The sequence below is a fragment of the Streptomyces kaniharaensis genome (assembly GCF_009569385.1).
GTDB lineage: Bacteria > Actinomycetota > Actinomycetes > Streptomycetales > Streptomycetaceae > Kitasatospora > Kitasatospora kaniharaensis.
This window is the reverse complement of record NZ_WBOF01000001.1, coordinates 3,571,008-3,628,678: the sequence shown is the minus strand read 5'-3', so window position 1 is coordinate 3,628,678 and position 57,671 is coordinate 3,571,008. Positions and strand designations below refer to the sequence as shown.

Here is a 57,671-nt window from a genome sequence, read left to right as displayed (position 1 = left end):
TGTTCACCGACGGCCTGGTGGAGACCCGCAGCCGCCCGATCAGCGACGGCCTCGAACTGCTCCGTGCCCGGATCGCCGCCGCCCGCTGGCACGCCCCCGAGCAGCTCTGCCAGGAGGCGCTGCGGATCCTGCCGCCGGGCGACCGCGGCGACGACATCGCCCTGCTCGGCGCGTGCTTCGACGGAATCCCGGCCGGGGACGTCGCGCACTGGTACCTCCAGCCGCGCAACGAGACGCCGGGCCGGGCCCGCCGGCTGGCCGCGCACACCCTGCGCCGCTGGGGGCTCGGCGAGCTCAGCGAGGCGACCGAGCTGATGGTCAGCGAGCTGGTGACCAACGCCGTCCAGCACGCGACCCGTCCGGTCACCCTCAGCCTGGTGCGCACCACCCGGCTGCGCTGCGAGGTCGGCGACGACAGCCCGCTGCTGCCCCGCCCGCGCCGGACCGGGCCGGACGACGAACGGGGGCGCGGGCTGCAGATAGTGGCCAGGTGCGCCGACCGCTGGGGCGCCACCCGGCTGGGCACCGGCAAGGTGGTCTGGTTCGAGCAGCGGCTGCCGCAGCCGTAGCGGCGCCCGGTGGGACGAGGCCCGCCGGGCGCACCGGGCTCAGACCCCTGCGGGCTCCTTCGCCGGCTCCCGCTCCAGCCGGGCGATCAGCTGCTCGCCCTCCATGTCCACCCGCGGCACGACCTTCTCCAGGCGCTTCGGGAACCACCACGCCGCCCTGCCGAACAGCGTCATCGCCGCCGGCACCAGCGCCATCCGCACCACGAAGGCGTCCACCAGCACGCCCACCGCGAGGGCGAAGCCGATCGGCTGGACGACCGGGTCGTGGCCGAAGACGAACGAGCCGAACACCGACACCATGATCAGCGCGGCCGCCGTCACCACCCGGGCGCCGTTGCGCACGCCGGCCACCACCGCCTCACGAGGCGCCATGCCGTGCACGTGCTGCTCCTTCATCCCGGAGACCAGGAACAGCTCGTAGTCCATCGCCAGCCCGAACAGCACCCCGATCAGCAGGATCGGCACGAAGCTGACCACCGGGCCGACCTTGGGCACGTCGATCAGGCCGTCCAGCCAGCCCCACTGGTAGACCGCGACCACCGCGCCGAGCGAGGCGGTGATGCTGAGCAGGAACCCGGCCACCGCCTTGAGCGGGACGAGCACCGAGCGGAACGCGAGCGCCAGCAGCACCACCGCGATGCCGACGATCACCGCGAGGAACGGCGGCAGCGCCTGGCCGAGCTTGGTGGAGACGTCGATGTTGGCGGCCGTGGTGCCGGTGACGGCGATGCCCGCGCCGGTCGCGGCCTTCACCTCGGAGCGCTGGCCGCGGATCTCGTCGACCAGCGCCTTGGTGTCCGCGTCGTCCGGGCCGGTCTGCGGGATGACGGTCAGCAGGGCCGTCCCGCTGGCCGGGTCGACGGTCGGCGGCAGCAGCGTCCGGACGCCCTTCAGCGTCTGCAGCCGCGCCGCCACGCCGCGCACCGCCTGCTCGGGCTGCGGCGTGCCGTGGGCGTCCACGACGACCACGAGCGGCGCGTTGAAGCCCGGCCCGAAGCTCTCGCCGACCAGGTCGTACGCCTTGCGCGCGTCCGTCCCGGCGGCCTGCGAACCGCCGCCCGGCAGACCGAGGTTGAGGCTCGCGGCGGGCACCGCCAGGACGCCCAGCCCGGCCAGTGCGACGAGCAGGACGGCCAGCGGACGGCGGACCACGAAGCGGGCCCAGCGCTCGCCCATGGTGGTCCGGCCGCCGGTGCGCAGCGCCCGACGCCAGAGCGGCAGCCGGTCGAGGGCGCGGCCGGCGAAGCCGAGCAGCGCGGGCAGCAGCGTGATCGCGACCAGGACGCCCACCACGACGGCCCCGGAGGCGGCCAGGCCCATGACGGTGAGGAACGGGACGCCGGCGACGGCGAGCCCGGCGAGCGCCACGACGACGGTCAGGCCGGCGAAGACGACGGCGCTGCCGGCGGTCGCGGTGGCGCGGGCGGCGGCCTCCTCGGGCTCCAGCCCCTCGTCGAGGTGGCGGCGGTGCCGGGAGAGGATGAACAGCGCGTAGTCGATGCCGACCGCGAGGCCGACCATGAGCGCCAGCACCGGCGCGGTGGTGATGATCTGGAACGAGCCGGTGAGCGCCAGCAGCCCGGCCATCGCCACGCCGACGCCGACCAGCGCGGTCAGCAGCGGCAGCCCCGCGGCGACCAGCGAGCCGAGGGTGACCACCAGCACCACCCCGGCCACCGCGAGGCCGATCGCCTCGCCGCCGTCGACCTTGCCCATCCGGTTGTACGCGTCGCCGCCGAAGGCGACGTCCAGCCCGGCCGCGCGGGCCGGTTCGGCGGCGGCGCGGACGGCGTCGCGCTGCTGGTCGGTGATGTCGGCGAGCTTGCGGTCGAAGGAGACCAGCGCGATCGCGACCCGCCCGTCCGGCGAGACCGCGCCGGTGGCGTGCGGGTCGGGCACGGCGGCCACGCCCGGCACGGCGGCGATCCGGCCGACCGCCTCGCTGACCGCCCTGCCCGCCTCGGGCGCCGCGATGCCACCGGGAGCGTGCGCGGCGAAGACGACCTGCGCGGAGCCGTGGCCCTGCTGCGGGAAGGTGCCCTTGATCCGGTCCAGCGTGGTCTGTGCCTCGGTGCCGGGGACCTTGAACTCGTCGCTGGTCTTCCCGGCGAACGCCCCCGCGGCCCCGCCGACGGCGATCAGCACGGCGAGCCAGACGGCGAGAACGGCTTTTCTGCGCCGGAAGCAGTAGCGGCCCAGTCGGTACAGGTACGTGGCCATGGCTGACCCCTCGGTCCGTCGTCGGGCAGGCAGGTGCCTGACCAGGTCTCGAACCACCGTACGCTCGACTTTGTCGAATGACAAAGTCGAATGACGAGAGTGTCTGACGCAATCGATCGACACAGTTGGCCGACCATGGCGATACCCTGGCTGAATGGCACATGTCCCCGCCGCAGAACGCCGCCCCCAGCTGGTCCAGGCCGCCCTCGACCTGATGACCCGCGAAGGGATCGCGGCCGGCAGCACCCGGGCGATCGCGGCCGAACTCGGCGTCGCCCAGGCGACCGTGCACTACACGTTCGGCACCAAGAAGGACCTCTACCGGGCCGTCGTCGAACAGCTCACCGCGGACTTCATCGACCAGGTGCGGGCCGCCTCACCCGGCGACGGGCCGTTCGGCGAGCAGGTCCGCACCCTGGTGCACGCGCTCTGGGAGGCCGCCACCGGCGAGGCCGGGCGCTGCGTGCTGCTGAGCGAGTTCGAGTCGCTGGCGATGCGCGACCCGGACCTGCACGAGATCATGGCCGGGCTCCAGCGCGAGATCGAGGGCACCGCCACCGACATGCTCACCGCCCTCGCCGCGGCGCACGGCCTGACCCTGGCGATGCCGGCCCGCGATATCGCCGTCCTCTTCCTCGGCGGCTTCGACGGCCTGACGGCCCGTTACCTCGCACTGCGCGCCCCCGGCGGCGAGCCCGACCCGGACACCCTGCGGACGCTGGACCTGCTGGTCGCGACGATGGTCGGGCTCTGCCTGGGCGAGCCCGCCCGCAGCGCTATGTGACGATCCGGACCGGGAGTTCGGCCAGCACCTCGCGCAGCGAGGCGGCGAAACGGTCGTACTCGGCGCTGCGGGCCGAGCCCGGGCGGGTGGCCAGGCCGATCCGCCGGCCGGGCGCCGGGGCGGCGAAGCGGACGGCGGCCAGCCGGTCGGTGCGGCCGGCCTCGACGTCCAGGGCGGTCGCGGGCAGCAGCGTCACCCCGAGGCCGCCGGCGACCAGCTGAACCAGCGTCGACAGGCCGGCCGCCCGGGTGGTGGAGCCGCCCGGCTCGGCGCCGACCTCGCGGCAGATGTCGAGGGCCTGGTCGCGCAGGCAGTGACCCTCCTCCAGCAGCAGCACGTCCAGGTCGAGCAGCACGTCGCGCGGGACGTCCGCCCGCCCGGCGAGCGGGTGCTCGGGCGGGGTGACCAGGACGAAGTCCTCGTCGAACAGCGGGATGTCCCGGGTCTGCGAGGTGCCGCCGGCCGGGAGCGCGAGCAGCAGCACGTCCAGGCGCCCGGCGGCCAGCCCCTCCAGCAGCGAGGGCGTGCGCTCCTCGTGGACGTGCAGCTCCAGCTCCGGGTAGCGGTCGCGGACCAGCCGCAGCACGGTGGGCAGCAGGTAGGGCGCGACGGTCGGGATGACACCGAGGTGCAGCGGCCCGGTGAACGGCCGGCGGGCGGCCTCGACCTCCTCGGTGAGCGCCTGCAGCGAGGCGAGCACCCGGCGCGCGTGCTCGTGCACCCGTTCCCCGAGCGGCGTGACGATCACCTTGCGCGTCGTACGCTCGACCAGCTGCGCACCCAGCGACTCCTCCAGCGCCGCGACCGCCCCCGACAGGGCGGGCTGGCTGGTCCCGGTGGCGGCGGCCGCCTCCCGGAAGTGCCGGTACTCTGCCACCGCGACGAACGCCCTGAGCTGGGCGACCGTGGGCGTGCGGGGGCTGCGGGCGGTGGGGGGCTGAGTATTGATAGCTCTCTCCGATCAGACACATCGAGTGTAGCTATTTCCCTGATCAGTCCACGATGTGAAATCGTGGGGTCGTGTCCGCAATCCGGACAAACTCCCCTCAGTCTCACTTCAGGAGAAGCGAACGTGCTCACGATCGGTGACAAGTTCCCCGAGTTCGAACTCAACGCCTGCGTCGACCTGGACGCCGCGAACGCCTTCGCCGAGATCAACCACAAGTCCTACGAGGGCAAGTGGAAGGTCGTCTTCTTCTGGCCGATGGACTTCACCTTCGTCTGCCCGACCGAGATCGCCGCGTTCGGCAAGCTGAACGAGGAGTTCGCGGACCGTGACGCCCAGATCCTCGGCGTCTCCGGCGACTCCGAGTTCGTGCACCACGCCTGGCGCAAGGACCACAAGGACCTGCGCGACCTGCCGTTCCCGATGCTGGCCGACGTCAAGCACGACCTGATGCGCGCCTGCGGCGTCGAGGCCGCCGACGGCACCGCCCAGCGCGCGGTGTTCATCGTCGACCCGAACAACGAGATCCAGTTCGTCATGGTGACCGCCGGCTCCGTCGGCCGTAACCCCAAGGAGGTCCTGCGCGTGCTGGACGCCCTTCAGACCGACGAGCTGTGCCCCTGCAACTGGAACAAGGGCGACGACACCCTCGACGCCCAGGCCCTGCTGGCGGGCTGACCCATGGCCCTCGACGACCTGAAGTCCGCCCTCCCGGACTACGCCAAGGACCTCAAGCTCAACCTGGGCTCGGTCATCGGCAACTCCGACCTCCCCGCCCAGCAGCTGTGGGGCACCGTGCTCTCCTGCGCGATGGCCACCCGCAGCGCCACCGTGCTGCGCGCGCTGGAGCCCGAGGCCAAGGCCAACCTCTCCCCGGAGGCGTACAACGCCGCCAAGGGCGCCGCGGCCGTCATGGGGATGAACAACGTCTACTACCGGACGCTGCACCTGCTCTCCGACAAGGAATACAGCAGCATGCGGGCCGGTCTGCGGATGAACATCATCGGCACTCCCGGCGTCGAGAAGGTCGACTTCGAGCTCTGGTGCTTCGCCGTCTCGGCCATCAACGGCTGCGGCCAGTGCCTCGACTCGCACGAGGCCGTGCTCCGCAAGGCCGGCGTGGAGCGCGAGGTCATCCAGGCCTCGATGAAGATCGCCGCCGTCCTCCAGGCCGTGGCCGGTGTCCTCGACTCCGAGGCCGCCCTCGCCGCCGTCGACGCCTGACGGACCCACCCACGAAGAGCCACCACGGGCCCCGCCGGACACACCGTCCGGCGGGGCCCGTCGGCGTTCGCGCCGCCGTCAGTCGGCAGCCGGGGCGGCGGGCGGAGCGGCCGCGGTGCGTTCGGCGGCCTCGCGGGCGTTCTCCATGGCGGTGAAGACGGCCTGGCCGGCCTCGTTGCGGCGGCGCAGGTGCGTGACCACGGTGTTGGTGACGGCGATCAGCGGGACGGCGACGACCGCGCCGCCGATGCCTCCGATGATGCTGCCGGCCGCGACACCGAGGACGACGCCCAGCGGGTGGACCCGGACGGCACGGCCGAGGATGAGCGGCTGGAGCACGTGGCTCTCGATCTGCATCACCGCGACCAGCACGACGAGCACCATCAGCGCCGTCCACGGCCCCTGGGTGACCAGGGCGATCAGCACCGCGGCGGTACCCGTGACGAGTGCGCCGACCAGCGGGACGAAGGCGCCCAGGAAGATGATCACGGCCAGCGGCATCGCCAGCGGCACGCCGAGCAGGTCGATGCCCACGCCGACGCAGACCGCGTCGATGAACGCCACGCAGACGGTGCCGCGCACGTACGCGGTGAGCGTCGTCCAGGCCTTCGGGCCGGCCCCGGCCATCGCGAAGCGGGATTGCCGGGGCAGCCCGCGCAGTGCCCAGCTCCAGATCCGCTCACCGTCGTAGAGGAAGAAGAAGGTGGTGAAGAAGGTCATCAGCACGGCGGTCAGCACCTCGACGGCGATCTGCGCGCCGGTGAGCGAGGCCGAGGTGATCTGGTCGGTGTTGGTGGTGATCGCCTTGGTGATCTGGTTGGCGAAGTCGGCGATCTGCTGCTGGGTCAGGTGCAGCGGGCCGGTGGTCAGCCAGTCCCGCAGCTGGATCACACCCCGCTGGACCTGGCTGGTGACGGTGGACAGGTTGGTGCTGACCTGCCAGACCACGAACCAGCCCACCAGCCCGATTCCGGCCAGACCGCTCAGGAACACCCCGCCGGCCGCGAGCGAGCGCGGCACGCCGTGGCGGCGCAGCCAGGAGACGGAGGGCTCCAGCAGCGCGGAGATCAGCAGCGAGGCCAGCACCGCGAAGGCGACCAGGCGCAGCATGTCGACGACGTAGAAGACGACGTAGAGCGCGGCGCCGAGGAGCAGCAGCCGCCAGGTCGACTCGGCGGCCACCCGCAGGCCCCACGGCACGGCCTCGGCCGGGGTGGCGGGCCGGCCGGGGTGGAGGTCCCGCCCGTGGGCACCGTGCGTGGCGGGCGCGGCCGGTGCCGCGGGGGCGGAGGCGGGCGGCGTCGGGTCCGGGTCGGTGCGCGGGACGGGGAGCGGTCCGGCCGCCTCGGGCAGGGCGGGGACGGCAGGCGCCTCGACGTCGTGCGGGTCGGCCGTCATCGCGGCACGCCGGCGCCGTTCGATCACGGCGGCCGCGCTCGCCACCACGGCCATGCCCTTGGCCACGGCCTTGAAGGCCTTCCCGCCCCGCGCCATCCTCGCTACCGCCGCTCCCGTGCCGGTCCGCCGGTGCCCGGCGGTACGCCGTGGGTCCCGCCACGGCCGTCAGGGATGACGCTACCCGGCCGGGGTGCGGCAAGTCCGGCCGCCCGGTGGGTTCGGCGTGATCGGGCGCGGTTCGAACGCCCGGGCCCGGGCCGACAATGACGGCAAAAGGTGACAAACGCTGAGGTTTCAGTCACCTGGCGCTGGGGAGGAGTCGGACGAGACCCCGAAGCCGGAGCAGACCCGAAGCCATCTGTCCGCGGACCGGCCGGTGCGGGAAGCAACCAGGACCCCTTCCCGCGCCCCGCGTCCGCACCCAGGACCGCACCGCCCGCAGGCGCACTGGTCAGCGCGGCCCGGGCGGCGCGGCCCGCCTGTTCGGCACGGAGTCGGCACGAGGGAAATGGCGAGAGGGGTAACGAGGGAGAAACGGCACGGCCCCCGGCCGCTCACCGAGTGAGCGGCCGGGGGCCGTGGCACGGAGTTCGCCGTGAAGGCGGTGGCTCCTAGTACCAGCTGTGGGCCTGCCAGAACGACCAGGCGCCGCAAGGGCTGCCGTAGCGGCTGTTCATGTAGCTGAGGCCCCACTTGATCTGGGTCGCCGGGTTGGTGCGCCAGTCGGCGCCGGCCGAGGCCATCTTGGAGCCGGGCAGCGCCTGGACCAGGCCGTATGCGCCGGAGCTGCTGTTGGTCGCGGTGTAGTCCCAGCCGCTCTCGCGCTTCACGATCTGGCTGAAGCACTGGAACTGGGTGTCGTCGCCGACGATCTGCCGGGCCATGTCCTGCACCGAGCCCGGGGTGACCGAGACGGCCGGCGCGGAGCTGGTGCTGTCGGTGGCGGCCATCGCCGAACGGGCCTTGGAGCGGTTGGCGGCGGCCTCGTCGGCCTTCCGCTTCTCCTCGGCGGCCTTGGCGGCGTCGGCCTTGGCCTGGGCATCGGCCTTCGCCTGGGCGTCCGCGGCGGCCTTCTGGCGCGCGGCCTCCTCGGCGGCCTTCTGCTCGGCGGCGGCCTTGGCGGCGGCGTCGGCGGAGGCCTGCTGGGCGGATGCCTGCTGGCCGATGTTGTCACTGATGGTCTGCGCCTGGGCGCCAGAGGGGACTTCGGCAAGCAGGGTCGCGCCGGCGACGTCGACCGTCTGCGTGGCCTTGCCCTCGCTGCCCGAGGCCATACCCACGACGGCACCGACTGCGGTGACGGCGGTGGCGGAGGCCACAGCAACTCCCCGGACCGAGATCCGAGTCACATGGATTCCTTCCAGCATCGCCCACGCGTGACCGTACGGGCGCAACATGCCCCTTGGCACGGACCTCCGCAGGTGCTCTGGTCACGGGAGGTGCTGGCCCGGCGTCCGGCCGAGGTGAGGCGACCGGGCGTTGGAATCGGGCGGCGTACGGCTCATCGGTCTTCAATTGTGCGTCCACCGACCGAAGTTGGTGGACCTTCCGGGCCGGACTTCCGGGGTCCGGAAGCCCTGCCGCGCCGTACGCGGGGCCTGACAGAACCCTCACCATGCCGCACCGGGCACGGTCGACGCAATTCCCGCCCACGTGGCGCATGTCACATCGATCGCACGGGAGTTCTCCGGACAGAAACCACTCGATGTGATGAAAGGGGCGAGGCCCGCCCCGTCAGGAGCGGGCCTCACGCCCGGAGTTGACCGGATTGTCCGACTATGTCCCGGTCAGGGGCGGATCACGGGCTGATGTCCTCCAGCATCTCCGTGACCAGCGCCGCGATCGGCGAACGCTCCGAGCGGGTGAGCGTGATGTGCGCGAACAGCGGATGCCCCTTCAGCTTCTCCACCACCGCCACCACACCGTCGTACCGGCCCACCCGGAGGTTGTCCCGCTGCGCCACGTCGTGGGTGAGCACCACCCGCGAGCCCTGGCCGATCCGGGACAGCACCGTCAGCAGGACGTTCCGCTCCAGCGACTGCGCCTCGTCCACGATCACGAAGGCGTCGTGCAGCGAGCGCCCCCGGATGTGGGTGAGCGGCAGGACCTCCAGCATCCCCCGCGCGATGACCTCCTCGATCACGTCCGGGGTGGTGACGGCGGAGAGGGTGTCGAAGACCGCCTGCGCCCAGGGGCTCATCTTCTCCGTCTCGGAGCCCGGCAGATAGCCGAGCTCCTGGCCGCCGACCGCGTACAGCGGCCGGAAGACCATCACCTTGCGATGCTGCCTCCGCTCCAGCACCGCCTCCAGCCCCGCACAGAGCGCCAGCGCGGACTTGCCGGTGCCGGCCCGGCCACCCATCGAGACGATGCCGACGTCCGGGTCGAGCAGCAGGTCCAGCGCCACCCGCTGCTCGGCGCTGCGCCCGCGCAGGCCGAACGCCTCCCGCTCGCCGCGCACCAGCCGGATCCGCCCGTCCCCGGCGACCCGGCCTAGCGCCCGGCCGCGCTCCGACGTGAGCACCAGTCCGGTGTGGACGGGCAGCCCTGCGGCCTCCTCGATGTCGACCGCGGCGTCATGACCGGCCGCGAACAACGCGTCCACGTCCTCGGCCCGGACGTGCAGCTCGGCCATGCCCGTCCAGCCGGAGGTGATCGCCAGCTCGGCCCGGTACTCCTCGGCGAGCAGGCCCACCGAACTGGCCTTGATCCGCAGCGGCAGGTCCTTGGAGACGACGGTGACGTCGTAGCCCTCGGCCTGCAGGTTGCGGGCGACCGCGAGGATCCGGGTGTCCGCCTCACCGCCGGCCCGGTAGCCGACCGGCAGTATCGACAGGTCGGAGTGGTTGAGCTCGACCCGGATGGTGCCGCCGAGCTCGCCGACCGGGATCGGCTCGTCGAGCCGTCCGTGGCGGATCCGGTAGTCGTCGAGCAGTCGCAACGCCTGGCGGGCGAAGTAGCCCAGCTCGGGGTGGTGTCGCTTGGCCTCCAACTCGGTGACGACCACCACCGGGAGGACGACCTCGTGCTCCTCGAAGCGGGTCATGGCGAGAGGGTCCGCCAGAAGCACGCTGGTGTCGAGAACGTACGTGCGCCGGTCTGGTGTCCGGCGGCTCTTGGAACTGACCACTAGGCCTCCAGAGCGAATGACCCTGCGTCATCCGCGGCAAGCCGGCCCCCGCTGCCCCGGTGGCCTCGGGACCGGACTGACCGGAGTATTCCCAGGCGAGGGGCGGTGCATTCGTGCCCCCGGCGAACTGACGGATCATTGCCGGTGAACGTTTGGCCTCGCGCGGAGGCCGGGTAGGCCAGCCCTACTGGGGGTCGGCCGGCGGGGTCAGAGGCCCATCCGCCGGTGCCGCTCCTCGTACGCGCGCAGCGCCCGCAGGAAGTCGACCTTGCGGAAGGCCGGCCAGTACGCCTCGCAGAAGTAGAACTCGCTGTGCGCGCTCTGCCAGAGCAGGAAGCCGGAGAGGCGCTGTTCGCCCGAGGTGCGGATGATCAGGTCCGGGTCGGGCTGGTTGCGGGTGTAGAGGTGCTCGGCGATGTGCTCGACGTCCAGGATCTCGGCCAGTTCCTCGATCGAGGTGCCGCGCCCGGCGTGCTCCTGGAGCAGCGAGCGGACGGCGTCGGCGATCTCGTGCCGGCCGCCGTAGCCGACCGCGACGTTGACGGTGATGCCGTCGATCCCGGCGGTCTCCTCGGCGGCCCGCTTGAGCACGTCGGCGGTGTGCTGCGGGAGCAGGTCCAGCGCGCCGACCGGGTGCACCTTCCAGCGGCGGGCGGCGGCGAGGCCGGTCACGGCGTCCTCGATGATCCCGAGCAGCGGGACGAGTTCGTCGGCGGGCCGGTCGAGGTTGTCGGTGGAGAGCATCCAGAGGGTGACGACCTTGACGTGCGTCTCGTCGCACCAGCCGAGGAACTCGCTGATCTTGTCGGCGCCGCGCTGGTGGCCGTACGCGGTGGAGCCGCCGGTGGCCTTGGCCCAGCGGCGGTTGCCGTCCAGGATCACGCCGATGTGGTGCGGGGTGCGCGCCAGGTGGACCTCGACCCGGCGGCCGTAGAGCCCGTACATACCGTCCAGCAGGGTGCGCAGCCCCGGCGTGCGTTCCACGACATCGCGCAGACCCATTGTCTCGGCCCCTCCGTGCTCATTTCATCGGGTTCGTCACCACCCCGGCGCAGCCTACTCCGGCAGGCGGGCGGCCGGGAAAGCCGCAGGTAGCGGTCTGGTCACGGTCCTGTACGAAGTTTGTCGCAGCGGGCGTGTCGGGCGCCGGTGAGCCGCGCCACGGCGCCGGACACGGAACGGTCTCCGCTTCCTTAAGGCAACCGTAAGCCGTCGGTCCGGTGCTTGACGACCGGCAATGGTCTAGTCCAGCTTGTGAACCAGGACGGAACGAGCTCGGCGGACCGGATCGCGGCCCCCGCCCCTCCCCCTGCACCTTCTGCGGATCTCCCTTCCCCCACACGCGGCCGCCGCGCCCCCCACCGCGGCGGCCGCTTCTTCCCCAGGAGCGTCACTCCCATGGCCCGTACGCCGAACCAGCCCGCGCACGAGCGCCGGCGCAGCCCCCTCCCGGCCGTCGCGGCCGGTGCGACCGCCCTCGCCCTGGCCGGCGGCGGCCTCGCCCTCTTCGCCGGCGGCGCCGGCGCGGCCCTTGGCAACCTGGTCGCCAACGGCGGCTTCGAGAGCGGCCTGGCCGGCTGGACCTGCACCGGCACCGCCACTGCCGTCGGCAGTCCGGTCCACTCCGGCACCGGCGCGCTCCAGGCCACGCCGGGCGCCGCGGACACCGCCGAGTGCACCCAGACCATCAGCGTGCTGCCCGACACCGGCTACTCGCTGAGCGCGTGGGTCCAGGGCCCGTACGTCTACCTCGGCGCGCGCGGCACCGGCGGCACCGACCCGAGCACGTGGTCCGGCCAGAGCAGCTGGAACCAGCTGTCCACCACCTTCACCACCGGGCCCGGCGCCACCAGCGTCACGCTGTACCTGCACGGCTGGTACGGCCAGGGCGCCTACCTCGCCGACGACGTCAGCCTGATCGGCCCGGGCGGCGCCCCGACGCCGAGCCCGACCGCCACGGCCACCCCGTCACCGACCGCCACCCCGACGGTCACCCCCACCCGGACCGCCACGCCGACCGCGACCGCCTCGCCGACGGCCACCGCGACCGGCACCACCCCGCCGGCCACCGGCCTGCCCGCGCACGTCGTCACCGGCTACTGGCAGAACTTCGACAACGGCTCGACCCCGCAGCGCCTGGGCGACGTCCAAAGCGCCTACGACGTCATCGCGGTCTCCTTCGCCGACGCCGTGCCGACCCGGACCGGCGCGATCGGCTTCACCCTGGACCCGGGCCTGTCCAAGGCCCTCGGCGGCTACACGGACGCGCAGTTCCGCGCCGACATCAGGGCCAAGCAGGCGGCCGGCAAGAAGGTCGTCCTCTCCATCGGCGGCCAGAACGGCGCGATCACCGTCGGCGACGCCACGGCCGGTGCCGCGTTCGCCGACAGCGCCTACTCGATCCTCAGGGATTACGGCTTCGACGGCATCGACGTCGACCTGGAGAACGGCGTCCAGCCCGGCCCGCTCGGCGACGCGCTGCACGCTCTGCGGGCCAAGGCCGGTGGGGGGTTCGTCCTCACCATGGCCCCCGAGACCATCGGGATGTACAGCACCGCCGGCGCCTACTTCCAACTGGCGCTGAACACCAAGGACATCCTCACCGTCGTCAACACCCAGTTCTACAACTCGGGCGGCATGAACGGCTGTGACGGCAAGGTCTACAACCAGGGCACCGTCGACTTCATCACCTCGCAGGTCTGCACCCACATCCAGGGCGGCCTGCGGCCCGACCAGGTCGGCATCGGCGTCCCCGCCTCCGGCCGGGCGGCGGGCAGCGGCTACGTCGACCCTGCGGTGGTGAACAACGCGCTGAACTGCCTGGCCACCGGCAACGGCTGCGGCGGCTTCGTGCCGCCGGCAAAGTGGCCGACCATCCGCGGCGCGATGACCTGGTCCACCAACTGGGACGCCAACAACGGCAACGCGTTCTCCACCACGGTCGGCCCGTTCGTCCACCGGATGCCGTGAGCGCCGCGAGGCCGTAACTCCCCTCGGCGCGCCGCTCCTTGAGGACTGAGCCCACGCGCCGAGGGCGGGGCCCTAGTGAGCTGGTTCGGAGTCGGTCCGTCGCCTCATGAGTTGCCGTGCGTACCGACTTCCTGGGAACGGCTGCGGCTTGGGCCTTGGGCGCGGTGTGCTGGGGTGCGTGGGTGACAGCAGGCTGAAGCCGCTTGTGCTCTCCGAGGCGGAGCGGCAGGTGTTGCAGGGCTGGGTGAAGCGCCGGACGACCGCGCAGGGGCTGGCCCTGCGGGCACGGATCGTCCTGGCGTGTGCGGAGGGCGGCAGCAACCTCGCGGTGGCGGCCCGACTGGGCGTGAACCGCGGGACCGTGACGAAGTGGCGGGCCCGGTTCCTGCGCGCACGGCTGGACGGCCTGACAGACGAGCCGCGCCCCGGGGTCCCACGTACCATCACCGATGCCCAGGTGGAGGAAGTGGTCGTGCGAACCCTGGAGGAGGTGCCGGACGGCGGCACGCACTGGTCCAAACGCGAGCTGGCCAGGAAGATCGGCATCTCACCCTCCAGCGTGCTGCGGATCTGGCACGCGTTCGGGCTGCAGCCCTGGCGCACGGAGGTGTTCAAGGTCTCCCCGGACCCGCAGCTGATCGACAAGATCCGGGACGTCGTGGGCCTCTACCTGGCGCCGCCGGCGAACGCGGCGGTGTTCGCGGTCGACGAGAAACCGCAGATCCAGGCACTGGAGCGGACCGCCCCGGTGCTGCCGATGCTGCCCGGGGTGCCCGAGCGCCGCAGTTTCGACTACGTCCGCCACGGCACCGTCGACCTGTTCGCGGCCCTGGACATCGCGACCGGAAAGGTGATCGGGAAGCTGTCGGCTCAGCACCGGGCGGTGGACTTCCGGGACTTCCTCGACGAGATCGACCGCCAGACCGAGCCCGGTCTGGCGGTCCACGTGATCTGCGACAACCTGTCGGCTCACAAGGCGCCCGTGGTGCATCGCTGGCTGCTGGCGCATCCGCGTTTTCAGCTGCACTTCACGCCGACGTACTCGTCGTGGATCAACCAGGTCGAGCGGTGGTTCGCCGAACTGGAACGGCGTTGCCTCGAACGCGGCGTGCACTGCTCGCTGGACGACCTCAAGGCCAGCCTTGAGAACTGGATCAAGGTTTGGAACGAGAGCGCCAAGCCGTTCAGGTGGACCAAGACCGCCGACCAGATCATCGATCGAATCTGCCGCTACTGCTCACGCATCTCCGAACCAGCTCACTAGCGGGCCAGCACCGCCAGCAGGGTGCCGAGCAGCAGGAACGGGCCCACCGGGATGTCGAGTCCGCGCACCGGCCGGCGGCGCGCCAGCGCGGCAGCCGCCCGGACGATCGCCCACAGGCCGGCCAGCAGGACGGTGCAGAACAGCCCGCTGAACGCCACGCCCCAGCCGTACCAGCCGAGCAGGCCGCCCAGCGCGAACGCCAGCGGGGAGTCCCCGGGGCCCATCAGGCCCAGCCAGACGGGCAGTTCGAAGAGCGCGCCGGCGGTCAGCGCCACCAGCAGGCAGCGCACCAGCACCCCGGGGCTGCCCTCGGCCAGCGCCGCCACCGCCAGCAGCACGGCCAGCCCGGCGGCCAGCGGCACGGTCAGCCGGTACGGCAGCCGGCGCACCCGGCCGTCGACGAAGGCGAGCACCACACCGAGCGCGGCCGCCCAGCCCAGCGCCGCCGCCGACGGGCCGTCCGCGGCGAGCAGCACCGCGACGGCGACCGCCGCCGCGGCCGACTCCACCGTCCAGGCCGCGGCGCCCAGCCGCTCGCGGCACCCCGGACAGCGTCCGCCCGGCGGCAGCACCTGCGTCGGACGTGCACACAACGGGCATACACGGCACCAGGGTTCACCCTCGGGCACGGCAAATCGGGCAACCAGGCCCCGCAGCAGTGGAGCTACCAGAAAACCGGCCAGTACGGCCCCGGCGGCGGCTAGCATCACCGGCGCAACCCCCTCTCGATCGGCGCCCGCATGACAGTCGGGACGCCCGGCGGGCGGGCCCACCGACCACATCATCCAACGGGGGAGAGACCGTGACGAAGACCCGGCCCTTAGGAAAGATCGCCCGCGCCGGCGTCCCGGCGGCGGCGCTCGCGCTGCTGCTGGCCGCCTGCGGGCCGGACAACTCCGACCCGGTCGCCGCGAGCACGGACACCCCGGCCGCACCGCCCGTCACCGCCCCGGCCGCCGCTCCCGCCGGCACACCGACCGGCGCAGCTCCCCCGGCCAGCCGCGCCCCGGCGCCGGGCGGGTCGAGCGCCCCCGCGGCGGGTGGGTCGAATGCCCCCGCGGCGGGCGGGGACGCGCCGCAGCCGGTGGCCACCGCCGGGGGCAACAACGTCACGCAGATCAGCTACGACCGCCCGCTGCCGCTCGGCGCCACCGGCCGCTACCTCGGCAAGAGCTCGACCGTGGACGCCACCGCGGTCTCGATCACCAAGGGCACCGCCGCCGAGATCGCCCCGTTCGCCTTCATGCCGGACCTGACCAACGGCAAGACGCCGTACTACGTCACCATGACGTTCACCAACCGCACCGGCACCCCGCTGGCCCAGGACGCCTACATGATGCGGGCCTGGGTGAAGCCCAGGGACCACTCGGCGGGCACGCTGCCCGCGCCGACCCTGCAGAGGTCCATCCCGCAGTGCGACACGAAGTCGCTGGTGCCGCTCGCGGACGGGCAGTCGGTGAAGCTGTGTGCCGTCTATCTCGTTCCGAACGACAATCCGCCCGCGTTCCTCACGTACGGGAACATCCTGGACACCGCGCCCCTGGTTTGGAAGGTCGGCTGACGGCCCCGCCTGCCGATCCAAGGAGGCCGCTCAGGGCCCGTCGGTGCGCGTGCCGGAACGCGCGCCGCCGGGCCCGCCGGTGCCCCTAAAGTAGGCAGGCATGCAGGTCATCCAGTCCAGCAAGCTCGCCAACGTCTGTTACGACATCCGCGGCCCGGTGCTCGACGAGGCGATGCGGCTGGAGGAACAGGGCCACCGCATCCTCAAGCTCAACACCGGCAACCCCGCCGTGTTCGGCTTCGAGGCGCCCCCGGAGATCCTCCAGGACATCCTGCGCAACCTCGCGGGCGCGCACGGCTACGGGGACTCCAAGGGCCTCCTCTCCGCCCGCCGCGCCGTCGTCATGCACTACGAGGACCGCGGCCTGCACGACCTCACCGTCGAGGACGTCTTCCTCGGCAACGGCGTCTCCGAGCTCATCCAGCTCGCCATGACCGCGCTGCTGGACGACGGCGACGAGGTGCTCGTCCCGGCGCCCGACTACCCGCTCTGGACCGCCTCCGTCTCGCTGGCCGGCGGCACCGCGGTGCACTACCGCTGCGACGAGCAGGCCGAGTGGTACCCGGACCTCGCCGACATCGAGGCCAAGGTCACCGACCGGACCCGGGCCATCGTGGTGATCAACCCGAACAACCCGACCGGCGCGGTCTACCCGCGCGAGGTGCTGGAGGGCATCGTCGAGATCGCCCGCCGGCACAAGCTGGTGGTCTACGCGGACGAGATCTACGACAAGATCCTCTACGACGACGCCGAGCACATCCCGCTGGCCACGCTCGCGCCGGACCTCTTCTGCGTCACCTTCAACGGCCTCTCCAAGGCCTACCGGGTGGCCGGCTTCCGCTCCGGCTGGATGGTCCTGTCCGGCGACCGCCAACGGGCCCGCAGCTACATCGAGGGCCTCACGGTGCTCGCCTCGATGCGGCTGTGCGCCAACATGCCGGCCCAGCACGCGGTGGCCGCGGCGCTCGGCGGGCGGCAGTCGATCCGCGACCTCGTCCTGCCCGGCGGGCGGCTGCTGGCCTCGCGCGACGCCGCGTACCGGCTGCTGAACGAGATCCCCGGTGTCAGCTGCGTCAAGCCGAAGGGCGCGCTGTACGCGTTCCCGCGGCTGGACCCGAAGGTCTACAAGATCAAGGACGACGCCCAGATGGTGCTGGACCTGCTGCGCGCCCAGCGCATCCTGCTGGTCCAGGGCACCGGCTTCAACTGGCCCGAGCCGGACCACTTCCGGCTGGTCACGCTGCCCCGGGCCGAGGAGATCACGGACGCGGTCACTCGGATCGGGGACTTCCTCAGCGGCTACGCCCAACCTTGACCTCCCGTTTGATCAGGAGACACCGCCCCGGGAGTAGTATTCCCGCGCGTCGGCGGCCCGGGTACCTCCCCGGGCCGTAGGGGGGACGGGCCGGTCGGTGGTGCGCCGCGGCCCGGGCCGACGCGGACACCGAGGCGCTCCACCGCCCGGATGGCTCCGCTCCCCTGCCCCCACTCCTCCGCAAGGGACCGGTCCGCCTTGACCATCCGCATTCCGCTCACCCATGCCCGCGCCGCCGCGGCCGTCGCCGGCGCCGCCGTCGCGCTGGCCGCCGCCCTGCCGGCCACGCCCGCCGCCGCGTACAACGGCGGCTTCCGCAACCCGACGTCGAGCACCATCGTGAACGCCCACTCCGGCAAGTGCCTGGAGATCGCCGACTGGCGCACCGACAACGGCGCCCCCGCCCGCCAGTGGGACTGCACCGGCGGCGCCAACCAGCGGTGGGACTACGTGCCCGACAGCGGCGGCTTCCGCCTGGTGAACCGCTTCTCCGGCAAGTGCCTGGAGATCGCCGACTGGAGCCACGAGTACGGCGCCCCCGCCCGCCAGTGGGACTGCACCGGCGGCTGGAACCAGCACTGGAACTACGCCGGCGACATCGGCTCGCGCAACGAGCTCGGCCTGCAGAACCTCAACTCGGCCATGAAGCTCGAGATCGCCGACTGGCGCACCGACAACGGCGCCCCCGCCCGTCAGTGGCCGAGCTCCACGACCGGCGTCTGCCAGGGCAACCAGGCCTGGATCACCGCCATCACCCGGACCCCCTGGTAACACCCCGGCTCCGAAAACACTACGGCCGGAGTCCCGGCACGGACGATCTCCTTGGTCGGGGAAAGATCGTCCGGCGGGGCTCCGGCCGTCCTGTCGCTCGGCCGGTGCGCAGTTCGTGCGGCGCACCGGCCTCTGTCATCGCTGAGGCTCAGGAGGCTCAGCCGAGACGCGCGACCAGGTCTCGGTACTCGTCCCACAGCTCCTTCGGGGTGTGGTCGCCGAACAGCTCCAGGTGGGCCGGCACGAGCGCGGCCTCCTGGCGCCAGATGTCGGCGTCCACGGTGAAGAGCAGGTCGAGGTCGTCCTTGGACAGCTCCAGGCCGTCCAGGTCGAAGCCTTCGGTGGTGGGCAGCACGCCGATCGGGGTCTTCACGCCCTCGCCGGTGCCCTCCAGCCGCTCGACGATCCACTTGAGCACGCGGCTGTTCTCGCCGTAGCCGGGCCAGACGAACTTGCCCTCGGCGTTCTTGCGGAACCAGTTCACGTAGTAGATCTTCGGCAGCTTCGACGCGTCCGCCTGCGCGCCGACCTTCAGCCAGTGGGCGAAGTAGTCGCCCATGTTGTAGCCGCAGAACGGCAGCATCGCGAACGGGTCGCGGCGCAGCTCGCCGACGGTGCCCTCGGCGGCGGCGGTCTTCTCGGAGGCGATGTTGGCGCCGAGGAAGACGCCATGCTGCCAGTCGAAGGACTCGGTCACCAGCGGGACGGCGGTGGCGCGCCGGCCGCCGAACAGGATCGCCGAAATCGGCACGCCCGCCTGGTCCTCCCACTCGGGGGCGATGGTCGGGCACTGCGCGGCCGGGACGGCGAAGCGGGCGTTCGGGTGGGCGGCCGGGGTGCCGGACTCGGGGGTCCAGTCGTTGCCGCGCCAGTCGGTCAGGTGCGCCGGGGGCTCCTCGGTGAGGCCCTCCCACCACACGTCGCCGTCGTCGGTGAGGGCGACGTTGGTGAAGACGGTGTTGCCCCAGAGGGTGTCGATGGCGTTGGCGTTGGTGTCCACGCCGGTGCCGGGGGCGACGCCGAAGAAGCCGGCCTCCGGGTTGATGGCGTAGAGGCGGCCGTCGGCGCCGAAGCGCATCCAGGCGATGTCGTCGCCGATCGTCTCGACCTTCCAGCCCGGGACGGTCGGCTGGAGCATGGCCAGGTTGGTCTTGCCGCAGGCCGACGGGAAGGCGGCGGCGACGTACTTGACCTCACCGGAGGGCGGAGTGAGCTTCAGGATGAGCATGTGCTCGGCCAGCCAGCCCTCGTCGCGGGCCATGGTCGAGGCGATGCGCAGCGCGTAGCACTTCTTGCCGAGCAGGGCGTTGCCGCCGTAGCCCGAGCCGAAGGACCAGATCTCCTTGGTCTCCGGGAAGTGCGAGATGTACTTGGTGGTGTTGCACGGCCACGGGACGTCCGCCTCGCCCTCGGCGAGCGGGGCGCCGACGGTGTGCACGGCCTTGACGAAGTCCCCGTCCTCGCCGAGCTGGTCGAGCACCGCCTTGCCCATGCGGGTCATCACGCGCATCGACACGGCGACGTAGGCGGAGTCGGTGATCTCGACGCCGTAGGCGGCCAGCGGGGAGCCGACCGGGCCCATCGAGAACGGCACGACGTACATCGTGCGGCCCTTCATCGCACCGCGGAACAGACCCTTCTCGCCCTGGAAGATCTCGCGCATCTCGGCGGGAGCCTTCCAGTTGTTGGTGGGGCCGGCGTCCTTCTCCTGCTCGGAGCAGATGAAGGTGCGGTCCTCCACGCGCGCCACGTCCGTGGGGTCCGAGGCGGCGTAGTAGGAGTTGGGGCGCTTCTCCTCGTTCAGCTTCTTGAAGGTGCCCTGAGCCACCAGCAGGTCCGCGAGGCGCTGGTACTCCTCGTCGGAGCCGTCGCACCACTCGATGCGGTCCGGCTGGGTGAGCTCAGCGATCTCGCTCACCCACGCCAGCAGGCGCTGGTGACGGGTGGGCGCGGACGCGCTGACAGCAGAGATCTCGTACGACACGATCGCTCCGTTTCACGCCATCTCGGCGGGGAGGCGGCGTAGCGGGGGTCTGAGGGTGCTTGCAGCGTAGCCCCGGCCTTCGGCGCGGATTGCGGCGCAGCGGTGAAATTGACGCATCTTTTACTACGTAAAGTATCATTACTGGCCAGTAACAGGTCGCCTACATCCCGGACGGCGTGCGCGGGGCCACACTTCAAATGCTCCAAAACGTCCAAGAGTGATGATCGCCACTTCCTACGGGCTGGTAACCTACGGATCCGTAGGTCGCCGGTAGCATGCCGCGCATGACTGCTGAGTTCGCGGAGCGCACGAAGGGGGCGGCCGGCCCGGTGCGCCCGGACGGCGCCGAGGGCAAGCCGAAGTGGCGCGGCTGGCTGCACGCCGGAATGTTCCCCGCCACGGTCGCCGCCGGGATCGTGCTGATCTGCCTGGCCGACTCCACGCCCGCCAAGATCGCCTGCGCGATCTACTCGGCCAGCGCCTGGTTGCTGTTCGGGGTCAGCGCGGTCTACCACCGCTTCAACTGGGGCCCGCGCGGCGACGCCGTCCTGCGCCGGCTGGACCACGCGAACATCTTCCTGATCATCGCGGGCACCTACACGCCGTTCACGATCCTGTTGCTGAAGGGCGCCGCCCAGCAGGTGCTGCTCTGGGCGGTCTGGGGCGGCGCGCTGGCCGGGATCGCGTTCCGGGTGTTCTGGGTCGGCGCGCCGCGCTGGCTGTACACCCCGGTGTACATCGCGCTGGGCTGGGCCGCCGCCTTCTTCCTGCCCGACTTCCTGCGCACCGGCGGTGTCGCCGTCCTGGTGCTGATGATCGTCGGCGGGGTGCTCTACAGCATCGGCGGTGTGGTGTACGGGCTCAAGCGGCCCGATCCGTCACCGCGCTGGTTCGGGTTCCACGAGGTGTTCCACGCCTTCACCCTCGGCGCGTTCATCGTGCAGTACGTCGGGGTGTCACTGGTGGCCTACAACACGGCCGGCTGAGTCCGGCGCGGCACCACGGGCGGTCGTCCGGTCCACGGACCGGGTGACCGCCCGTTCCGCTGTCCACGGGTGCTCGTGCGGTGCCCGGCCCTGCGGGCGGCGCGAGTGCGGGGAGCCGTCAGGCTCGCGGTCGGCGCGAGTACGGTCGCGGGCCTGGCGGGCGTCCAGCGCCTCCCGGGCCCGGCGGCAGCGTTCGCAGTGCGCGGCACCCGGGGAGCCCGCGGACGAGCGGTGCCTCTCCGGTGCCTTCGACTGGTGGAGGGCCCGCCAGCGCCGGCCGACGTACACCATGAGCAGCAGCACCTCGACCCCGGCGACCGCCAGGACCAGCACCGCACCGTTGATCAGATAAGCCGCGACGACGGCCAGCGCGGACGCCACCACCACCGCCGCGCCCCACACCTGGGCACTCGCCTTCTTGTCGTCCGTGTCGGCCATGCGGCTCCCCTTTCCCGGCGCCGGGCTCGTGGTCGGCTCCTGCCGCTCCACCCCTTCTCCGCTCTCGGCACACCTCGGCCAGCACTGACCGATTGCCACATGATATCTACCGACAGTCACCCATAACCGCCCCCGAGCGGCGAACAGCAGATCAACGTTGCGTCAATTCCGTGTGCGGAAACAGCACTTGCAGGACACGCAACGGAGTGTGCGCGCATGGACACGCATCGCCACCTGACGGCCACCGAACAGGGCTACGACAACACCACGGTGGAGCAGATCGCGGCGGCGGCCGAGGTCTCCCCGTCCACCTTCTTCCGGTACTTCGCCACCAAGGAGGACCTCGTCCTCTCCGACGAGTACGATCCGGCGATCCCCCGGCGAACCCGCTCTCCAGCAGGGCGAGACCGTGCTGACCCGGCGGGCCAGCGTCGAGGAGCCCACCTTCGCCATGCGGATCATTCTGAATCCGTCGGCACCCCGGTGCTCGCTGGCGCGCTTCACCGCCGGCCCTCCAGTTCGACGTCACCGCTCCCGGTGACGATGGCCGCGATGTTGTCCAGCGAAGGCCCGCCGCGCCCCGTCAGGTACTTGGTGTGCGCGTCGACGGGGTTGCCCCTGCTCCAGTTGTCGACGGTGAAGCGGTTCGCGTCGAAGTGCCTACTGGCCGGATCGCGGCCGTACCAGCGCTCGTCCGGGTCGATGCCGAACTTCGACGGCAGGCGCGTCACGACGTCGTTGTCGGCCGCGCCGACCCACACGCGGCCGGGCATCCCGAGGTCGGAGGCCTTGTCCACACCGACACCGGGGCTACCGAGGAAGATCACGTCGTCCGGCGCCGCGTCGTAGGAGCCCGGCCTGGTGGCGAGCCTGGTCGCCTGGCCGACCAGGTACGAGCCGTAGCTGTGCCCGATCGACGTGATGTGCGGTGGTCGGCCCTCGTGGCCGGCCCGAAGCCCGCTCAGGAACTTCGCGTACGCCGGTGCGCCGTCCCTGCCGGCCTTCGTGGACGCGGCACCGAGGTCCATTCCCGGCGGGTCGTACCCGAGCCACACGATCGAGGCGACCGAGTGACCGGCAGGGGCCTTCCTGCTCGCCGCGCGATAGAGGCTCAGCGCGTTCTCCGCCTCGTTGGTGCCGTCGTGCACGCGGCCCGCCGTCCCCAGGCTGTGGGTGTCGGTGGTGATCCCCGGCACGTAGGCGGAGATGTCGGTGGCGGTGTCCGGGTTCCCGTACGAGAGGACGGCTCGGCCCTTGCCCTCACTGCCGAGGCCGAGGAGAAGGACGCGCGGGGACGCCGGGTCCCTCCCGTCCTTGTCGAGCCGTCTGACGATGGGCCCGTAGAGGTGGTACAGGGCCTTCTCGTGGGAGGTCATCGGCAGGTGGCCGTCGTGCTTCTTCATGATGCCGGTCATCAGAGTCCTCAGGTGCGCACGGTTCACGCGGTCCCGCACCTCCGCCGGGATGCCGTCCAGGTTCCCGATCGCCTGCGGGTGGTGGCTGACGCACCACTGCTGCCCCTCCGGCCCCAGGGCTTTCCACCAGCCGTTGACCTCCGTCGGGGCCGCGTCCTTGTCCGGCGTGTTCAGCCGCCTCGCCGCGTTGCCCGTCGCGGCGAGGTACGCGTCCGCACTCGCCGTCCTGACGTCCAGGCCGGACTGGTCGGCGGCGTGGTCGGCGTACCGCTTGAGCGCCTCGGCCAGCCGCTCGTCGACCGACGTGGCCTCCGCCAGCGCCGCGCCGATCCGCCTGCCGATCTCCTCGGCCGCCGCCTTCTGCTGGGCCTCTCGGTCCGGCGCCCGGTAAGGGTTCGTCGACGGGGGCCGGCTCACCGTGCCGCACTCGTCGACCGACAGGCCCTTGGCCCGGGCGTCAAGGAGCGCCTGGCGGAGCCTGCTCCGGGCGAGCGTGAAGGCGTCGGCACAGTCCCGCAAGTCCCTGCCGATGCAGCCGAGTTCGATCGTCGCCGCACGCAGCTTGTCGGTGATGCCGTCCAGCACGGGGATCGCGGCGGTGGCTGCCGGACCGGTCCACTCGGACCCGTGGACCCGGTCCGCGGTACCGCTCTTCCAGTCCGCGGCGTATTGGGAGTACGCCTTGCATAGGGCGTCGTACGCGTCCGCCAGCGTGTGGAGATCGGCCACATTGGCGTTCTTCAGACTTCTGAGGTCCATCGCCATAGCCACCCGTGACCCATGGTTCCCACCCGCATACTCGCGGCTACCATAGCGCCCGCGACCGACACGGCGATCAGGGGACACGATGGCGGGCGGGACGGGATTCACGGTCAATCCGCGGGAGTTGACGGCGGCCGGGACCAACGCGGTGGCGGTGGCCGGGAAGGTGCCGGACGAGACGGCGAAGCTGGGCGACCCCACCGACAAGGCGGCCGCAAGCCTGACCGGCTGGAAGAGCGGGACGGCGCTGCAGAGATGCGGCACCGCGTGGAAGACGCTGCTGGACGAGCTCGCCGGCACCATGAAGGATGCCGGCGGCCACCTCGTCACGTGCGCCCACACCTACGTGAACGCCGATCACCTGCCGGCGCCCGTCGCGACCGATGCGCCCGACCCCTTCGACACGAGGATCGTCGGCTTCAACGCGAGGATCGTCGGCGGGAGCCCGATCGACCACGCGTGAACCGCTACCTCGCGAAGTCCACCGCCAGGCAGTCCTCCACCGGCCGGTACCCGATCTGCTGGTAGATCGAGTTGCTGGTCGGGTTGGCGAGGTCGGTGTACAGCAGCACCTCCGCCGCGCCCTGGGCGAGGGCGTGGGCCGAGGCGGCGGCGGTGACGGCGCTGGCGTAGCCGCGGCCGCGCAGGTCGGCGGGGGTGTAGACGGGGCCGATGCGGGACATGCCGGCGGTCACCGGGCTGTTTCCGGCGAGGGCGACCGGGTGGCCGTCGTCCTCCCACAGGTGGAGCCCGCCGGCGGCGATGCGGTCGTCGACGGCCTGCGGGATGTTCGGCAGCATGACGCCGGTCTCGCCCCGGAACTCCCCGTACCAGCGGATCACCAGGTCGCGGTCGCCCGGTTCGGCGGGCCGGTGGCGGCCGGCCGGCGGGCGCGGCGGACCGGTCAACTCGCCGAGCCGGTACAGCCGCTGGTTCTCGACGACGGAGTGGCCGGCCCCGGTGGCGGCGCTCCATGCCGCGGCGAAGGAGCGGACCGTGTCCGCACCTCCGCTGACGCCGGCGAGTTCGCTGAACTCCGGCCCGGCGGCGGCCAGTTCGGTGGCGAGTTCGGCCGCGGCCGGCACCGGCATGAGGCCCAGCCGGGGCTCGTACGGCGGAGTCCGCAGGAAGGCGCCCGCGACCGGGCCGCCCTCCGACGCGCGCCACCACCCGAACACCGGCGGCCGTTCCCCGAAGACGTTCAGCCCGCGCTCGGCGAGCCGGTCTACGACCGTGAGCAGGACGGTGTTCTCGGCGGGGTGGGCGGCGAGGAAGCCGCCCGCCCGGTCTCGGAAGTCGTCGAGGGAGGTGCTCAGGGTCCAGGCCATGGGGCATTCTCGCCCCGAACGCCCGCGGCCCACCAGCGAATTACTCGACACCGGCGATCCACGCGGCCACCGGCGACCTACTCGACCGCCACGCCCAGCCGCTCCGCCAGCACCGCCGCATCCGTGGTCGGCGCGTCGCACGCGAAGTGCCGGCAGACGTACGCGGCGGGCGCCCCGCCCATCAGCGGCCGGTCGGCCAGCAGCGGCACCTCCGCACCCGGATCCCCGGGCTCGCCCACCGCCACGACCGCCCCGGGCGCCGTGCCCAGCAGCGCGACCCGGCGCAGCGCGGCCGTCGCCGGATCACCGGCCGGGCCGACGACGGCGACCTCGCGGGGCCCGTCCAGCAGCGCCTCCGCGACGGCGAGCCCCCACCCGATGAAGCGCGGCGCCCGGGACGCGAGCGCGCCGACGATGCCGAGCGCCCGTTCGGCGGCGGTGCGGTGGCGGTCCGAGCCGGTGTACGCGGCGTATGCGAGGAGGGCCCCGGCAGCGGCCGTCCAGCCGGACGGGGTGGCGTTGTCGGTCGGGTCCTGCGGGCGCCGGATCAGCTCCTCGGCGTCGTCGGCGGTGTCGTACAGGGCGCCGGACGCCTCGTCGGCGAAGTGCCCGAGCACGGTGTCGAGCAGTCCGCCGGCGAGCTGGAGCCACTCGGCCCCGCCGGTGACGGCGTACAGCGCGAGGAAGCCCTCGGCGGTGTCCGCGTAGTCCTCCAGGACGCCCGCGTTGGCACCGGCGCAGCCGTCCCGGGAGGTGCGCAGCAGCCGCCCGTCGGGGGTGAGGTGGACGGCGAGCAGCAGGTCGGCGGCGCGTTCGGCGGCCTCGACGAGGTCGGGCCGCTCCAGCAGGGCGCCGGTCTCGGCGAGGGCGGCGATGGCGAGGCCGTTCCAGGCGGCGACGACCTTGTCGTCGCGGGCGGGCGCGGGCCGCTGCGCGCGCGCTTCGAGGAGGCGCCGCCGGATCTCCTCGTACTCGTCGAAGTCCTCCGGTTCGGCGAGGAGTTGGAGCACCGACGTGCCGTGCTCGAAGGTCCCGCCCGCCGTCACCGAGAACAGCCGGGCGGCGGTGGCGGCGTCGGCCGGCCCGAGCAGGTCCACCAACTGACCCGGCTCCCACACGTAGTACGCGCCTTCGGCCGGGGCGCCGGTCTCCTCGTCGAGGCTGTCGGCGTCCAGCGCGGAAGCGAACGCGCCCTCGGGCGTGCGGAGTTCACGCAGCAGGAAGTCCGCGGTCGACAGCGCGACCCTGCGGGCTAGGGCGGACCCCGTCGCCCGCCACAGGTGCAGGTACGCGCGCAGCAGCAGCGCGTTGTCGTACAGCATCTTCTCGAAGTGCGGCACCACCCAGCCGGCGTCCACCGCGTACCGGGCGAAGCCGCCGCCGAGCTGGTCGTGGATGCCGCCGCGGGCCATCGCCTCGCCGGTGCGGACGGCCATCTCCAGCGCCGCCTCCGAGCCGGTCCGGGCGTGGTGGCGCAGCAGGTACTCGATCACCATGGCCGGCGGGAACTTGGGCGCGTCGCCGAAGCCGCCGCGCTGCTGGTCGAACTCCCGGCTGAGGGCGACCAGCGCCTGGTGCAGATCCGCCTGCGCGGGCGGACGGTGGGAGCCGGCCGAGTAGACCGAGGCCCGTTCGGCGAGGTCGGCCCGGATCCGGGCGGCCACCTCGCCGACCTCCTGCCGGCGGTCCCGCCAGGCCGCGTCGACGCCTTCCAGCACCTGCCGGAAGGACGGCATGCCGTGCCGGGGCTGCGGCGGGAAGTAGGTGCCGAAGTAGAACGGCTCCTTGTCGGGGGTGAGGAACACCGTCATCGGCCAGCCGCCCTGCCCGGTGGCGGCCTGGACGGCCTCCATGTAGACGGCGTCGACGTCCGGCCGCTCCTCCCGGTCGACCTTGACCGCGACGAACCGCTCGTTGAGGTACTCGGCGACCCCGGCGTCCTCGAAGCTCTCGTGCGCCATCACGTGGCACCAGTGGCAGGCCGCGTACCCGACCGACAGCAGGATGGGCGCGCCCCGCCGCCGCGCCTCCTCGAACGCCTCGGGGCCCCACGGCCACCAGTCGACCGGGTTCTCGGCATGCTGCAGCAGGTAGGGCGAGGTCGCGTCCGCGAGACGGTTCGGCATGCCCCCATCCTCGCGCATCGGCGCACGACCGGGGGTCAGGGCGCGTCGTGCGGGTCCTTGCCGGGCCCGCGGCGGAGCGCGCAGGACACGCCCTGAGTATCACTCCTCGGGAGTCTCCGGCTCGTCCGTGTGGCCGACCCTCTCGACCTGCCGGTTCATCGACCCGGTGTGGGGGGTGTGGCGCCGACGAGGGCGAGTGTCGCGTCGAGCAGGGCGGAGGTCAGGGCGGGGAGTTGGTCGGGGGATTCGCGCAGCAGGAACAGCCAGGCGAAGACCGGGCCGACGAGCAGGGCGTTGAGGGTGGCCGGGTCGGGGCGGGTGGTGAGTTCGCCCCGGGCGGTCGCCCGGTCCAGGATCTCGGTGAGGGTCCGGCGCTGGAATCCCAGGTACCTCTCGACGAACCGGTCGCGCAGTGCGGGGTCGGCGTGGACGTCGGCCAGCAGGCCGGGGACCGTCCCCTCCGGCGGAGACGCCATGGTGTCCGCGATCTCGGCGAGCACGGCGGCCAGGTCGGCGCGGAGCGATCCGCGGTCGGGTGCCGTGGCCAGGAACTGGTCCGGCAGCAGAACGTCGAAGATCATCTCTTGTTTGGTGGCGTGGCGCCGGTAGATCGCCGCCTTGCCCACGCCGGCTCGCGCGGCCACCTCGGCCATCGTGAGCCGCGTGTATCCCACCTCGGTCAGCAGTTCTCGAACGGCGGAGGCGATGGCGTCGTCGACGCGGCTGTCTCGGGGGCGGCCCCCCTGGGTGCGAGCTTGCTTCCGATCAGACATGGGTGCAACATACAGAACCAGGAGTACCGAAACCAACAGTTCCAAAACTGGCGGATCCGTATTCCCTGGTGCGACCGTGACCCGGCGCGCCGGCCGCATCGATGGCGTGGTCCACGAAGACGGCGCCCGACTCCGCCGCGACCACCGCCGCGCGGACGGCCGGCGACGGCATCGCCGGGTCCCCGCCCAACCGACAGGGCACACAGGCTCGGAAGGAATGACCGATGCGAATCCCGAAGGCGGCCCACACCGCACAGCCGTGGCGGATCCACGAGTTCACCCGTGACTTCCGGATCGAGGACGTGTGGTCCTTCCGCACGCCCGACGCCGGGCCCGACGACTTCCCCGTGATGGTCAAGGCACTGAAGACGGCCTACGACACCCGGAAGGCTCCCGCCGCGGTCAACTTCCTGTTCGCGGTGCGCTGGAAGCTCGGCGCCCTGCTCGGCTGGGACACCCCCAAGGCGGGCCTGGGCGGACGGGTCGGCTCGCTGTGCGACCGCATCCCGGACGACCTCGCCCGGACCGCGAACGACGTCATCCCCGCCACCGACCCGTTCTCCGAGGTGTACCAGCTCGACAACGAAGCGGCCCGCGAGCTGGGCAACAAGACCTGCCACACCGTCATGCACCTGGGCTGGGTGCCGACCGAGGACGGCGGATACGAACTGCGCATGGCGGCGCTGGTCAAGCCCAACGGTCTGTTCGGACGGGTCTACATGGCCGGCATCCTTCCGTTCCGGTACCTCATCGTCTACCCGGCACTGACCCGCCAGTGGGAACGCGCCTGGCTCGACTTCGGCCGCCCGAACCGGCACACCGGAGACGCCGCGCGCGGAGGGACGGCCGGTACGGAATAACCCGAACCGCGGTCCGCAGCCCATGGCCGGCCGCCGGCGCCGTACTCGGCGCCGGCGGTCGGCCTTCCTCATCCTGCCCGGGTCCTGTTCTCACCTCCTGCCTGGCAGGTTCGGGACACGCAAGAGTCCGTCACTGGCAGGTTCTGGCCATTAGCGGAGCTTGCATCTACACGAACCTGCTAGATCTTGTGCCTGTCGTACCGACCAGCGAAAGACCGGATTCGGGGATCCGGGAAGTGCCGCGGCCATCGGCTTTTGAGGCACGGAATCTCACACACCAGACCGGGGCGCGGTCGATGGCGACTTCTTTGCCCTGATACCGGACGCGGAGCCCGAACGGGATCCCGCGCGATACCAAGCGTCGTCGTTTGAGTTCATCGAAGTCGAGTTCATTGAGGTGCGAGGGAAGGCATGACTACGGAGACCGACGAGCAGCAGGAAAAGCTTCTCCGCTACCTCAAGAAGTCCGTGATCGAACTCAACGAAACGCGGGCCCTGCTACGGGAAAAGGAAGAACGCGCCACCGAGCCGCTCGCGGTGGTCGGTATGAGTTGCCGCTACCCTGGCGCGGACTCCCCGGAGGAACTGTGGGAGGTCGTCGCCGAAGGCCGGGACACGATATCCGGATTCCCCGTCGATCGCGGTTGGGATCTGGAGGGGATCTACGACCCGGACCCGGACCGGCTCGGTGCCAGCTACACCCGCGCGGGCGGATTCGTTTCCAGCGCCACGATGTTCGATGCCGACTTCTTCGGGATCAGCCCGCGTGAGGCGCTGTCCATGGACCCGCAGCAGCGGCTGCTGCTGGAGTTGTCGTGGGAGGCGTTCGAGGACGCGGGCATCGATCCGGCCTCGTTGCGCGGCAGCGACACCGGGGTCTACACCGGTGTCGGCCCGTCCGACTACGCGGCGGTACCGGCCGGTGCGGCACCGCAGATCGAGGGGCTGCGGCTGACCGGCGGCACGACCAGTGTGGTGTCGGGCCGGGTCGCCTACGCCTTCGGCCTGGAGGGGCCGGCGATGTCCGTGGACACCGCGTGTTCGTCGTCGCTTGTGGCCCTGCACCTGGCCGCACAGGCCCTACGCGCCGGGGAGTGCTCCCTGGCGCTGGTCGGCGGCGTGACGGTGCTGGCCGGGCCGACGCTGTTCGTGGACTTCAGCCGGCAGCGCGGTCTGGCTCCGGACGGCCGGTGCAAGCCCTACGCGGCTGCCGCGGACGGCACCGGTTTCTCCGACGGCGCGGGCGTGGTGATGCTGGAGCGGCTGTCGGACGCGCGGCGGAACGGGCACCGGGTGCTGGCGGTGGTACGCGGCAGCGCGGTGAACCAGGACGGGGCCAGCAACGGCCTGACGGCCCCGAACGGCCCGTCGCAGGAACGCGTGATCCGCCAGGCGCTGGCCAACGCCGGGGTGTCGGCGGCGGACGTGGACGCGGTGGAGGGTCACGGCACGGGCACCCAGCTGGGCGACCCGATCGAGGCTCAGGCCCTGCTGGCCACCTACGGTCAGGAACGCGAGCACGGCCCCCTGTGGCTGGGCTCGATCAAGTCGAACATCGGGCACAGCTCCGCGGGCGCGGGACTTGCCGGCGTCATCAAGATGGTGCAGGCGCTGCGCAACGAGACGCTGCCCGCCACCCTGCACGTGGACCGGCCCTCGCCGCACGTGGACTGGGAGTCCGGCGGCGTCGAACTGCTGACCGAGACGCGGCCGTGGAAGGCCGGCGATCGTCCGCGCCGGGCCGGGGTGTCCGCGTTCGGGGTCGGCGGCACCAACTGCCACGTGATCCTGGAGGAAGCACCCGTCGACGAGCCCGCCGACGCGGTCGAACCGGCCCCGGTCGCCGGTCTGCCGGTGGTTCCGGTCCCGGTGTCCGGTCGCGGCACGACGGCTCTTCGGGCCCAGGCGGACCGGTTGCGCGCCAGTGTGCTGGCCCGTCCGGAGCTCACTGCGGCCGAGGTCGGGTTCTCCTCGGCGACGACCCGGGCCCACCTCGATCAGCGTGCCGTGGTCCTGGCATCCGATCGCGCCACCCTGCTGTCCGGACTGGCCGAGCTGGCCGCGGGCGGAACATCGGCGGCCGTGGCCGAGGGCAGGGTGCTCACCCCGGGCGCGCTGCCGGTGTTCGTGTTCCCGGGGCAGGGCGCGCAGTGGGTCGGCATGGCGGTCGAACTGCTGGACTCCTCGCCGGTGTTCGCGGCGGAGATCGCCGCCTGTGGTGAGGCGCTGTCGGAGTTCGTCGACTGGAAGCTGGACGACGTCCTCCGCGGCACCGAGGGCGCGCCGTCGTACGAGCGGGTCGACGTGGTGCAGCCCGCCCTGTGGGCGGTGATGGTGAGCCTCGCGGCGCTGTGGCGCTCCTACGGCGTGGAGCCGATGGCGGTGGTCGGCCACTCGCAGGGTGAGATCGCCGCGGCCGTGGTGGCCGGCGCCTTGTCGCTGGCCGACGGCGCGCGGGTGGCCGCTCTGCGGTCGCGGGCCATCGCGGAGCGGCTCGCCGGGCTCGGCGGCATGGTGTCGGTCACCGCGCCGGTCGAGCGGGTCGAGGAGCTGATCGCCCCGTCCGGGGGACGGGCGTCGATCGCCGCGGTGAACGGTCCGGCGGCCGTGGTGGTCTCCGGGGAGCCCGGGGCCCTGGAAGAGCTGCTCGCGGCGTGCGAGCGCGAGGAGGTGTGGGCCCGGCGGATCGCCGTGGACTACGCCTCGCACTCGACGCAGGTGGAGAGCATCGAGGACGAGCTGGCGAAGGTGCTGGCTCCGGTCGCACCGATGCCGGGGACGATCCCGTTCTACTCCACGACGGTCGGCGGGTTCGTCGACACCACCGTGCTCGACGGCGCGTACTGGTACCGGAACCTGCGCGGGCGGGTCGGGTTCGAGCCGGCGATCCGGGCGTTGGTCGACAACGGCGCCGGATGCTTCCTGGAGGTGTCGCCGCACCCGGTGCTGACCATCGCGGTGGAGAACACCGTCGCCGATCACGGCGCCGACTCCCGGGTGGGCGTCGTCGGATCGCTGCGGCGTGACGAGGGTGGCTTCGAGCGGTTCGCGTCGTCGGTGGCCGAGGCCCATGTCGCCGGTGTGGCGGTGGACTGGTCGGCCTTCTACGCGGGCAGCGGTGCGCGTGCGGTGACCCTGCCGACCTACGCGTTCCAGCGCAACCGGTACTGGCTGACGGCGGGCACCGGCGCCGGGGACGCCGCGGCCCTCGGGTTGCACGCGGTGGACCACCCCGTCCTCGCGGCGGCCTCGCGGGTCGGTGACCGGGACGAGTGGGTCTACACCGGCCGGATCTCCCCGGACTCCCAGCCGTGGATCCGTGACCACGTGGTCTTCGGCATCCCCATCGCCCCGGGAACCGCGCTGGTGGAACTGGCGTTGGCCGCGGGCGCCGGGGTCGGCTGCGGGGCTCTGGACGAGGCGGTGCTGGAGGCGCCGCTCGTTCTCGACGACGAGGCGGGCTGCCGGGTCCAGGTGACCGTCGGCGCTCCGGACGACGACGGGCGCCGCGAGGTCGCGGTGTACTCGGCCCCGGACGCCGGGCGGGACGACGAGGCTCCCGAACCGGTCTGCCACGTGCGCGGCTGGCTGACCGCCGAGTCCGCTTCGCCCGTACCGGGTGCGGCGCAGTGGCCGCCTGCGGGTGCCGAGCCGATCCCGGTGGACGCGCTGTACGAGCGGATGGCGCTGGCCGGACTCGACTACGGGCCGCTGTTCAAGGGCATCCGCGCCGCCTGGCGGGTCGGGACCGGGATCTGCACCGAAGTGGCGCTGCCCGACGACGCCGACGATGCGGGCTTCGTGCTGCATCCGGCCCTGTTCGACGCCGCGCTGCAGGGCGCGCTGGTCGACAAGGACCCGAACGCGTCGGTGGAGATGCCGTTCACGTGGTCGGGGGTGCGCTCGGGGCGGCGGGTGCGGTCGGCACGGGTGCGGATCGCCGCGTCCCCCGAGACCGGACTGCACGTCGACATGTTCGACGAGACCGGCGAGCCGGTGATGAGCATCGGCGGCCTGGTGTACCGAACGGTGGACCCGGCGCAGCTGGAGGCGGTGCGCGGCGGCGGACCGGAGTCGCTGTACGGCGTCGAGTGGGTGCCGGTGCCGATGGGCCCGGCGGAACCGGCGGGGCTGGTCCGCGTGGGCTGGGGCGCCGACGGTTTCACCGATCTGGACGCGGTGGAGCGGGCGGTCGCCGAGGGCACCGGGGCCCCGGACGCGGTCCTGGTCCGGATCGACCGGAACATCACCTCGGACGTCACCTCCGACGCTCCGGCCTCGGCGGCCCGCGAAGCCGCCGAACAGATGCTCGCCACCCTGCAGCGGTGGCTGGCCAGTGAAGCCCTGGGCGGTACCCGGCTGGTCGCGGTCACCCGCGGCGCGGTGGCGCTCGACGGGGAGACTCCCGACATCGCCCAGGCCTCGGCCTGGGGTCTCGGGCGAAGCGTCCAGACCGAGCATCCGGGCCGGATCGTGCTCGTCGACCTCGACGCCGACGGCGCCGACGATGCCGACGTGCCGTGGGACGCCCTGCTGGCAGCCGACGAACCGCAACTGGCCGTACGGGCGGGCCGGGTGTCGGCGCCGCGACTGGCACGGGTGCCCGCGGTCGCCGCGGACGCGACGCGCTCGCTCGACCCGGACGGCACCGTGCTGGTCACCGGCGGCACCGGCGGCCTGGGCGTGGTGTTCGCCCGTCACCTGGCCGCCACGCACCGCGTGAAGAACCTGGTGCTGGTCAGCCGGCGCGGCCCCGACGCCGACGGCGCCGTCGAACTGGAGGCCGAGCTGACCGCGCTCGGTGCGCGGGTGCGGATCGAGGCCTGCGACATCGGCGACCGGGACCAGGTCGTCGCCCTGCTGGACTCGCTGGAGGCCCCGCTCACGGCGGTCGTGCACACCGCCGGCGTGCTCGCCGACGGGGTGATCGAGTCGGTGACCCCGGAACAGCTCGCCGAGGTCATGCGGCCGAAGGTGGACGCGGCGTGGCTGCTGCACGAACTGACCGCGGACACGGACCTGTCGGCGTTCGTGCTGTTCTCCTCGGGCGCCTCGCTGTTCGGCAACCCGGGACAGGCCTGTTACGCCGCCGCGAACGCCGGTCTCGACGCGATGGCACAGCGGCTGCGGGCCGACGGAGTGCCGGCCACCTCCCTGGCCTGGGGGCTGTGGGGCGACGGCGCCGGGATGGCCGGCCGTCTCGACAGCACAGACGTGGCCCGCATCGAGAGTGCCGGCGTGGCACTGCTGCCGGTCGATAGTGGCCTGGAGCTGTTCGACTACTCGCTGGGGCTCGACGCCGGACTGCTGGCTCCGGTGCAACTGGACCTGGCCGCCCTGCGGGCCCAGGCCCGGACGGGAGCGCTGCCCCCGCTGCTGCGCGGACTCGTGCGGGTTCCGGCACGGACCGCCGAGGCCGCCGGCGGTTCGCTCGTGCAGCGGCTGGCCGGGGTCACCGACGAGGACCGCGAACAGGTGGTCCTGGAGCTGGTGCAGGCGCAGGTGTCGGCCGTGCTCGGACACGAGTCGGCGGCGGCGGTCGAACCCGACCGGGCATTCCGGGACATGGGATTCGACTCCCTCGCCAGCGTCGGGCTGCGGAACCGGCTCAACAAGATCACCGGTCTGCGGTTGCCGGCCACCCTCGTCTTCGACCACCCGAACGCGGCGGCGGTGGCCCGGTACCTGCTCGAATCCGTCGAACCGGAGGCCGTGACCGGCGGCCGGGCCGACGACGACACCGCCGGGATCCGCGCGGTTCTCGCCTCGATTCCGATCGACCGCCTGCGCCAGGCGGGGCTGCTGGACACCTTGTTCGATCTGGCGCGCGGCGAGGTGCCGGAGGAGGAGACCCGGGACGGCGGCGACGGGTCGGTCGACGACCTCGACGCGGAAGCACTGATCCGGATGGCTCGAGGGGACCGCTAGGTGCGTACGGCCGACATGCGCGCCGACCGCCGCGCGGGAAGTGAGGAACGAGCATGACTGCGAACACGAACGAGCTTGTCGACGCGCTACGCATGTCGATCAAGGACAACGAGCAGCTCCGCAAGGAGAACCGGCAGCTGCGGACGCGAGCGTCCGAGCCCCTGGCGATCGTGGGAATGAGCTGCCGGTTCGGCGGCGGCGCGACGTCTCCGGAGCTCCTGTGGGAGCTGCTGTCGCAGGGCCGCGACGCCATGGTGCCGCTGCCCGAGGACCGCGGCTGGCAGGTCGACCGCCTGTACCACCCGGACCCGGATCATCCCGGGACCACGTATGCCCGGACGGGCGGATTCGTCGACGGGGTCGCGGAGTTCGACGCCGACTTCTTCGGGATCGGTCCGCGCGAGGCGCTCGCGATGGATCCGGCGGCGCGGCTGATCCTGGAGGGCGCGTGGGAGGCGTTCGAGCACGCCGGGATCGATCCGACGTCCTTGCGCGGCAGCGACACCGGTGTCTTCTGCGGTGCGATCAGCTCCGAGTACGGCGCCACGATGCCCCCGGAGCTGGGCGGGTACCGGCTGGGCATCCTGACCAGCGTGCTGGCCGGGCGGATCTCGTACCTGCTGGGGCTGGAAGGCCCGGCGGTCACGGTGGACACCGCGTGTTCGTCGTCGCTGGTGGCGCTGCACCAGGCCGCGCAGGCGCTGCGGGGCGGCGAGTGCTCGATGGCGCTGGTCGGCGGTGTGACCGTGCTGTCGAGCCCGACCCTGCTCGTCGAGTTCAGCCGGCAGCGCGGGCTGGCGCCCGACGGCCGGTGCAAGGCGTACGCGGAAGGGGCCGACGGCACCGGCTTCGCCGACGGCTGCGGTCTCATCGTGCTGGAGCGGCTCTCGGACGCGCGGCGGCGCGGGCACACCGTGCTGGCCGTCGTGCGCGGCAGCGCCGTGAACCAGGACGGTGCGAGCAACGGGCTGACCGCGCCGAGCGGCCCCGCGCAGGAGCGGGTGATCCGGGCGGCGTTGGCCACCTCGGGTCTGTCGCCCGCGGACGTGGACGCCGTGGAGGGCCACGGCACGGGAACGGAGCTCGGCGACCCGATCGAGGCGCACGCGCTGCTGCGCACCTACGGCCGGGAACGGACGAACGGCCCGCTGTGGCTGGGGTCGATCAAGTCGAACATCGGGCACACCTCGGCGGCCGCCGGTATCGCCGGCGTGATCAAGATGGTGCTGGCGATGCGTCACGAGACGCTGCCGGTCACCCTGCACGCGGACACCCCGTCGTCCAACGTGGACTGGGACAGCGGCCAGGTCGCCCTGCTGACGCGCTCGCAGCCGTGGCGGCCGGGCGACCGGCCGCGGCGGGCGGGTGTCTCGTCGTTCGGTGTGAGCGGCACCAACGTGCACGTCATCCTGGAGGAGGCGCCCTCGGCGCCCTCGGCGCCCGGCACGACCACGGACCCGGATGCGGCAGGACGGCCCTCGGGTGTCGTACCGGTGCTGCTGTCGGGGCGCACCGAGGCGGCGCTGCGGGCGCAGGCCGGGCGGTTGTGCGAACACCTGGCGCAGCGGCCGGAGTTGACGCCGGCCGACATCGGGTACTCGATGGCGACCACGCGCGCGCTGCTGGAACGGCGCGCGGTCGTCCCGGCCGCCGACCGGGACGGGCTGATGGCCGCGTTGACGGCCCTGGCCGCCGGGGAGCCCGGGGCGGTCGACTTCCGGGCGGTCGCCGGGAAGACGGCGGTGCTGTTCACCGGTCAGGGCGCCCAGCGGGCCCGGATGGGCATCGATCTGGCGCAGACGTACCCGACGTTCTCCACCGCGCTGGACGAGGTGTGCGCGGCGGTGGATCCGCTGGTCGGCCGCTCGATGCGCGCGTTGCTGAGCGCGGAGCCGGACTCCGCCGAGGCGGCGCTGCTCAACGCCACCGAGTACACGCAGGTGGCGTTGTTCGCCGTCGAGGTGGCGCTGTACCGGCTGGTCGAATCGTTCGGTGTGCGACCGGACTTCCTGATCGGGCACTCGGTGGGCGAGATCGCCGCGGCACACGTGGCCGGGGTGCTGTCGCTGGCGGACGCCGCCGCCCTGGTGGTGGCGCGCGGCCGGTTGATGGGGGCGCTGCCGGAGGGCGGCGCGATGGTGGCGGTCCAGGCCGGCGAGGACGAGGTCGTCGCGACGCTGGGCGGCTACGAGGGCCGGCTGGAGATCGCCGCGGTGAACGGCCCGCGGGCGGTGGTGGTGTCCGGTGACGCCGACGCCGCCGAGGAGTGGCTGGCGAACTTCGCGGACCGGAAGACGTCGCGGTTGAAGGTGTCGCACGCGTTCCACTCGCCGCGGATGGAGCCGATGCTGGCGGAGTTCGCCGCCGTCGCCCGGGGCCTGCGGTTCTCCACGCCGAAGATCGCGATCGTGTCGAACGTGACCGGCGAGCGGGTGACCGACGAGATCACCGACCCGATGTACTGGGTGAAGCACGTCCGGCGGGCGGTGCGGTTCGCCGACGGTGTGCGGACCCTGTACGGGCTAGGTGCCCGGCGGTTCCTGGAGCTCGGCCCGGACGCGGTGCTGACCGCGATGGCCGGGCAGACCCTCGACGGCGCCGACGACGCCGTCCTGGTTCCGGCGCTGCGCGCGCGGCACGACGAGGCCGAGACGTTCGCCCGCTTCCTCGGCGGGGCGCGGATCGCCGGAGTCGAGGTCGACTGGGCGGCTTACTACGCCGGGACCTCGGCGGCCCGGGTGGATCTGCCGACGTACGCGTTCCAGCGCGAGCGGTTCTGGCTGGCGCCCGGTACCGGCTCGGCGGACGCGTCCGCGGCCGGTCAGGTCGGGCTGGACCACGCGGTCCTCTCCGCCGCGGTGCCGGTGGCCGACCGCGACGAATGGGTGTTCACGGGGCGCATCGCGGCCGGCACGCAGCCGTGGATCGCCGATCACGTCGTGCTCGGGGCGCTGGTGGTCCCCGGTGTCGCCCTGGTCGACCTGGCGGTGACGGCCGGAACGGCGATCGGCTGCCCGGTGCTGGAGGAGCTGGAGATCACCGCGCAGGTGGTCCTCACCGACGAGCCGCGGCAGGTCCAGGTGACCGTCGGTGCCGCCGACGCCGACGGCCGCCGCGAGATCGCGATCTACTCGCGCGCCACCGCCGGCGGCGCTGCCGGCGATCGGCCGGAGGCGGTCTGCCACGCCAGGGGCCGGCTCGGTGGCGCCACGGCGTCGCCGGTGCCGTTCGACGCGCAGTGGCCGCCGGTGGACGCCGAGCCCGTCCCGGTCGACGACCTCTACACGCGCCTCGCGGAGGCCGGGGTCGACTACGGTCCGCTGTTCCAGGGAGTGCAGGCGGCCTGGCGTCGCGGCGCGGAGATCTACACCGAGGTCGCACTGCCCGACGACATCGACGGCACCGGGTACGGACTCCACCCCGCGCTGTTCGACGCGGCGCTCCAGGGCGGCCTGTTCGACGCCGAGCCGGGTGCTTCGCCGAACCTGCCGGTCTCGTGGTCGGACGTGTCGTTCGGACCGACCACCGCGGCGCGCGCCCGGGTGCGGGTCACGGCGGCGGACTCGGTGCTGCGTGTGGACGCGGTGGACGTCGACGGCGGGCCGCTGCTGTCGGTCGGCCGGGTCGGCTACCGTCCCGCGCCGGAACTCGACGGTGCGCTGCGGCACGGCACGGACTCCCTGTTCGAGCTGACCTGGACGACGGTGGACGCGGAGCCGTCGCCGGCGGCGCGGATCGCGGTCCTGGGTGACCTGGAGGCCGCCGGGGAGCGGTACGCCGATCTCGACGCCCTGAAGTCGGCGCTGGCCGGCGGCGCGCAGGCGCCCGCCCTCGTCCTGGCTCCGATCACGGCGCCGGACGGCGACACCGGGGTCCGGGAGCTGGCCGGGCATGCCGTCGACACGGTGCGCGGCTGGCTGTCGAGCCCCTTGTCGGCCGACGCGCGGCTGGTGCTGGTGACCCGCGGCGCGGTCGCGGCCGGCGACCTCGTGCCCGATCCCGCGGCGGCGGCGGTCTGGGGTGCGGTACGCGTCGCCCGGACGGAACATCCGGACACGGTGGTGCTCGTCGATCTCGACGAGCACGGCATCGCGGACTGGACCGTGCTCGGTGAGCTCGACGAGCCCGAGCTGGCAGTCCGCGAGGGTGCGCTGTTCGCGCCCCGCCTCGCCCCCGCTCCCCCGATCGAGGCCGGAGCGGTGCCGGATCGGGCCGGGACGGTCCTGATCACCTGCGGTCCGGGCGGTGCCGGCCCGGTGGTCGCCAGGCAGCTGGCCGAGCGGTACGGCGCCGAGCAGCTGCTCCTGGTGACCTTCGGCGGCCCCGACGAGGCCGTCGACGCGGTGGTCGCCGAGCTGGCCGGGTCGGGCGCTCGCGCCGTGGTCTGCGACACCGCCGACGCGCTCGCCGACGCGCTGTCCTCCCTGGACGCTCCGCTGACCGCGGTCGTCCACGCGCCCGGGGTCGTCGACGACGGCACCCTCGAGACGCTCACCGGCGACCAGCTCGACCGGGCGGTCGGCGCGAAGCTCGACGTCGCGCTGCGGCTGCGCGAGCTGACCGCCGGTCAGGACCTGGCCGCGTTCGCGCTGGTCTGTTCCGGCGCCGGACTCTTCGGCACCGCCGGGCGAGTCGCCAACGCCGCCGCCGACGCGGCCCTGGACGCCGCCGGCCACCGGTGGCGCACCGAGGGCGTGCCGGTGACCGCACTGGTCTGGAGCACCTCGGTGGACGGCACCTCGGTGGACGGCATCTCGGTGGACGCCGCCGAGGAGCCCGGGCCGGCGCGGCAGCTGGTCGACCGGATGGGCGCGGCGACGCCGGCCCTCCTCGCGCCGCTCCACCTGGACGCGGCCGACCTGCGGGCCCGGGCCCATCAGGGAACGCTGGCCCCGCTGCTGCGCGGACTGGTCCGGACGCCCGCCCGCCGTGGCCGCGCAGGCGGATCGCTGGCGCGCACGCTCGCCCGGACGCCCGAGGCGGACCGCGTGCGGGTCGTCCTCGACCTGGTGCGCGCGCAGTTCGCCGCGGTCCTCGGGCACGACGCCCACACCGCGATCGACCCCGAGCGCCCGTTCAAGGACGTGGGGCTCGACTCCATGGGCGCCGTCGAGCTGCGCAACCGACTGACCCGGGTCACCGGCCTGCGGCTGTCGGCGACGATGGTCTTCGACCACCCGACTCCGGCGGCGATCGCCCGCGTGATCGTCGGCGAACTGGCCGAGACCGCCGACACCCCGCGGCCGGTGGTGCGCTCGCGCCGCGGAGCGGTCGACGAACCGCTCGCGATCGTCGGGATGAGCTGCCGGTACCCGGGCGGGGTGAACTCGCCGGACGACCTGTGGGAGCTCGTGGCCGCCGGTCGGGACGGCATGGGTGGGTTTCCCACCGACCGCGACTGGAACATCGACGAGCTGTACCACCCCGACCCCGAGCACCCCGGCACCACCTACGCGCGGGTCGGCGGGTTCATCAAGGGCGCGGGCGACTTCGACGCCGGCTTCTTCGGCATCGGCCCCCACGAGGCACGGGCGATGGATCCCCAGCAGCGTTGGCTGCTGGAGGGGGCCTGGGAGGCGTTCGAGCACGCGGGCATCGACCCGACCTCGCTGCGCGGCAGTGACACCGGCGTGTACTGCGGTGCGGTCAACCCGGACTACGGCACCGCCATGCCGCCCGAGCTCGAGCAGTTCCACATGACCGGTGTGATGTCGAGCGTGCTGTCCGGGCGGATCTCCTACACCCTGGGGTTGGAGGGCCCGGCGGTCACCGTGGACACGGCCTGCTCCGCGTCCCTGGTGGCGCTGCACCTGGCGATGCAGGCGCTGCGGGCGGGCGAGTGTTCGCTCGCCCTGGCGGGTGGTGTGACCGTGATGTCCACCCCGACCGCCCTGTCCGACACCGCGCGCATCCACGGTCTGTCACCGGACGGCCTGTGCAAGGCGTTCGCGGCGACCGCGGACGGCACGTCGTTCTCCGACGGCATGGGCCTGCTCGTGCTGGAACGGCTGTCGGACGCACGCCGCAACGGCCACCAGGTGCTGGCGGTCCTGCGCGGCAGTGCGATCAACCAGGACGGCGCCACCAACGGCCTGACCGCTCCGAACGGCCCCTCCCAGGAGCGGGTGATCCGGGCGGCCCTGGCCGCGTCGGGTCTGGAGGCGGCGCAGGTCGACGTGGTGGAGGCGCACGGCACCGGCACCAAGCTGGGCGACCCCATCGAGGCGCAGGCGCTGCTGGCGACCTACGGCCGGGACCGCGACGGCCAGGGCCCGCTGTGGCTGGGGTCGCTCAAGTCGAACATCGGGCACGCCGGCCCCGCCGCCGGCGTCGGCGGCGTGATCAAGATGGTGCAGGCGCTGCGACACGAAGTGCTGCCGCGCACCCTGCACGTCGACGAGCCGTCCCCGCACGTCGACTGGGAGGCCGGCGAGGTCGAGCTGCTTCTCGAGGACCGGCCCTGGAAGAGCGACGGCCGGCCGCGCCGGGCCGGTATCTCGGCCTTCGGCATGAGCGGCACCAACGCGCACGTGATCCTGGAGGAGGCCCCGGCGCCGGATCCGCTGCCGCGGTCCACCGGCGAGCGGCCGCCCGCCGTGCCGGTGCTGCTCTCGGCCCGTTCCCGGCCCGCGCTGCGGGCGCAGGCCGAGCGGCTGCACGCCGCTCTGCTCGACGACCCCGGCCTCGACCCGGTCGACGTCGGCTTCTCGACGGCGACGACCCGGGCGGCACTGCCGCGGCGGGCCGCGGTCGCGGCCCGGGACCGGGCCGAGCTGCTCGACGGGCTGGCGGCGCTGGCCGGCGACATGCCGGCCGACCACACCGTCGACGGCAAGGTGCTGAACGGCAAGACGGTGTTCGTGTTCCCGGGCCACGGTTCGCACTGGACCGAGATGGCGGTGCAACTGCTGGACACCGCACCGGCGTTCGCGGACGAGATCGCGGCGTGCACGAAGGCGTTCGAGCCGTACGTGGACTGGAACCTGGAGGACGTGCTGCGGGGTGCGCCGGGTGCGCCGTCGCTGGACGTGGTCGACGGGGTGATCCCGTTGAACGTGCTGCAGCCCGCGATGTTCGCGATGATGGTCTCGCTGGCGGCGCTGTGGCGGGCCCACGGCGTGGAACCGGATGTGATCGTCGGTCACTCGCAGGGTGAGGTCGCCGCCGCCTACGTCGCCGGTGCGCTGTCGCTCGAGGACGCCGCCCTGATCGTGGTGATGCGCAACCGGCTCGCGCACGACCTGCTGCCGGGCGACGCGGGCCTGCTCTGGATCGGGGCATCGGACAACGAGGTCGAGCGGCGGATCGCCGCGTACGCCGGCAGGGCCGAGGTCGCCGTGGTGAACAGCCCGGTCTCCGTGGTGCTCGCCGGTGACACCGACGTCCTGGTCGAGGTCCAGGCCGCGTGCGAACGCGACGGCGTACGAACCCGCGCGCTCGGTTCGGCGTTCGCCTCGCACACCGCCGCGGTCGCGCCCCTGGAGGCCGCGCTGGTGGAGTCGTTGGCCTCGGTGGCACCCCGGGCGAGCCGGGTCCCGTTCTACTCCACGGCGGTCGACGGGTACGTCGACACCGTCGGCCTGGACGCGACCTACTGGTACAGGAACATCCGCAACCAGGTCGGTTTCGAAGCCGCGATCTGCGCGCTGATCGACGACGGCGCGGCCCGCTTCGTGGAGGTGTCGCCCCATCCGCTGCTGGCCACCGCGATCGAGCAGACCGCGACGGCCCACGACGCCGAGGGCCGGGTCGCGACGGTCGCCACGATCGGGACGCTCCGGCGCGACGAAGGCGGCCTGGACCGGTTCGCGCTGTCGCTGGCCGAGGCGCACACGGCCGGCATCGAGGTGGACTGGGCCGGCTTCTACGCCGGGACCGGGGCCGCGCGGGTGCCCCTGCCGACCTACGCGTTCCAGCGCAAGCGGTACTGGCTGGCGCCGGCCGCGTCCGGACCGGGTGCCCCGATCGCGGCACTGCCCGCCGAGCACCACGACGAGGACGCGGACGACAGCAGCGGAGTGCTGGTGCGGCAGCTGGCCGCCGTGCCCGCGCAGGAGCGGGAGGCGCTGGCGCAGGAGGTGATCCGGGCCCAGGTCGCGGCCGTCCTCGGCCACGAGTCCGGCGACGCGGTCGAATCGGACCAGGGCTTCTGGGAGATGGGCTTCAACTCGGTCGGCGTGGTCCGGCTGTGCAACCGCCTGCGCCGGGTGACCGGCGTTCAGGTGGCGTCGACCGTCATCTTCGAACACCCCGACGCCTTCGGTCTGGCCCGCTGGCTCGTCCGGCACCTGGCGGACGAGGTGGCGGCGGCCGAGGCGGCCCCCCACGGCGCATCCGGCGACGCCGGCGAACGTGCGCCGAGCGGCGTGGCCACACGTGACGGGTCCGCACCGGACGCTTCCGCGTCCCGCGGGTCCACGGCCACCCGCCCCGCCCCGGACGGCCGCGGCACGTTCACGTCGCTGGTTCGCCACGCCCACGCCGAGGGCGAGCTCGACCGGGCGATGAGCTGGCTGATGGAGGCCTCCCGCTTCCGCCCGGCCTTCACCTCGCCCGCGGAACTGCCGCAGGACGGCGCACGGGTGGTGCGGCTCGCCAAGGGCGATCCGGGGCAGGCGGCCATCGTCTGCGTACCGTCGTTCGCCGTCGGCTCGGGCCCGCACCTGTTCCTGGCGCTCGCCCAGGGACTGCGCGGCCGTGACGTGTTCTCCTGCTCGCTGCCCGGCTTCCGTGACGACGAGCCGCTGCCCGGCTCCTGGAACACCGTCATCGGGATGCTCGCGGACGGGATCCGACAGGCCGTCGGCGACACCGAGGTGGTTCTCGTCGGCTTCTCCATCGGCGGCGCCGTCGCACACGCACTGGCCGCCGAGCTCGAACGCACGGGTCGGCCCGCGGCGGGCCTGGTCCTGCTCGACTCGCCGGATCCGCGGTCCGTCGTCGCGAACGAGGGCGGCACGTTCGCGTCGAGCATGGACGCGTTGCTCAGCGGCGGCCGCGACCTCGCCTTCGACGACTCCGGCTGGCTCGCGATGGGCGCCTACCTGCGCCTGCTGGCCGAGCGCGCCGACGCCGGTGTCGAGGCTCCGTGCCTGTACGTCCGGGCGAACGAGACGCATTCCTGGCCCGCGTGGGACCTCGGCGGCGATCTGGTGCACCTCGACGCCGGCCACTTCGAACTGATCAACGACCCGAAGTGCGCCGAGGCCGTCGAGACGTGGGTCCGGTGCGGCTTTTCTGCTGACTCAGCTCTGCACGACAAGGAGAAGTGATGAACCCCGACTCGAACGACGTGGCGGTCGAGGACAGAGCCGGGCGCTGCCCGGTCGACCACACCGCGAAGCCTGCGGAGACGGCGGTGATCCCGTCCTCGGAGGTGCCGGGTCCGACCCTGGGCCAGCGTGAACAGCTCATCCGGTTCACCCAGCAGCGCACCGACTTCCTGAACGAGTGCAAGCGGCTGTACGGCTCCCGGTTCAGGCTGGGCTTCCTGCCGGGCGTCGAGTTCTTCATCCTCACCGACCCGGACGACGTGCGGGCCCTCTTCCAGGGACCGCGCACCAGCCTGCACTGCGGCAGCTCGAACGGCGCGCTGGAGAAGTTCTTCGGCCACACCGGGATCGCCTTCCTCGACGAGGGCGAGCACCTGGCCCGCCGCAAGGCGCTCACCCGCAGCTTCAAGGGCGCGGCCTTCAACCGCATCACCGAAGCGGTGGAGCAGATCACGGTGGACGCGGTCGCGCAGTGGCCGCGTGACGAGGTCGTCGACATGCACCCGCTGGTGCACCGCTGGGCGATGAACGTGATCCGCGAGGTCGTGTTCGGCAAGGTGGTCCCGACCAACTGGCCCCGGCTGCTCGACGCGCTGATGGACCTGCTGGAGATCAACACCCATCCGACCGCGATGCTGATGTTCGACCGGTGGTCGCCGGCGAAGAAGCGGCTCATGAAGAAGCGGCCCGGCACCGGCGTCAAGGACTTCTGGAAGAACCGCCCCCGGGTCGACGCCCTGATCGCCGAGGCGGTGGCCGAGCGCCTGGAGGTCGGTGAGCTCGGCAACGACATGCTGTCGGTCCTGCTCGGCATCACGCACGAGGACGGCTCGTCCCTGTCGGGCGTGGAACTGCGCGACGAGATCATGACCATGTTCGTCGCCGGCACCGTGACGACCGTCTCCGCGGTCTGCTGGTCGATCGAGCACTTCTCCCGGGATCCGGAGCGGCTCGGCAAGCTGCGTGCCGAGATCGCCGAGGGTGCGTCCCAGGAGTACCTCACCGCCGCGGCGCACGAGGTGCTGCGGAAGAACCCGCCGCTGCCGAACAACCTGGCGCGTCAGGTCATGAAGCCGATCGTGATCGGCAACGTGCGGTACGAGCCCGGTCAGCTGCTGGTGCCGAGCGCCGAGCTGATGAACAACGACCCGGAGCGCTACCCCGAGCCGGACGAGTTCCGCCCGGAGCGGTTCCTCGGCGTGCAGCCGGGCCAGTACACGTGGATCCCGTTCGGCGGCGGGCACACCCGCTGCATGGGCGACCAGATCGCGATCCACGAGATCAAGACCATGCTGCGCGAGCTGGTGACCAACGTCGACTTCGAGCGGGTCGAGGAGGACCCGGCGAAGGCGGTGCCGCGCGGCCCGGTGGTGGTGCCCCAGCGCGGTCCGCGGATGGTGCTGCGCCCCCGGACCGCGGTCGCGGCCGGGAACTGACCGCGGATATTCATTGAACAAGGAGATACCTGTGTCCGTTCCGTTCACCACCGGCGTGCACCAGCTCGCGCCACAGACGTTCGCCTACCTGCAGGGCAGTTGCGCCACCGGGTTCGGCAACGCCGGCCTGGTGCACAGCGGTGAAGAAGCACTGCTCGTCGATACGTTGTTCTCCCTCGGCCAGACCCGGCAGATGCTGTCCGCCATCGCCGAAGCGGTGCCCACCGCGGACATCTGCTGGGTGGTCAACACCCACCACGACGGTGACCACTGGTGGGGCAACCAGCTCGTGGGGGACGCCATGATCGTGTCCTCCATCGCGGCGGCGCGGGCGATGCGCCACGCCGGTCCGGAGACAACGTCCCCGCTCCTGGCCCCCGACGCCGATCCCCGGCTGCGCAGGCACCTGGAGCCGTTCGACTTCTCCGGCATCACCCCGACCTACCCGACGATCACGTTCAACGGGGAGCTCGAGCTGACCGTGGGCCAACGGATCGTCCGGCTGATCGAGGCCGGCCCGGCCCACACGGTGGGCGACGTCATCGTCCACGTTCCCGATGCACGGGTCGTGTACGCCGGCGACCTGCTCATGTTCGGCACGCACGGCGTCATCCACTCCGGCCCCGTCGACAACTGCATCCGCGCCTGCGACACGATCCTCGAACTCGACCCCGAGTTCGTCGTCCCCGGCCACGGCCCGGTCGGCGGCAAGCAGGAGGTCGTCCAGGTCCGCGACTACCTGGAGCAGGTGAAGGCCCACGCCACCGCCGCCCACCAGCAGGGCAAGTCCCCCCTGGAGGCGGCTCGGGAATTCGACTTCAGCAGGTTCGCCGACTTCGAGAACGCCGAGCGCCTCGTCCTCAACATCGGTGCCGTCCACCGCGAACTCAACGGTGACGGCACTCCGGGACCGCTCCAGTGCCTGCACCACATGGTGGAGCTGGAGGAGTCCCTGAAAGCCGAGGTGACCGCATGACGAGTCAGAGCACCGCGCCCCGGATGGCTCCCGCGCCCGCGGCGCAGGTCCGTCCGCTGCTCGGGATGCCCGCCGAGGTCCAGACCGACCCCGATGGTCCGCTGGCCCACATGGTCGGCAACCCCGTGCCCAACGTCCTGGGCGTCATCGGCAACCACCCCGCGCTGCTGTCCGGGATGAACCCGATGCTCTCCACGCTCGGCCAGGGGAAGCTGCCCCTGCGCGACCGGGAGCTGATGGTGCTGCGGGTGGGGTACCTCCTGCAGTCGCACTACGAGTGGGCCCACCACGTGGCGATCGGCTCCCGGGCCGGTATCACCGAGGAGGAGATCGCCCGGGTCCCGGCCGGCCCGGACGCCCCCGGCTGGTCCGAGCACGATGCCGCCCTGTTGCGGGCGGTCGACGAGCTGCGCGGCCCGCGGGCCGCGCTGTCCGACCGGACGTGGCAGCAGCTCTCGTCGGCGTACGACGACCAGCAGATGCTGGAAGTGCTGGCGATCATCGGCGCGTACTCGATGCTCGCCTACATCCTGAAGTCCTGTGACGTCGCCGTCGAGGACTGGTTCACCGACCCCGCGGACCTCCCCAGACCTTAAGAGGCCGCAGACCGGTTCCACCGTGCGCACGCACGGAACCGACGCGGTGCGGCCGGTACGGGCCGCACCGTGTCCGCCATCAGACAAGTGATCTCAGGGGGAAAAGGACGATGAATCAGTTCGGCGGATCCGTGCAGGAAGAGGCAATCGGCACGGATTTCTTCGACGACCCGCACAAGTACTACCGGCGCTGGCGCAAGAACGGTCCCGTTTTCCGGGTCCGCCGGCCCAATGGTCTGCCGCACTGGCTGATCACCGGTTATGACGAGGCCCGCACCGCGCTCGCGGATCCGCGGATGCGCAAGAACGTCACCGATCTCTACGAGATCCTGCGCCGCGCCGCGCCGGACGGGCGGGGCGCCGGCGCCTCGGAACTGCTGAGCTCGCACATGCTGAACAGCGATGCGCCCGTGCACACCCGGCTGCGCAAGCTCGTCGGCCGGGAGTTCACCGGACGACGGGTCGCCGCCCTGCGGCCGCGCATCGAGCAGATCACCGAGGGCCTGCTCGACCGGATGGACGGCCAGGACGAAGTCGACCTGATCGAGGCGTTGGCGGCGCCGTTGCCGGTCATGGTGATCTGCGAACTGCTCGGTGTGCCGTTCGACGACCGGGAGAAGTTCCAGGAGTGGTCCAGGATCCTGCTGGACGCCGATCCCAGCGTCGACATGGCCGCGGTCTCGCAGCAGATGAGCGACTACCTGGCCGCGCTCCTGCAGGCCAAACGCGCCGAACCCGGTGACGACCTGCTGTCCGGGCTGATCGCCGACAGCGAGGACGGTGATCAGCTCAGCCCGGACGAGCTGATCGCGATGGCGTTCCTGCTGCTGGTCGCCGGGCACGAGACGGCGCTGCACCTGATCGGCAACGGCGTCTACCTGATGCTTCGGGACCGGGAGGCGCTGGAGGGGCTGCGGGCGCACCCGGACCGGATCCCCGCCGCGACCGAGGAGGTGCTCCGGCGCTTCGGTCCGGTCGGCTGGGCGACGATGCGGTACACCGGCGAGGCCGTCAGCCTCGGCGGTGTCACCATCCCGGCCGGAGAGCTCGTGTGCGTCTCGCTCGACGCGGCCAACCACGACCCCGCGTACAACGACGAGCCGCCCCGGCTGCACGAGGTGGACGAGAGCCCCAAGCACCTGGCCTTCGGGCACGGTATCCACTTCTGCCTCGGCGCCCCGCTGGGCCGGCTGGAGGCGAACGTCGCGTTCGCCCAGCTGCTGCAGCGGTTCCCCGGATTGCGGCTGGCGGATCCCGAGTTCTTCCCCGACTGGCGGATCGGCTTCATGCGCGGTTTCGGTTCCCTGCCGGTGCGCCTGAAGTGAGCGCCAGGACGGCAAGCACCGCACGATGAGGAAGGCGTCAATGACTGAAGCGAAGCACAAGCAACGACTGTTCGAATTGGCATTCGGGCACATGGCCATGCAGACGGTGTCCACCGCGGCGCGTCTGGGGGTGGCCGACACCCTCGGTGACGGCGAGCTGACCGGCACCGAGATCGCCGCCGCGCTCGGCACGGATGCTGCGGTGACCACCCAGCTGTGCAGTGCGCTCACCGCGCTCGGGGTCCTGACCCAGGCGGAGTCCGGGCACTTCCGGTTGACCGAGGTCGGCGCCCTGCTGCGGACCGATCGCGCCGACTCGCTGAACTCCTTCACCCGGATGTTCACCGATCCGGCGATCCAGGCGGCGTGGCGCGAACTGGACACCGCCGTACGCACCGGAGGTTCCACCTTCGGCACCGTCTTCGGAAAGTCGTTCTTCGAATACGTCGGGGGCGACCCGGAACTGTCGAAGAACTTCCCCGCCACGTTGCGGCAGAGTGCCGTGCAGACCGCGGAAGCGCTGCCGCACCATTACGATTTCGGCGCTTTCGGCACCGTCGCCGATGTCGCCGGCGGCAACGGCGCGGTGCTCGCCGCCGTCCTCGCCGCCCATCCGGGCCTGCGCGGCATCCTGTACGACACCGCCGCGGCGGTCGGCATGTCCGAAGGGACCCTGGCGGCGGCCGGAGTCGCCGACCGCTGCACCGTGGTCTCCGGCGACCTCGCGACCGAGGTGCCCGCCGGTGCCGACCTCTACCTGATCAAGAACGTCGTGCACTACGCCGACGACGAGCGCGCCGTCACGATCCTCGGCAACATCAGGCGAGCGATGCCCCCGCACGGCCGCCTGCTCATCGTGGATCCGGTCATGCCCGACACCGTCGACGGCTCTCTCCCGGACACGATGTACCTCAGCGATCTCCACATGCACCTCATCGGCGCGGCCCGGGGACGCACCAGGGCCCAGTTCGAAGGCCTCTGCGCGCGGGCCGGCTTCACCGTGACCCGGTTCGCCCTGCTGCCCGCTCCGATGGCCTTCTCGATGATCGAGGCGGTCCCCGGAGGCGGCGAGCACTGACGACCAACGGGCGACGGCTGCGCCCGTCCGCCCCAGCGTCCCGTTCCGGAGAAGCGACACCAACGCCTCTCCGGAGCGGGACGCTGTTCGTTTACATCGGTTCGTCACATCGGGTCGCTATCGACGCACGGGGATCGGCGGAAATCTGGCGCACCCGAACTGCCTGACGTCGTCGGCCACTTCACGTCGACGTCGTTCACCACGCCGTTGTTTCAGTGCCGGTCCAGACCACTGGCCAGAAGCTGACAGCGATGTTGATCACGCTTCGGCAGGGCTTCGCCGTGAACTCCCGCCTCGCCGGTCATCGGCCGCCTGCGAACACCCTGGCCAGTTCCAATCTCGATCACATTGGCAGGTAGCGGACAACGCTCTCATGACCGCACACGAAGATGCGTACCGTCACTTGCGGGCCTGCGGACATCGGCCCAAGACGGGGAATTGCCATGGCGGGGGAATGCCATGGCGGGGGAATGCCGGCACAACGGTGTGCCGGCGGCCGGGGTGCACGACAGCGTGCCGACGGCCGGGGTGGCTGCGTCGATCGGTCACATCGCTACCGGAAACCCTGATCCAGACGGCCCACGAAAGCGTGGCATGAGAGCAGCCGAGGACCTGGTTGCCGCCGTGCGCCCAGACGTGAAGGAGTAGGCATGGCCGCCGATAAGAAGGACATCGTCGGGGCCCTCCGGCAGTCGCTCAAGGAAACCGAGCGCCTCCGGCGGCAGAACCAGCAGCTTCTGGACCGTGCGGGCGAGCCGCTGGCGATCGTCGGCATGAGCTGCCGCTTCCCGGGTGGCGTGACGTCGCCGGAGGAGCTGTGGGAGCTGCTGGCGGCGGAGCGCATCGGGATCTCCGAGTTTCCGGACGACCGCGGTTGGGACCTGGAGCGGCTCTACGACCCGGACCCGGACCATCCGGGCACCTCCTATACGCGCAGCGGTGGATTCGTCGACCGGGTGGGCGAGTTCGACGCGGAGTTCTTCGGGATCAGTCCGCGTGAGGCGCTCGCGATGGACCCGCAGCAGCGGCTGCTGCTGGAGACGGCCTGGGAGGCGTTCGAGGACGCCGGCATCGACCCGCTGGCCCTCAAGGGCAGCGACACCGGCGTCTTCTGCGGCGTGATGTTCCAGGACTACGGCTTCGTCGCGGGGATGAGCGACCGGAGCGCCGAGATCGAGGGCTACCTCCCGACCGCCGCCGCCGGCAGCGTCGCCTCGGGCCGGCTCAGCTACACGTTCGGGTTCGAGGGGCCCGCGGTGTCGGTGGACACCGCGTGCTCCTCCTCGCTCGTCGCCGTGGACCTGGCGGCCAAGTCCCTGCGCGCGCGGGAGTGCTCGCTGGCGCTGGTCGGCGGCGTGACGGTGCACCCGAGGCCGAACAACTTCATCGAGTTCAGCCGGCAGCGGGCCCTGTCACCGGACGGGCTGTGCAGGGCGTACGCGGCGGCCGCGGACGGCGTGGCCTGGGGCGAAGGCTCGGGACTGCTGCTGATGGAGCGGCTGTCGGACGCCCGCCGCAACGGTCACCGCGTCCTGGCCCTCGTGCGCGGCAGCGCGGTCAACCAGGACGGTGCGAGCAACGGGCTCACCGCGCCGAACGGCCCGTCGCAGGAGCGCGTGATCCGGCAGGCACTGACGAACGCCGGGCTGAGCGCGGCCGACGTGGACGCCGTCGAGGGCCACGGCACCGGCACCAAGCTCGGTGACCCGATCGAGGCGGAAGCCCTGCTGGCGACCTACGGGCGCGAGCGGTCGGACGGCCCGCTGCGTCTCGGCTCGGTCAAGTCGAACATCGGGCACACGATGGCGGCGGCCGGTGTGGCCGGCGTGATCAAGATGGTCATGGCGATGCGGCACGAGGTGCTGCCCGCCACCCTCCACGTGGACGCGCCGTCGCCGCACGTCGACTGGGCCTCGGGCGAGGTCGAGCTGCTGACCGAGGCGCAGAAGTGGCCGGCCACGGAGCGACCGCGGCGCGCGGGTGTGTCCTCGTTCGGCATCAGCGGCACGAACGCGCACGTCATCCTGGAGGAGGCGCCGATCGAGGAGCCGCAGCCGGACGAGGACGGGAACGCGGCCCAGCCGCCGTCGGTGGTGCCGGTGCTGATCTCCGCGCGGAGTGAGGCGGCGCTGCGCGAACAGGCCGACCGCCTGCGGGCCCGCATGATCGCCCAGCCGGGCGTCTCCGTCCTGGACATCGGCTTCTCGTCGGTGACGACGCGGGCGCAGCTGGAGCACCGCGCGGTCGTGGTGGCTCCGGACCGCGGTGCGCTGTTGAGCGGTCTGGCGGCCCTCACCGCGGCCGACCCCGCCGCGCATGTGCTCGAGGGTCGGCCGGGGAACGGCAAGGCCGTGTTCGTCTTCCCCGGTCAGGGGGCGCAGTGGGTCGGCATGGCGGTCGAGCTGCTGGACTCCTCGCCGGTGTTCGCCGAGTCGATCGCCGCGTGTGGTGAGGCGCTGTCGGAGTTCGTCGACTGGCGTCTTGAGGACGTGCTGCGGTCGGTGGAGGGTGCGCCGTCGTACGAGCGGGTGGACGTCGTGCAGCCGGCGCTGTTCGCGGTGATGGTGTCGCTGGCGGCGCTGTGGCGCTCGTACGGCGTCGAGCCGTCTGCCGTGGTCGGCCACTCCCAGGGCGAGATCGCCGCCGCGTGCGTCGCGGGTGGACTCTCGCTGCAGGACGGGGCCCGGATCGTGGCCCTGCGCAGCCGGCTGGTCCTCGAGCGGCTCGCCGGCCGGGGCGGCATGGTCTCCGTGGCACTGCCCGTGGAACGCGCCGAGGAACTCCTCCAGCCCTACCGGGGCCGGATCTCGGTCGCCGCGGTGAACGGCCCCGCGACGGTGGTGATCGCCGGCGAACCCGGGGCACTGGACGAACTCATCGCCGCCTGCGAGCGCGACGGCGTGCGCGCGCGCAGGATCAACGTGGACTACGCCTCGCACTCGGCGCAGGTCGAGGCCGTCGAGACGGAACTGCTGGACGTGCTCGCGCCGATCGCGCCGGTCTCCGGGCAGATTCCGTTCTACTCGACCGCCACCGGCGGCTTCGTCGACACCAGGACGCTGGACGCACGGTACTGGTACGGAAACCTGCGCGGCCGAGTCGGCTTCGAGCCCGCGATCCGCGCACTGATCGACAACGGCGTGACCTTCTTCGTCGAAGTGTCCCCGCACCCGGTCCTGACGATGGCCGTCGAGGAGACGGCCCAGGCCCACGGTGCACAGGACCGCGTCGGCGTCGTCGGTTCGCTGCGCCGTGACGAGGGCGGTCCGCGACGGTTCACGACCTCGCTCGCCGAGGCCCACGTGAGCGGCGTCGCCGTCGACTGGCCCGCGTACTTCGCCGCCAGCGGCGCACAGCAAGTACCGCTGCCCACCTACGCGTTCCAGCGCGAACGGTACTGGCTCACCCCCAGCGCAGGCACCGGGGACGCCACCGCGGCCGGACTCCACCGCGTCGACCACCCCGTCCTGGCCGCCGCCGCACAACTCGGCGACCGCGACGAATGGCTGTTCACCGGCCGCCTGTCGATCGACGCACAGCCCTGGACCCGCGACCACGTCGTCTTCGGCATGGTCCTGGTCCCCGGCACCGCCCTCGTCGACATGGCCCTCACCGCCGGCGCCACCGCCGGCTGCCCCGTCCTCGACGAACTCGTCATCGAAGCCCCACTCATCCTCGACGAGGCCACCGCACGCCACCTCCAAGTCACCGTCGGCCAGCCCGGCGACGACGGCCGCCGCGAAATCGCCGTCTTCTCCCGCCCCGAAACCCACAGCCAGGACGGACAACCGGAAACCACCTGCCACGCACGCGGCTGGCTGACCACCCACGCCAAAGCCCCGGCCCCGTTCCCCCTACAGTGGCCGCCACCCGGCGCCCAGCCCGTCCCCGTCGAAACGCTCTACCCGCGACTGGCCGACCTCGGCCTGGACTACGGGCCGCTGTTCCAGGGTGTGCAGGCGGCGTGGCGCAGCGGCTCCGAGGTGTACGCCGAGGTGGCGCTGCCCGACGACGCCGGAACCGACGGATTCGGCGTCCATCCGGCGCTGTTCGACGCCGCGCTGCACGGCGTGATGCTGGACAAGGACGCGGGATCGTCGGTCGACCTGCCGTTCTCGTGGTCGGGCGTGCAGCTCGGCCGGACGGGCCTCACCCGGGTACGGGTGCGGATCGGCTCGGCGGGCGGGTCCGCCCTGCGGATCGACGCGGTCGATGACACCGGTGCCACCGTCGTGGCGGTCGGCGCCCTCGCCCTCCGCCCGACCGAACCGGCGCAGCTCGAGAGCGCCCAGCGCACCATGCGGAATTCGCTGTTCCAGGTCGACTGGGCCGAGGTCGCGGCCGAGTCCCCGAAGCCCGTGCGGCTGGCCGTCCTCGGCGAGTCGGCGGCCCTCGGCGACCTGACGGCGCAGGGTGAGCGGTTCGCGGATCTGGACGCGCTGGAGAAGGCGCTCGCCGACGGCGCGGCCGTGCCGGACGCGGTCCTCGCCGGATTCGACACCCCTGCCCGGACCGGCGACGCGGCCGAGGCCGCCCGGATGACCGCGGGCCGCGCGCTGGAACTGGTGCAACGCTGGCTGGCCAGCGACCGGCTGGGCGACGCACGGCTGGTCCTCGTGACCCGCAACGCCGTCACGGTGGGCGACGAGACACCCGACGTGACGCAGGCCCCGGTATGGGGCCTGGTCCGCAGCGCCCAGTCCGAACACCCCGGGCGATTCATCCTGGTGGACCTCGACGGCAACGGCGAGCCGCAGTGGGGGGCGCTCCTCGACCTCGACGAGCCGCAACTGGCGGTGCGCGAAGGCCGGTTGACGGCACCGCGACTCGGGCGTGCGCCCGCGGCGGCAGCCGATGACCTGTGGCGGCTGGCGATCACGCGGAAGGGGTCGCTGGAGAACCTGGCGATCGTCCCGTCCGAGGCCGGCCGGCCGCTGGGCGCGGGTGAGGTGCGGATCGGAGTGCGGGCCGCGGGCCTGAACTTCCGGGACGTGCTGATCGCGCTCGGGATGTATCCGGGCGAGGCGCCGCTGGGCAGTGAGGCGGCAGGCGTCGTGCTGGAGGTCGGCTCCGGGGTGACGGACCTGGTGCCGGGTGACCGGGTGTTCGGCCTGGTCACGGACGCGTTCGGGCCGGTGACGGTGGCCGACCGGCGGACGGTCGCGCCCATGCCGGCCGGTCTCACCTTCGCCGAGGCCGCCGCCGTCCCCGTCGTCTACCTGACGGCGTACTACGGGCTGGTCGACCTCGCCGACCTGCGGGCCGGCGAGAAGCTGCTGGTGCACGCGGCCGCCGGCGGCGTCGGCATGGCCGCGATCCAGCTCGCCCACCACTTCGGCGTCGAGGTCTTCGCGACCGCGAGCCCCGGCAAGTGGGACGCCGTCCGCGCCCTGGACGTGCCGGCCGAGCGGATCGCCAACTCCCGCGACCTCGGGTTCCGCGACGCGTTCCGGGAGGCCACCGGCGGCGCGGGCGTGGACGTGGTGCTCAACTCGCTGGCCGGCGAGTTCGTCGACGCCTCGCTGGAGCTGCTGCCGCGCGGCGGCCGCTTCCTGGAGATGGGCAAGACCGACCTGCGCGACCCGGAGGCCGTCGCCCGGCAGCACGCCGGCGTGCACTACCGCGCGTACGACCTGGTGGCCGCCGCCGGGCCGGAGCGCATCCAGCAGATGCTGGTCGAGATCGCCGAGCTGTTCGAGCGCGGGGTGCTCACCCCCTCGCCGATCCGTTCGTGGGACGTGCGCCGCGGCCAGGACGCCTTCCGCCACCTGCGCGAGGGGCGCAACGTCGGCAAGGTCGTGCTGACCGTACCCGCGGCGCCGGATCCGGACGGCACGGTGCTGATCACCGGTGGCACGGGTGGTCTGGGCGCGCTGTTCGCCAAGCACCTGGTCGAGCGGCGCGGAGCGAAGCACCTGCTGCTGGTGAGCCGCCGCGGCCCGGCCGCCGAGGGCGTGGACAGGCTGGTCGCCGAGCTGGAGGCGCTCGGCGCCCGGGCGCGGGTCGCCGCCTGCGACGTGTCCGATCGCGGCCAACTGGCCGAGCTGCTGGGCTCGTTGGAGCGGCCGTTGACGGCGGTCGTGCACGCGGCGGGTGTGCTGGACGACGGTGTCGTCGAGTCGCTGACCGCGGAGCAGGTGGCCCGGGTGATGCGCCCGAAGGTGGACGCCGCCTGGAACCTGCACGAGCTGACCGCAGGAATGGAGCTGGCGGCCTTCGTGCTGTTCTCCTCCGCCGCCGCGCAGCTGGGCAACCCCGGTCAGGCGAACTACGCCGCCGCCAACGCCGCCCTCGACGCCCTCGCACACCAGCGGCGCGCGGCAGGGCTGCCGGCCACCTCCCTGGCCTGGGGCCTGTGGGCGGACGCGACCGGCATGACCGGCGAGCTGGACGAGGCCGACCTCGCGCGCATGGAGCGGACGGGCATCGGCGCGCTCTCCGCCGACCTCGGCCTCGAACTGTTCGACGAATCACTGCGGTTGGACGCCGCGCTCCTGGTGCCGATCCAGTTGGACCTGGCCGCCCTGCGGATGCAGGCGCGGGCGGGGATGCTGCCGGCGCTGCTGCGCGGTCTGGTGCGCACCCCGGCCCGACGGAGGGAATCCGCGGGCGGGTCGCTGGCGCAGCGGCTGGCCGCGGTGGCCGAGGCCGACCAGGAGCAGGTCGTCCTCGAAGTGGTCCAGGCGCAGGTCGCGGCCGTCCTCGGCCACGCCTCCGGCACGGCGATCGATCCGGAACGCGCCTTCAAGGACCTCGGGTTCGACTCGCTGGCCGCGGTCGAGCTGCGTAACCGGCTCAGTCAGGTGGCCGGGCTCCGGTTGCCGGCGACGCTGGTCTTCGATCACCCGACGCCGCTCGAGGCGGCGCGGTCGATCCTGTCCCTGGTCGGTGGAACGGGCGGCATCGAGCAGCCTTCGCCGCTCGATCAGGAGCTGCAGCGGCTGGAAGCTTTGCTGATCACGGTCTCCGGCCACGAGAAGCAACTCGCGGACGCCGAACCGCGGCTGCGTTCGCTCAGCAACCGGCTCCGGGCCCTGCTGGGCGTGACCGGCACCGAGGACGCCGCCGACGACGACACCTTCGAAGACGACCTCGACTTCGTCTCTGACAGCGACATGTTCGACCTGATCGACAAGGAGCTCGGATCCGCATGACCGGGAAGATGGACGACGACCGCAGCGGACCGGTGGGCGGACCGATGAGCGACGAGCAGAAACTCCGCACCTACCTGAAGCGCGTCACCACCGAACTGCGCACCGCCAACCGGCGGGTGCGCGATCTGGAGCAGCGTGACGTCGAACCGATCGCGATCGTCGGCATGAGCTGCCGGTTCGCGGGCGGGGTGACCTCGCCCGAGGAGCTGTGGCGGCTGGTCGCCGAGGGCCGGGACGGGATGGGCCCGTTCCCGACCGACCGTGGCTGGGACCTGGAGAGGCTCTACGACCAGGACCCGGAGCGGCCGGGCAGCGCGTACGCCGTCGAGGGTGGTTTCGTCGACACGGCGACGACGTTCGACGCGGACTTCTTCGGGATCAGTCCGCGTGAGGCGCTGGCGATGGACCCGACGCAGCGGCTCACGCTGGAGACCGCGTGGGAGGCGCTGGAGGACGCGGGCATCGACCCGTCCAGTCTGAAGGGCAGCGACACCGGCATGTTCGCCGGCACCGTCTCCTCGGACTACGGGCCGTCCACGCTGCCGGAGCTGGAGGGGTTCCGGGTGACCGGCACCCAGAGCAGCGTGATGTCGGGGCGCGTCGCGTACTCGCTGGGCCTGGAAGGCCCGGCGGTGTCGGTGGACACCGCGTGCTCGTCCTCGCTGGTGGCGATGCACCTGGCGGCGAACGCGCTGCGCTCCGGTGAGTGTTCGCTGGCGCTCGCGGGCGGTGTGACCGTGCTCGCCGGGCCGTTCCTGTTCGTGGAGTTCAGCCGTCAGCGCGGGCTCGCGCCGGACGGGCGGTGCAAGGCGTACTCGTCGGATGCCGACGGGACCGGGTTCTCCGACGGCGTCGGCCTCGTGGTGCTGGAGCGGCTTTCGGACGCCAGGCGGAACGGGCGGAAGATCCTCGGCCTGATCCGCGGCAGCGCGGTCAACCAGGACGGTGCGAGCAACGGGCTCACCGCGCCGAGCGGGCCGTCGCAGGAACGGGTGATCCGGCAGGCACTGGCCAGTGCCGGACTGTCGCCGGCGGAGATCGACGCCGTCGAGGGCCACGGGACCGGCACCAAGCTCGGCGAC

Annotated in this window: 34 protein-coding genes and 1 pseudogene (2 of these 35 cut by a window edge); 22 read left to right on the top strand and 13 right to left on the bottom strand. The window is 72.4% G+C overall.

Annotated elements, in window-relative coordinates; all coding sequences use genetic code 11:
- A protein-coding gene (locus F7Q99_RS16450) for an ATP-binding SpoIIE family protein phosphatase (protein ID WP_326846738.1) crosses the window boundary here: on the top strand, window positions 1-569 show its 3' portion. It extends 1,285 nt beyond the left edge of the window; the window shows 569 of its 1,854 coding nt (coding positions 1,286-1,854); its start codon lies beyond the left edge, outside the window; it ends in the stop codon at window positions 567-569.
- Between the two features lie 39 nt (window positions 570-608).
- Here F7Q99_RS16450 and F7Q99_RS16445 read toward each other — a convergent pair whose 3' ends face one another.
- Entirely contained in the window at window positions 609-2,789 is a 2,181-nt protein-coding gene (locus F7Q99_RS16445; RefSeq protein WP_153462318.1) for an MMPL family transporter, read from the bottom strand.
- Window positions 2,790-2,943: 154 nt separating this feature from the next.
- Here F7Q99_RS16445 and F7Q99_RS16440 point away from each other — a divergent pair, with 154 nt between their 5' ends.
- Entirely contained in the window at window positions 2,944-3,573 is a 630-nt protein-coding gene (locus tag F7Q99_RS16440) for a TetR/AcrR family transcriptional regulator (RefSeq protein WP_153462316.1), read from the top strand.
- Here the strand turns inward: F7Q99_RS16440 and F7Q99_RS16435 are convergent.
- On the bottom strand, window positions 3,566-4,450 hold the full coding sequence (locus F7Q99_RS16435; protein ID WP_407697791.1) for a hydrogen peroxide-inducible genes activator: 885 nt from the start codon (window positions 4,448-4,450) through the stop codon (window positions 3,566-3,568). The two genes, F7Q99_RS16440 and F7Q99_RS16435, sit on opposite strands and share 8 nt — an antisense overlap.
- Before the next feature lie 195 nt (window positions 4,451-4,645).
- On the opposite strand from F7Q99_RS16435, the gene F7Q99_RS16430 reads away from it, so the two are divergent.
- The gene (locus F7Q99_RS16430) at window positions 4,646-5,197 is read left to right on the top strand and encodes a peroxiredoxin (RefSeq protein WP_326846737.1); all 552 of its coding nucleotides are present in this window, start codon (window positions 4,646-4,648) and stop codon (window positions 5,195-5,197) included.
- Window positions 5,198-5,200: 3 nt separating this feature from the next.
- The gene (locus F7Q99_RS16425) at window positions 5,201-5,743 is read left to right on the top strand and encodes an alkyl hydroperoxide reductase (protein WP_153462314.1); all 543 of its coding nucleotides are present in this window, start codon (window positions 5,201-5,203) and stop codon (window positions 5,741-5,743) included.
- A 78-nt stretch (window positions 5,744-5,821) separates the two neighbouring features.
- Here F7Q99_RS16425 and F7Q99_RS16420 read toward each other — a convergent pair whose 3' ends face one another.
- The 4 genes from F7Q99_RS16420 to F7Q99_RS16405 form a co-directional block, all read right to left on the bottom strand.
- Complete coding sequence (locus tag F7Q99_RS16420; protein ID WP_153462312.1) at window positions 5,822-7,237, bottom strand: AI-2E family transporter; 1,416 nt, start codon at window positions 7,235-7,237, stop codon at window positions 5,822-5,824.
- A gap of 515 nt (window positions 7,238-7,752) precedes the next feature.
- Entirely contained in the window at window positions 7,753-8,490 is a 738-nt protein-coding gene (locus F7Q99_RS16415) for an aggregation-promoting factor C-terminal-like domain-containing protein (RefSeq protein ID WP_326846736.1), read from the bottom strand.
- 449 nt (window positions 8,491-8,939) lie between these two features.
- A complete protein-coding gene (locus F7Q99_RS16410; RefSeq protein WP_326846735.1) occupies window positions 8,940-10,271 on the bottom strand; it encodes a PhoH family protein in 1,332 nt (443 codons plus the stop codon).
- A 207-nt stretch (window positions 10,272-10,478) separates the two neighbouring features.
- Complete coding sequence (locus tag F7Q99_RS16405) at window positions 10,479-11,273, bottom strand: isoprenyl transferase (protein WP_153462308.1); 795 nt, start codon at window positions 11,271-11,273, stop codon at window positions 10,479-10,481.
- Window positions 11,274-11,669: 396 nt separating this feature from the next.
- Between F7Q99_RS16405 and F7Q99_RS16400 the strand changes: the two genes are divergently transcribed.
- Together F7Q99_RS16400 and F7Q99_RS16395 are read left to right on the top strand one after the other, a co-directional pair.
- Complete coding sequence (locus F7Q99_RS16400) at window positions 11,670-13,241, top strand: chitinase (RefSeq protein WP_153462305.1); 1,572 nt, start codon at window positions 11,670-11,672, stop codon at window positions 13,239-13,241.
- A 178-nt stretch (window positions 13,242-13,419) separates the two neighbouring features.
- Window positions 13,420-14,505 (top strand): IS630 family transposase, encoded by a 1,086-nt coding sequence (locus F7Q99_RS16395; protein ID WP_326846734.1) that lies wholly within the window; start codon window positions 13,420-13,422, stop codon window positions 14,503-14,505.
- Here the strand turns inward: F7Q99_RS16395 and F7Q99_RS16390 are convergent.
- Entirely contained in the window at window positions 14,502-15,098 is a 597-nt protein-coding gene (locus F7Q99_RS16390) for a prepilin peptidase (protein WP_195911090.1), read from the bottom strand. The genes F7Q99_RS16395 and F7Q99_RS16390 overlap by 4 nt on opposite strands.
- Before the next feature lie 209 nt (window positions 15,099-15,307).
- Here F7Q99_RS16390 and F7Q99_RS16385 point away from each other — a divergent pair, with 209 nt between their 5' ends.
- From F7Q99_RS16385 to F7Q99_RS16375, 3 genes are all read left to right on the top strand, one after another.
- Complete coding sequence (locus F7Q99_RS16385) at window positions 15,308-16,066, top strand: hypothetical protein (RefSeq protein ID WP_153462301.1); 759 nt, start codon at window positions 15,308-15,310, stop codon at window positions 16,064-16,066.
- 100 nt (window positions 16,067-16,166) lie between these two features.
- A complete protein-coding gene (locus tag F7Q99_RS16380) occupies window positions 16,167-17,381 on the top strand; it encodes a pyridoxal phosphate-dependent aminotransferase (RefSeq protein ID WP_153462299.1) in 1,215 nt (404 codons plus the stop codon).
- A gap of 198 nt (window positions 17,382-17,579) precedes the next feature.
- On the top strand, window positions 17,580-18,152 hold the full coding sequence (locus tag F7Q99_RS16375) for an RICIN domain-containing protein (RefSeq protein ID WP_153462297.1): 573 nt from the start codon (window positions 17,580-17,582) through the stop codon (window positions 18,150-18,152).
- A gap of 157 nt (window positions 18,153-18,309) precedes the next feature.
- Here F7Q99_RS16375 and F7Q99_RS16370 read toward each other — a convergent pair whose 3' ends face one another.
- Complete coding sequence (locus F7Q99_RS16370) at window positions 18,310-20,136, bottom strand: phosphoenolpyruvate carboxykinase (GTP) (protein WP_326846733.1); 1,827 nt, start codon at window positions 20,134-20,136, stop codon at window positions 18,310-18,312.
- Between the two features lie 284 nt (window positions 20,137-20,420).
- Between F7Q99_RS16370 and trhA the strand changes: the two genes are divergently transcribed.
- Window positions 20,421-21,122, top strand: a complete 702-nt coding sequence (gene trhA / locus F7Q99_RS16365) for a PAQR family membrane homeostasis protein TrhA (protein WP_153462295.1) — start codon at window positions 20,421-20,423, stop codon at window positions 21,120-21,122.
- Here trhA and F7Q99_RS16360 read toward each other — a convergent pair.
- Window positions 21,093-21,560, bottom strand: a complete 468-nt coding sequence (locus F7Q99_RS16360) for a hypothetical protein (RefSeq protein ID WP_153462293.1) — start codon at window positions 21,558-21,560, stop codon at window positions 21,093-21,095. The genes trhA and F7Q99_RS16360 overlap by 30 nt on opposite strands.
- Before the next feature lie 246 nt (window positions 21,561-21,806).
- Here F7Q99_RS16360 and F7Q99_RS16355 point away from each other — a divergent pair.
- Window positions 21,807-21,933 (top strand): annotated as a pseudogene (locus F7Q99_RS16355) (TetR/AcrR family transcriptional regulator); the annotation flags it as partial.
- 127 nt (window positions 21,934-22,060) lie between these two features.
- On the opposite strand, the gene F7Q99_RS16350 reads toward F7Q99_RS16355, so the two are convergent.
- Window positions 22,061-23,734: an alpha/beta hydrolase gene (locus tag F7Q99_RS16350; protein ID WP_195911089.1), complete on the bottom strand. Its 1,674-nt coding sequence runs from the start codon at window positions 23,732-23,734 to the stop codon at window positions 22,061-22,063.
- Window positions 23,735-23,822: 88 nt separating this feature from the next.
- On the opposite strand from F7Q99_RS16350, the gene F7Q99_RS40425 reads away from it, so the two are divergent.
- Window positions 23,823-24,200, top strand: a complete 378-nt coding sequence (locus tag F7Q99_RS40425) for a hypothetical protein (protein WP_195911088.1) — start codon at window positions 23,823-23,825, stop codon at window positions 24,198-24,200.
- 4 nt (window positions 24,201-24,204) lie between these two features.
- Here the strand turns inward: F7Q99_RS40425 and F7Q99_RS16340 are convergent, their stop codons facing one another.
- From F7Q99_RS16340 to F7Q99_RS16330, 3 genes are all read right to left on the bottom strand, one after another.
- Window positions 24,205-25,065: a GNAT family N-acetyltransferase gene (locus F7Q99_RS16340; protein ID WP_153462287.1), complete on the bottom strand. Its 861-nt coding sequence runs from the start codon at window positions 25,063-25,065 to the stop codon at window positions 24,205-24,207.
- A 77-nt stretch (window positions 25,066-25,142) separates the two neighbouring features.
- A complete protein-coding gene (locus F7Q99_RS16335) occupies window positions 25,143-27,191 on the bottom strand; it encodes a thioredoxin domain-containing protein (protein ID WP_195911087.1) in 2,049 nt (682 codons plus the stop codon).
- 155 nt (window positions 27,192-27,346) lie between these two features.
- Window positions 27,347-27,964, bottom strand: a complete 618-nt coding sequence (locus F7Q99_RS16330) for a TetR/AcrR family transcriptional regulator (RefSeq protein WP_195911086.1) — start codon at window positions 27,962-27,964, stop codon at window positions 27,347-27,349.
- Window positions 27,965-28,188: 224 nt separating this feature from the next.
- Between F7Q99_RS16330 and F7Q99_RS16325 the strand changes: the two genes are divergently transcribed.
- The 10 genes from F7Q99_RS16325 to F7Q99_RS16280 form a co-directional block, all read left to right on the top strand.
- Window positions 28,189-28,824 carry a DUF2867 domain-containing protein gene (locus F7Q99_RS16325; RefSeq protein WP_153462280.1) on the top strand — a complete coding sequence of 212 codons (636 nt, stop codon included), beginning with the start codon at window positions 28,189-28,191 and terminating at the stop codon, window positions 28,822-28,824.
- Window positions 28,825-29,235: 411 nt separating this feature from the next.
- Complete coding sequence (locus tag F7Q99_RS16320; RefSeq protein ID WP_153462278.1) at window positions 29,236-34,752, top strand: type I polyketide synthase; 5,517 nt, start codon at window positions 29,236-29,238, stop codon at window positions 34,750-34,752.
- A 53-nt stretch (window positions 34,753-34,805) separates the two neighbouring features.
- Window positions 34,806-44,024 (top strand): type I polyketide synthase, encoded by a 9,219-nt coding sequence (locus F7Q99_RS16315; RefSeq protein WP_153462276.1) that lies wholly within the window; start codon window positions 34,806-34,808, stop codon window positions 44,022-44,024.
- Complete coding sequence (locus tag F7Q99_RS16310) at window positions 44,024-45,460, top strand: cytochrome P450 (RefSeq protein ID WP_153462274.1); 1,437 nt, start codon at window positions 44,024-44,026, stop codon at window positions 45,458-45,460. The genes F7Q99_RS16315 and F7Q99_RS16310 overlap by 1 nt, the downstream gene beginning before the upstream one ends.
- A gap of 31 nt (window positions 45,461-45,491) precedes the next feature.
- Window positions 45,492-46,436: an MBL fold metallo-hydrolase gene (locus tag F7Q99_RS16305; protein ID WP_195911085.1), complete on the top strand. Its 945-nt coding sequence runs from the start codon at window positions 45,492-45,494 to the stop codon at window positions 46,434-46,436.
- Entirely contained in the window at window positions 46,433-47,032 is a 600-nt protein-coding gene (locus tag F7Q99_RS16300; protein WP_153462270.1) for a carboxymuconolactone decarboxylase family protein, read from the top strand. The genes F7Q99_RS16305 and F7Q99_RS16300 overlap by 4 nt, the downstream gene beginning before the upstream one ends.
- A 110-nt stretch (window positions 47,033-47,142) precedes the next feature.
- The gene (locus tag F7Q99_RS16295) at window positions 47,143-48,357 is read left to right on the top strand and encodes a cytochrome P450 family protein (protein ID WP_153462268.1); all 1,215 of its coding nucleotides are present in this window, start codon (window positions 47,143-47,145) and stop codon (window positions 48,355-48,357) included.
- Window positions 48,358-48,397: 40 nt separating this feature from the next.
- The gene (locus F7Q99_RS16290; protein WP_195911084.1) at window positions 48,398-49,435 is read left to right on the top strand and encodes a methyltransferase; all 1,038 of its coding nucleotides are present in this window, start codon (window positions 48,398-48,400) and stop codon (window positions 49,433-49,435) included.
- 650 nt (window positions 49,436-50,085) lie between these two features.
- Complete coding sequence (locus F7Q99_RS16285; protein ID WP_153462264.1) at window positions 50,086-56,589, top strand: type I polyketide synthase; 6,504 nt, start codon at window positions 50,086-50,088, stop codon at window positions 56,587-56,589.
- Window positions 56,586-57,671: the 5' portion of a type I polyketide synthase gene (locus tag F7Q99_RS16280; RefSeq protein WP_230210238.1), read on the top strand. 9,624 nt of this gene lie beyond the right edge of the window; 1,086 of the gene's 10,710 nt are visible here — the first part of the coding sequence; its start codon is at window positions 56,586-56,588; its stop codon lies off the right edge, out of view. The genes F7Q99_RS16285 and F7Q99_RS16280 overlap by 4 nt, the downstream gene beginning before the upstream one ends.

What these genes read in the sequence shown, in the direction of transcription:
- F7Q99_RS16320 (WP_153462278.1), top strand. Translation starts at nt 29,236, where the DNA reads ATGACTACGGAGACCGACGAGCAGCAGGAAAAGCTTCTCCGCTACCTC.
- F7Q99_RS16295 (WP_153462268.1), top strand. Translation starts at nt 47,143, where the DNA reads ATGAATCAGTTCGGCGGATCCGTGCAGGAAGAGGCAATCGGCACGGAT.
- F7Q99_RS16350 (WP_195911089.1), bottom strand. Translation starts at nt 23,734, where the DNA reads ATGGACCTCAGAAGTCTGAAGAACGCCAATGTGGCCGATCTCCACACG.
- F7Q99_RS16335 (WP_195911087.1), bottom strand. Translation starts at nt 27,191, where the DNA reads ATGCCGAACCGTCTCGCGGACGCGACCTCGCCCTACCTGCTGCAGCAT.
- F7Q99_RS16315 (WP_153462276.1), top strand. Translation starts at nt 34,806, where the DNA reads ATGACTGCGAACACGAACGAGCTTGTCGACGCGCTACGCATGTCGATC.
- F7Q99_RS16445 (WP_153462318.1), bottom strand. Translation starts at nt 2,789, where the DNA reads ATGGCCACGTACCTGTACCGACTGGGCCGCTACTGCTTCCGGCGCAGA.
- F7Q99_RS16285 (WP_153462264.1), top strand. Translation starts at nt 50,086, where the DNA reads ATGGCCGCCGATAAGAAGGACATCGTCGGGGCCCTCCGGCAGTCGCTC.
- F7Q99_RS16420 (WP_153462312.1), bottom strand. Translation starts at nt 7,237, where the DNA reads ATGGCGCGGGGCGGGAAGGCCTTCAAGGCCGTGGCCAAGGGCATGGCC.
- F7Q99_RS16300 (WP_153462270.1), top strand. Translation starts at nt 46,433, where the DNA reads ATGACGAGTCAGAGCACCGCGCCCCGGATGGCTCCCGCGCCCGCGGCG.
- F7Q99_RS16405 (WP_153462308.1), bottom strand. Translation starts at nt 11,273, where the DNA reads ATGGGTCTGCGCGATGTCGTGGAACGCACGCCGGGGCTGCGCACCCTG.
- F7Q99_RS16310 (WP_153462274.1), top strand. Translation starts at nt 44,024, where the DNA reads ATGAACCCCGACTCGAACGACGTGGCGGTCGAGGACAGAGCCGGGCGC.
- F7Q99_RS16360 (WP_153462293.1), bottom strand. Translation starts at nt 21,560, where the DNA reads ATGGCCGACACGGACGACAAGAAGGCGAGTGCCCAGGTGTGGGGCGCG.
- F7Q99_RS16425 (WP_153462314.1), top strand. Translation starts at nt 5,201, where the DNA reads ATGGCCCTCGACGACCTGAAGTCCGCCCTCCCGGACTACGCCAAGGAC.
- F7Q99_RS16400 (WP_153462305.1), top strand. Translation starts at nt 11,670, where the DNA reads ATGGCCCGTACGCCGAACCAGCCCGCGCACGAGCGCCGGCGCAGCCCC.
- F7Q99_RS16440 (WP_153462316.1), top strand. Translation starts at nt 2,944, where the DNA reads ATGGCACATGTCCCCGCCGCAGAACGCCGCCCCCAGCTGGTCCAGGCC.
- trhA (WP_153462295.1), top strand. Translation starts at nt 20,421, where the DNA reads ATGACTGCTGAGTTCGCGGAGCGCACGAAGGGGGCGGCCGGCCCGGTG.
- F7Q99_RS16325 (WP_153462280.1), top strand. Translation starts at nt 28,189, where the DNA reads ATGCGAATCCCGAAGGCGGCCCACACCGCACAGCCGTGGCGGATCCAC.
- F7Q99_RS16380 (WP_153462299.1), top strand. Translation starts at nt 16,167, where the DNA reads ATGCAGGTCATCCAGTCCAGCAAGCTCGCCAACGTCTGTTACGACATC.
- F7Q99_RS16330 (WP_195911086.1), bottom strand. Translation starts at nt 27,964, where the DNA reads ATGTCTGATCGGAAGCAAGCTCGCACCCAGGGGGGCCGCCCCCGAGAC.
- F7Q99_RS16290 (WP_195911084.1), top strand. Translation starts at nt 48,398, where the DNA reads ATGACTGAAGCGAAGCACAAGCAACGACTGTTCGAATTGGCATTCGGG.
- F7Q99_RS40425 (WP_195911088.1), top strand. Translation starts at nt 23,823, where the DNA reads ATGGCGGGCGGGACGGGATTCACGGTCAATCCGCGGGAGTTGACGGCG.
- F7Q99_RS16340 (WP_153462287.1), bottom strand. Translation starts at nt 25,065, where the DNA reads ATGGCCTGGACCCTGAGCACCTCCCTCGACGACTTCCGAGACCGGGCG.